At 71.8% G+C, this 57,671-nt stretch carries 51 protein-coding genes (2 of these 51 cut by a window edge); 16 read left to right on the forward strand and 35 right to left on the reverse strand.

Annotated elements, in window-relative coordinates:
- The 7 genes from GKS42_RS22490 to GKS42_RS22520 form a co-directional block, all read right to left on the reverse strand.
- Positions 1-735: the 5' portion of an extracellular solute-binding protein gene (locus GKS42_RS22490; RefSeq protein WP_154795855.1), read on the reverse strand. It extends 882 nt beyond the left edge of the window; the window shows 735 of its 1,617 coding nt (coding positions 1-735); it begins with the start codon at positions 733-735; the stop codon falls past the left edge of the window.
- Between the two features lie 49 nt (positions 736-784).
- A complete protein-coding gene (locus GKS42_RS22495) occupies positions 785-2,725 on the reverse strand; it encodes a glycoside hydrolase family 127 protein (RefSeq protein ID WP_232848136.1) in 1,941 nt (646 codons plus the stop codon).
- A 137-nt stretch (positions 2,726-2,862) separates the two neighbouring features.
- Positions 2,863-3,534 (reverse strand): alpha-ketoglutarate-dependent dioxygenase AlkB family protein, encoded by a 672-nt coding sequence (locus GKS42_RS22500; RefSeq protein ID WP_154795857.1) that lies wholly within the window; start codon positions 3,532-3,534, stop codon positions 2,863-2,865.
- Positions 3,534-3,788 carry an Ada metal-binding domain-containing protein gene (locus tag GKS42_RS22505; RefSeq protein ID WP_354002681.1) on the reverse strand — a complete coding sequence of 85 codons (255 nt, stop codon included), beginning with the start codon at positions 3,786-3,788 and terminating at the stop codon, positions 3,534-3,536. The genes GKS42_RS22500 and GKS42_RS22505 overlap by 1 nt, the downstream gene beginning before the upstream one ends.
- A 46-nt stretch (positions 3,789-3,834) precedes the next feature.
- Complete coding sequence (locus GKS42_RS22510) at positions 3,835-4,848, reverse strand: LacI family DNA-binding transcriptional regulator (protein ID WP_154795859.1); 1,014 nt, start codon at positions 4,846-4,848, stop codon at positions 3,835-3,837.
- A complete protein-coding gene (locus GKS42_RS22515) occupies positions 4,845-5,867 on the reverse strand; it encodes a LacI family DNA-binding transcriptional regulator (RefSeq protein ID WP_232847801.1) in 1,023 nt (340 codons plus the stop codon). The genes GKS42_RS22510 and GKS42_RS22515 overlap by 4 nt, the downstream gene beginning before the upstream one ends.
- Positions 5,868-6,161: 294 nt before the next feature.
- Positions 6,162-7,685, reverse strand: coding sequence for an alpha-N-arabinofuranosidase (locus tag GKS42_RS22520; protein WP_154795860.1), 1,524 nt, complete (start codon positions 7,683-7,685; stop codon positions 6,162-6,164).
- A 66-nt stretch (positions 7,686-7,751) separates the two neighbouring features.
- On the opposite strand from GKS42_RS22520, the gene GKS42_RS22525 reads away from it, so the two are divergent.
- Entirely contained in the window at positions 7,752-8,420 is a 669-nt protein-coding gene (locus GKS42_RS22525; protein WP_154795861.1) for a uridine kinase family protein, read from the forward strand.
- A gap of 30 nt (positions 8,421-8,450) precedes the next feature.
- On the opposite strand, the gene arfA is transcribed toward GKS42_RS22525, so the two are convergent.
- The 7 genes from arfA to GKS42_RS22560 form a co-directional block, all read right to left on the reverse strand.
- A complete protein-coding gene (gene arfA / locus GKS42_RS22530; protein WP_154795862.1) occupies positions 8,451-9,959 on the reverse strand; it encodes an arabinosylfuranosidase ArfA in 1,509 nt (502 codons plus the stop codon).
- A 20-nt stretch (positions 9,960-9,979) separates the two neighbouring features.
- Positions 9,980-11,260: an alpha-galactosidase gene (locus tag GKS42_RS22535; RefSeq protein WP_232847802.1), complete on the reverse strand. Its 1,281-nt coding sequence runs from the start codon at positions 11,258-11,260 to the stop codon at positions 9,980-9,982.
- Between the two features lie 73 nt (positions 11,261-11,333).
- A complete protein-coding gene (locus GKS42_RS22540) occupies positions 11,334-12,323 on the reverse strand; it encodes a zinc-dependent alcohol dehydrogenase (RefSeq protein ID WP_232847803.1) in 990 nt (329 codons plus the stop codon).
- Between the two features lie 255 nt (positions 12,324-12,578).
- The gene (araA, locus tag GKS42_RS22545; RefSeq protein WP_154796907.1) at positions 12,579-14,087 is read right to left on the reverse strand and encodes an L-arabinose isomerase; all 1,509 of its coding nucleotides are present in this window, start codon (positions 14,085-14,087) and stop codon (positions 12,579-12,581) included.
- Between the two features lie 8 nt (positions 14,088-14,095).
- Positions 14,096-14,848, reverse strand: a complete 753-nt coding sequence (locus GKS42_RS22550; protein WP_154795864.1) for an L-ribulose-5-phosphate 4-epimerase — start codon at positions 14,846-14,848, stop codon at positions 14,096-14,098.
- The gene (gene araB / locus GKS42_RS22555) at positions 14,845-16,593 is read right to left on the reverse strand and encodes a ribulokinase (protein ID WP_154795865.1); all 1,749 of its coding nucleotides are present in this window, start codon (positions 16,591-16,593) and stop codon (positions 14,845-14,847) included. Before araB ends, GKS42_RS22550 begins: the two co-directional genes overlap by 4 nt.
- Before the next feature lie 168 nt (positions 16,594-16,761).
- Positions 16,762-17,775, reverse strand: coding sequence for a LacI family DNA-binding transcriptional regulator (locus GKS42_RS22560; RefSeq protein WP_354002682.1), 1,014 nt, complete (start codon positions 17,773-17,775; stop codon positions 16,762-16,764).
- Positions 17,776-18,217: 442 nt separating this feature from the next.
- Here GKS42_RS22560 and GKS42_RS22565 point away from each other — a divergent pair, with 442 nt between their 5' ends.
- From GKS42_RS22565 to GKS42_RS22590, 6 genes are all read left to right on the forward strand, one after another.
- Positions 18,218-18,913 (forward strand): YesL family protein, encoded by a 696-nt coding sequence (locus tag GKS42_RS22565; protein ID WP_154795867.1) that lies wholly within the window; start codon positions 18,218-18,220, stop codon positions 18,911-18,913.
- A 32-nt stretch (positions 18,914-18,945) separates the two neighbouring features.
- Positions 18,946-20,508 carry an extracellular solute-binding protein gene (locus GKS42_RS22570; protein ID WP_154795868.1) on the forward strand — a complete coding sequence of 521 codons (1,563 nt, stop codon included), beginning with the start codon at positions 18,946-18,948 and terminating at the stop codon, positions 20,506-20,508.
- A 61-nt stretch (positions 20,509-20,569) separates the two neighbouring features.
- Positions 20,570-21,541 carry an ABC transporter permease gene (locus GKS42_RS22575; RefSeq protein WP_154795869.1) on the forward strand — a complete coding sequence of 324 codons (972 nt, stop codon included), beginning with the start codon at positions 20,570-20,572 and terminating at the stop codon, positions 21,539-21,541.
- Positions 21,541-22,422, forward strand: coding sequence for a carbohydrate ABC transporter permease (locus GKS42_RS22580; RefSeq protein WP_154795870.1), 882 nt, complete (start codon positions 21,541-21,543; stop codon positions 22,420-22,422). Before GKS42_RS22575 ends, GKS42_RS22580 begins: the two co-directional genes overlap by 1 nt.
- Positions 22,419-23,060 carry a rhamnogalacturonan acetylesterase gene (locus tag GKS42_RS22585; RefSeq protein WP_154795871.1) on the forward strand — a complete coding sequence of 214 codons (642 nt, stop codon included), beginning with the start codon at positions 22,419-22,421 and terminating at the stop codon, positions 23,058-23,060. Before GKS42_RS22580 ends, GKS42_RS22585 begins: the two co-directional genes overlap by 4 nt.
- A 34-nt stretch (positions 23,061-23,094) precedes the next feature.
- Positions 23,095-25,797: an exo-rhamnogalacturonan lyase family protein gene (locus GKS42_RS22590; protein WP_232847805.1), complete on the forward strand. Its 2,703-nt coding sequence runs from the start codon at positions 23,095-23,097 to the stop codon at positions 25,795-25,797.
- Positions 25,798-25,808: 11 nt separating this feature from the next.
- Here GKS42_RS22590 and GKS42_RS22595 read toward each other — a convergent pair whose 3' ends face one another.
- A complete protein-coding gene (locus GKS42_RS22595) occupies positions 25,809-26,357 on the reverse strand; it encodes a CGNR zinc finger domain-containing protein (protein ID WP_154795872.1) in 549 nt (182 codons plus the stop codon).
- 87 nt (positions 26,358-26,444) lie between these two features.
- Between GKS42_RS22595 and GKS42_RS22600 the strand changes: the two genes are divergently transcribed.
- Together GKS42_RS22600 and GKS42_RS22605 are read left to right on the forward strand one after the other, a co-directional pair.
- The gene (locus GKS42_RS22600) at positions 26,445-26,780 is read left to right on the forward strand and encodes a VOC family protein (protein WP_154795873.1); all 336 of its coding nucleotides are present in this window, start codon (positions 26,445-26,447) and stop codon (positions 26,778-26,780) included.
- Positions 26,781-26,962: 182 nt separating this feature from the next.
- Positions 26,963-29,395 carry a glycosyl hydrolase family 95 catalytic domain-containing protein gene (locus tag GKS42_RS22605; protein WP_154795874.1) on the forward strand — a complete coding sequence of 811 codons (2,433 nt, stop codon included), beginning with the start codon at positions 26,963-26,965 and terminating at the stop codon, positions 29,393-29,395.
- Here the strand turns inward: GKS42_RS22605 and GKS42_RS22610 are convergent.
- The 5 genes from GKS42_RS22610 to GKS42_RS22630 all read right to left on the reverse strand — a co-directional run bounded on the left by GKS42_RS22610 (position 29,361) and on the right by GKS42_RS22630 (position 38,374).
- Positions 29,361-30,041 carry a Pr6Pr family membrane protein gene (locus GKS42_RS22610; protein ID WP_154795875.1) on the reverse strand — a complete coding sequence of 227 codons (681 nt, stop codon included), beginning with the start codon at positions 30,039-30,041 and terminating at the stop codon, positions 29,361-29,363. The genes GKS42_RS22605 and GKS42_RS22610 overlap by 35 nt on opposite strands.
- Positions 30,042-30,087: 46 nt before the next feature.
- Positions 30,088-32,010, reverse strand: a complete 1,923-nt coding sequence (gene nhaA, locus GKS42_RS22615; protein ID WP_232847806.1) for a Na+/H+ antiporter NhaA — start codon at positions 32,008-32,010, stop codon at positions 30,088-30,090.
- Between the two features lie 237 nt (positions 32,011-32,247).
- Positions 32,248-35,178 (reverse strand): glycoside hydrolase family 2 TIM barrel-domain containing protein, encoded by a 2,931-nt coding sequence (locus tag GKS42_RS22620; RefSeq protein ID WP_232847807.1) that lies wholly within the window; start codon positions 35,176-35,178, stop codon positions 32,248-32,250.
- Positions 35,179-35,403: 225 nt separating this feature from the next.
- Positions 35,404-36,459 (reverse strand): zinc-dependent alcohol dehydrogenase family protein, encoded by a 1,056-nt coding sequence (locus GKS42_RS22625; protein WP_154795876.1) that lies wholly within the window; start codon positions 36,457-36,459, stop codon positions 35,404-35,406.
- A 190-nt stretch (positions 36,460-36,649) separates the two neighbouring features.
- Positions 36,650-38,374, reverse strand: a complete 1,725-nt coding sequence (locus tag GKS42_RS22630) for a DEAD/DEAH box helicase (protein ID WP_154795877.1) — start codon at positions 38,372-38,374, stop codon at positions 36,650-36,652.
- 200 nt (positions 38,375-38,574) lie between these two features.
- Here GKS42_RS22630 and GKS42_RS22635 point away from each other — a divergent pair, with 200 nt between their 5' ends.
- Positions 38,575-39,018, forward strand: a complete 444-nt coding sequence (locus tag GKS42_RS22635) for a hypothetical protein (RefSeq protein ID WP_154795878.1) — start codon at positions 38,575-38,577, stop codon at positions 39,016-39,018.
- A gap of 43 nt (positions 39,019-39,061) precedes the next feature.
- On the opposite strand, the gene GKS42_RS22640 is transcribed toward GKS42_RS22635, so the two are convergent.
- Both GKS42_RS22640 and GKS42_RS22645 read right to left on the reverse strand, forming a co-directional pair.
- Complete coding sequence (locus GKS42_RS22640; protein ID WP_154795879.1) at positions 39,062-40,054, reverse strand: aldo/keto reductase; 993 nt, start codon at positions 40,052-40,054, stop codon at positions 39,062-39,064.
- Positions 40,051-40,809 carry an SDR family NAD(P)-dependent oxidoreductase gene (locus tag GKS42_RS22645; RefSeq protein WP_154795880.1) on the reverse strand — a complete coding sequence of 253 codons (759 nt, stop codon included), beginning with the start codon at positions 40,807-40,809 and terminating at the stop codon, positions 40,051-40,053. Before GKS42_RS22645 ends, GKS42_RS22640 begins: the two co-directional genes overlap by 4 nt.
- 125 nt (positions 40,810-40,934) lie before the next feature.
- Here GKS42_RS22645 and GKS42_RS22650 point away from each other — a divergent pair, with 125 nt between their 5' ends.
- Positions 40,935-41,525 (forward strand): SGNH/GDSL hydrolase family protein, encoded by a 591-nt coding sequence (locus GKS42_RS22650; RefSeq protein WP_232847808.1) that lies wholly within the window; start codon positions 40,935-40,937, stop codon positions 41,523-41,525.
- Positions 41,526-41,884: 359 nt separating this feature from the next.
- On the opposite strand, the gene GKS42_RS22655 is transcribed toward GKS42_RS22650, so the two are convergent.
- From GKS42_RS22655 to GKS42_RS22705, 11 genes are all read right to left on the reverse strand, one after another.
- Positions 41,885-42,388, reverse strand: coding sequence for a hypothetical protein (locus tag GKS42_RS22655; protein WP_154795881.1), 504 nt, complete (start codon positions 42,386-42,388; stop codon positions 41,885-41,887).
- 168 nt (positions 42,389-42,556) lie between these two features.
- Positions 42,557-45,082, reverse strand: a complete 2,526-nt coding sequence (locus tag GKS42_RS22660) for an ATP-dependent Clp protease ATP-binding subunit (RefSeq protein WP_154795882.1) — start codon at positions 45,080-45,082, stop codon at positions 42,557-42,559.
- Positions 45,083-45,268: 186 nt separating this feature from the next.
- Positions 45,269-45,778, reverse strand: coding sequence for an O-acetyl-ADP-ribose deacetylase (locus GKS42_RS22665; RefSeq protein WP_154795883.1), 510 nt, complete (start codon positions 45,776-45,778; stop codon positions 45,269-45,271).
- Complete coding sequence (locus GKS42_RS22670) at positions 45,721-46,326, reverse strand: GNAT family N-acetyltransferase (RefSeq protein WP_154795884.1); 606 nt, start codon at positions 46,324-46,326, stop codon at positions 45,721-45,723. The genes GKS42_RS22665 and GKS42_RS22670 overlap by 58 nt, the downstream gene beginning before the upstream one ends.
- Positions 46,327-46,464: 138 nt before the next feature.
- Entirely contained in the window at positions 46,465-46,890 is a 426-nt protein-coding gene (gene dtd / locus GKS42_RS22675; protein WP_154795885.1) for a D-aminoacyl-tRNA deacylase, read from the reverse strand.
- A 4-nt stretch (positions 46,891-46,894) separates the two neighbouring features.
- Complete coding sequence (locus tag GKS42_RS22680) at positions 46,895-47,887, reverse strand: asparaginase (protein ID WP_232847809.1); 993 nt, start codon at positions 47,885-47,887, stop codon at positions 46,895-46,897.
- Complete coding sequence (locus GKS42_RS22685) at positions 47,881-48,219, reverse strand: DUF2516 family protein (RefSeq protein WP_154795886.1); 339 nt, start codon at positions 48,217-48,219, stop codon at positions 47,881-47,883. The genes GKS42_RS22680 and GKS42_RS22685 overlap by 7 nt, the downstream gene beginning before the upstream one ends.
- Positions 48,220-48,244: 25 nt before the next feature.
- Positions 48,245-49,387: an FUSC family protein gene (locus GKS42_RS22690; protein ID WP_154795887.1), complete on the reverse strand. Its 1,143-nt coding sequence runs from the start codon at positions 49,385-49,387 to the stop codon at positions 48,245-48,247.
- 105 nt (positions 49,388-49,492) lie between these two features.
- The gene (ygfZ, locus tag GKS42_RS22695; protein WP_435529680.1) at positions 49,493-50,593 is read right to left on the reverse strand and encodes a CAF17-like 4Fe-4S cluster assembly/insertion protein YgfZ; all 1,101 of its coding nucleotides are present in this window, start codon (positions 50,591-50,593) and stop codon (positions 49,493-49,495) included.
- Positions 50,594-50,670: 77 nt separating this feature from the next.
- Positions 50,671-51,300, reverse strand: coding sequence for a heme-binding beta-barrel domain-containing protein (locus GKS42_RS22700; RefSeq protein WP_154795889.1), 630 nt, complete (start codon positions 51,298-51,300; stop codon positions 50,671-50,673).
- Between the two features lie 49 nt (positions 51,301-51,349).
- Complete coding sequence (locus GKS42_RS22705; RefSeq protein WP_154795890.1) at positions 51,350-52,075, reverse strand: hypothetical protein; 726 nt, start codon at positions 52,073-52,075, stop codon at positions 51,350-51,352.
- A 106-nt stretch (positions 52,076-52,181) separates the two neighbouring features.
- Here GKS42_RS22705 and GKS42_RS22710 point away from each other — a divergent pair, with 106 nt between their 5' ends.
- The 5 genes from GKS42_RS22710 (at position 52,182) to GKS42_RS22730 (ending at position 56,097) form a co-directional block, all read left to right on the forward strand.
- Positions 52,182-52,949 carry a winged helix-turn-helix transcriptional regulator gene (locus GKS42_RS22710; RefSeq protein WP_154795891.1) on the forward strand — a complete coding sequence of 256 codons (768 nt, stop codon included), beginning with the start codon at positions 52,182-52,184 and terminating at the stop codon, positions 52,947-52,949.
- Positions 52,950-53,142: 193 nt separating this feature from the next.
- On the forward strand, positions 53,143-53,781 hold the full coding sequence (locus GKS42_RS22715) for a DUF47 domain-containing protein (RefSeq protein ID WP_154795892.1): 639 nt from the start codon (positions 53,143-53,145) through the stop codon (positions 53,779-53,781).
- A gap of 4 nt (positions 53,782-53,785) precedes the next feature.
- Positions 53,786-54,778 (forward strand): inorganic phosphate transporter, encoded by a 993-nt coding sequence (locus GKS42_RS22720; RefSeq protein ID WP_154795893.1) that lies wholly within the window; start codon positions 53,786-53,788, stop codon positions 54,776-54,778.
- A gap of 123 nt (positions 54,779-54,901) precedes the next feature.
- Positions 54,902-55,345, forward strand: a complete 444-nt coding sequence (locus tag GKS42_RS22725; RefSeq protein ID WP_154795894.1) for a septum formation family protein — start codon at positions 54,902-54,904, stop codon at positions 55,343-55,345.
- 131 nt (positions 55,346-55,476) lie between these two features.
- Complete coding sequence (locus tag GKS42_RS22730; protein ID WP_154795895.1) at positions 55,477-56,097, forward strand: septum formation family protein; 621 nt, start codon at positions 55,477-55,479, stop codon at positions 56,095-56,097.
- A gap of 47 nt (positions 56,098-56,144) precedes the next feature.
- On the opposite strand, the gene pstB is transcribed toward GKS42_RS22730, so the two are convergent.
- Together pstB and pstA are read right to left on the reverse strand one after the other, a co-directional pair.
- Positions 56,145-56,924, reverse strand: a complete 780-nt coding sequence (gene pstB / locus GKS42_RS22735) for a phosphate ABC transporter ATP-binding protein PstB (protein WP_154795896.1) — start codon at positions 56,922-56,924, stop codon at positions 56,145-56,147.
- 69 nt (positions 56,925-56,993) lie between these two features.
- Positions 56,994-57,671, reverse strand: partial view of a phosphate ABC transporter permease PstA gene (pstA, locus tag GKS42_RS22740; protein ID WP_154795897.1) — the 3' portion only. 372 nt of this gene lie beyond the right edge of the window; only the last 678 of its 1,050 coding nucleotides appear in the window; the start codon falls outside the window, past its right edge — the gene reads right to left on this strand; its stop codon occupies positions 56,994-56,996.

Consider the following 57,671-nt stretch of genomic DNA (forward strand, 5'->3'; position numbering starts at 1 on the left):
GTAGCCGGCGCCGCCGCCGCCCGTGATCGGCAGCCCGAGGCTGCCCAGGAACGCGGAGGGCTGGAAGAAGCCGAAGCCGCCGGTCCCGGTCGGCGACCAGTCCATCGGGATCTCGTCACCGGCGTCGCCGTTGCCGTTCGCATCCTCGTCCTTGAACGCCTTCAGGACCTCGAAGAGCTCGTCCCAGGTGGTCGGCATCTCCAGTCCCAGGTTGTCCAGCCACTGCTGGTTGATGTACTGCCGGGTGGCGGTCTGTGGCCAGAACCGGCGATAGCTCGGCAACGAGAACACCTCGCCCTCCGGCTGCGTGGCCATCACCTCGGTCTCCGGGACCGCCTCGAACATGCCCTGCACGTTGGGCAGCGCGTCCAGATCGTCGCTGAGGTCCTCGAACAGCCCGTTGAACGTGACCAGGTCGGAGTCGGTGATCGCGTTCACGCCGACCACCAGGTCGGGGATGTCGCCGGCGGCCAGCATCGTGGACTTCTTCTGGTCCCAGTCGGCGGAGACCTCCTCCCATTCGATGGTCACGTCGGCCATCTCCTCGAGCTGAGCAACCCAGTCCATGTCGGACATCGGGCCGGTCAGGGGGTGCTTGAGCACCAGGATCTGGATGGTCTCGCCGCCACCCCCGTTGCCGCCGTCGTCTGCGCCGTCATCGCCGCCGGACGTGCAGCCGGCGAGCACGAGCCCGCCTGCCACGACCGCGGCGGTCGCCGTCAGTGCCTTCCTCATCATTGAGCCCTTCGTGTGGTGATTCGGTGGGGGGTGCGTCGTCCGCGACTCAGTCGCGGGCGACCGGGAGCCAGACCCGCATCGCGCCGGGGGCGCGGTTGCCCCAGGTCGCGAACGGGATGGCGGTCACTGTGGTGATGCCCGACGGCGGAATGTCGCCGGGGTCCGTTCGGTACAGGTCGGTCGGTGGTGCGCTCACGCGGAACGTGAGCTCGATGCCGACATCGCCGGTGGCATCCGCGGTCGCGGCCACCTCGCGCGGCGCCTGCGCGGTCACGACGGTCAGGTCGTCGACCTCGGTCGACCCCGTGACGTCGGCCTGCTCGATGCAGTACACGACCGGGCCGCGCTCGAGCGCGACGCAGCCGCGGACGGCGTCCACGCGCGGGTGCCCGGTGGTCCAGCGCGGCGTGAGGTCGAGGTCCAACCGGTACCGGGCGCCGTCGACCAGCTCGACCCGGGCATAGCCGTCGGCGTCCGCCCGGGACGCTGCGCCGTCGGCCCCGTCGATGCCGACGGTGACCAGCGCGGAGGGCGCCGACCACCCCGGGACCCGCACGGCGAGCCGTGCGCCGGGGCGCACCGTGCCGCGCACTGCGAGCGTCACCGCACCGGTGCGCGGGTAGTCGGTCTCGATCGTCAGCGTGCCTTCGCCCAGGTGGGCGGGGAGGTCGATCTCGGCGCCGGCGAACTGGTGCACGAGGAGCTCGTCGTCGGTGCTGCTGGCGACGTACGCGGCGAGCTGGGCCACCACACGGGCGATGTTCGGCGGGCAGCAGGCGCAGGCGTACCAGGGGGTGCGCTCGCGCGGCGCGTTCTCCTCGGAGTAGCGGTCCGGGCGCAGCTGGAGCGGGTTGGAGTAGAAGAACCGGGTGCCGCCCGCGTCCACCGAGGCTGCGAGCGCGTTGTGGATCTCGCGCTCGATGGTCTCGGCGTAGCCGGACCCGCCGTGGGCCAGGGTCATCCGCCAGTTCCAGTGCAGGTCCGCGATGGTGGCGCAGGTCTCGGCGTACGCGCGTTCTGACGGCAGCTCGTAGTCGTCGCCGAACGCCTCGTCGCGGTGCCGGGCGCCGAACGCGCCGGACAGGTACATCTTGCGCTCATGGGCGCTGGCCCACTGGGCGTCCATGGCCGCCAGCAGCGCGGCCTCGCCGGTCTCCAGGTAGAGGTCGGTGACACCGGCGTTCAGGTACAGCTGGCGCACGGCGTGCCCGACGGCGGAGCGCGCCTCGCGTACGGGTGCGTGGTCCTGGAAGTAGCGGGCGCCGAGCGAGCCGACCTTGAGCAGGCCGCGGCCACGCAGGTCGATCATGCGTTGGGCGAGGTCGAGGTGGGCGCGCTCACCGGTGTGCCGGTACAGCTCGACGAGGGCCGTCTCGATCTCGGGGTGCCCGCAGACACCCTCGATGCCCTCGGGCCCGAAGGTGGCGTGGATCAGGGCGATGAAGCGCTCGGCGATCTCGAGCAGGTCGGCGCGGCCGGCGGCGCGGTCGAGGGCGATCGCGGCCTGGACCATGTGGCCGAGCACGTACATCTCGTGGGTCCACTCGAGCTCGACGAATCGCTTCTCGGGATGGACGCCCTGGATCCAGGTCATCACGTAGCCGGAGTCGTCCTGGACCCGGGCGACGAGTCCGATGACCTCGTCGAGCCAGGCGTTCCACCGGTCGGTGCCGGACCGGCCGATCTCCCAGGCCACCGCCTCGATCACCTTGTACAGGTCCGAGTCGGCGAACACGAAGCCGCGGAAGTCCGCGTCGGACTCGGAGACCAGCCGGCGGAAGTTGTCGAGCACCCCGGACGCCTCGAGCTGGTCGATGCAGTGCGGGATGGTCGCGGCCGCGTTCAGGTCCTGCCAGGCACCGAGGCGTCCGTTCGGGTCGAGCCGCACGGCGCGCAGGTCCAGCGGACGCTGCACGGCGACCGGTCCGGTCGGCACGGCGGGCGCGACGGTGCGGTGGCCCACGGACCCCTCGAACGTTGTTGGCACGGTCAACTCTGACTCCTTCATCGGTGCGACGAGGACCATTGTTAACGCTCTCATTCAGCGTTGTCAATCGGCAAGCCATCAGCGTTGTCATTTCGTTGTCAGACCGTTGCTCGACCAGCGGCGGGGCAACGGGCCGGTCAGCCGGTCAGGCCGGTGACACGCATGGTGATGTTGATCCGGCCGGCGGTGAGGCCGCAGCCATCGGGCGCCGTGCCCGGGTGGACCTTCTGGATGCCGTGGTAGGCGAGCCGGGACGGACCGCCGAACACGAACAGGTCCCCCGAGGCGAGGTCGATGTCCTGGTACGGCTTGTTCCGGCTCTCGGTATTGCCGAACCTGAACCGGCTGGTGTCGCCGATCGACAGGGAGACGACGGGCGCGAGGGAGCGCTCGTCCCTGTCCTGGTGCATGCCCATCCGGGCCTGGTGGTCGTAGTAGTTCACGAGGGCCGTGTCCGGCGTGTAGTCGTCGCCGGCGCTCGGGTCCCCGGTCACCTCAGCCAGGGCCAGGCGGCCCAGCCGCACCATCCAGGCCGGGAGGTCGAGCACCCGGTTGCCGTTCACGTCGACGGCCTCGCGGGTGTACTCGTAGGGGCGCCAGTGCCAGCCAAGACAGACGGTCTTCACGCTCATCTCGTGCCCGCGGACCTTTGCCGCCCGGATCGGCACCGGTCCGTCGGCCCACTCGCGGAACCTGGCGACGATCCACGCCTGCTGGTCCAGGGTCAGCCAGTTCGGCACCCAGGTGGCGCCGTCCGCGAGCTGCCGGCGGGGCCGGGCCAGCAGGTCGTCGCCGAAGAGGCCGTCCATCACCGCTCCTTCCACGCCGCGTACTCGTGCCGAAGGCATACGCCACAGGGGCGATACCCGGCCGCGATCGCGGTGGCCTCGTCGGCGAAGAACACTCGATCCGTCACGTACCCGCCTCTCGCGATCGCCCGCAGCGCGGCCGGGCAGTCCAGCCGCCCGTAGATCCTCCCGCGCCGATGTCCACCCAGTACACCGGGGGTCGTGGAGCGGTACGGCCTTCCGTCGGGGCCCTGGAGGAGGTAGCTGGTCATCATGTCCCCTGAAGTCGCGGCGCAGACCCGGAGTGTGAGGTGTGACGCCCTACCCGTCCCGGCCAGCCGGAGCCGACGACTCCCGGGGCACCAGATGCGCGCCGGTGTGCACCACCCGGGGCGGCTCGTCCCGGCCACCGATCCGCTCGATCAGCATCCGCACCGTGGCGGCGACCATCTCCCCCTGCTCGGGGCTGACCGAGGACAGCGGCGGCGTCGTGAACTCGGCCTCATCGGTGTCGTCGAAGCCGGTCACCGCCACATCCTGCGGCACCCGCAAGCCGTGGCTGCGCAGCCCGCGCAGGGCTCCGACCGCCATCGCGTCGTTGAAGCACATGACGGCGTCGAACTCCACGCCGGTCTGCAACAGGCCCACCACGGCCTCGTAGCCGGAGGCGCGCCGGTCCCAGTCCGACCCGGTGACCAGCAGTCGCTCGTCGAGCGCGATGCCATGGGCGGCGAGCGCGTCGAGGTACCCGGCGAACCGACTTCCCTGCGGCGCCCCGCCCGGGCCGATGCCGATCAGTGCGATCCGGCGGCGGCCGGTCTCGAGCAGGTGCTCGGCCATGGCCCGGAACCCCGTGCTCTCCCCCATGATGACGCAGTCGAACGTCGGCATGATCCCGCCGCCGAGCTGCACCACGGGCCGCGGCGGGACCGCGTCACCGAGGACCTCGGGGCTCAGTCCGTGCGGGCACAGGATCACGCCGTCGACGTCCGGGGTGGTGATGCCGAGCACCGCGTCCCGCTCGGCCGCGGTGTCGTGGGCGATCCGCAGCGTAGTCGTCAGCCCGTGCTCCTCCAGCGCCAGGATCAGCCGCTCGGCGACCTCGGCGAAGTAGGGCTGGTAGATCATCGGCACCACCACGGCGACCCGCCCGGTGCGGCCCGACGCCAGCCCGCGGCCGGCCTCGTTGACGGCGTAGCCGGCCTCCGCGACGGCCGCGAGCACCCTGGCCCTGGTGGCCTCGGCGACGTAGCGGCGCCCGAGCAGCACGTTGGAGACCGTCTTGGCCGAGACACCGGCCCGCACGGCCACGTCCGCCAGGGTCGGCCGGCTCATCGTGGCGCTCCCATCGTCGATTCGCGCCGGACCAGCTCCACGGGCAGGACCACGCGTCGGGGCACGGCCGGCGCGGTTCCGGCGATCCGCTCGGCGAGCAGGTCGAGCGCAGCACGGGCCAGTCGCGCCGGCCCGGGGTCGACCGTGGTCAGGGACGGCGTCGAGAACCACCCGTCGTCCAGATTGTCGTACCCGAGCAGGGCCACCTCGCCCGGCACCTCCACGCCGCGGGCGGTCAGCGCGGACAGCGCACCGAGGGCCACCTCGTCGTTGACGCAGATCAGGGTGTCGGTGCCCGGGTGGGCGGCCAGGGCGTCGACCGCGGCGGCGGCACCCCAGCCGCGGTCCCATTCGCCGTCGGGCCGGATCACGGGCACCGTGGCCTCGAAGCCGGCCGCCGCGAGCGCCGCGCGGGTCACCGCGCCCGGTTCGGCGAGCGCGCCGGGGGTGCGCGGCCCACGGTCCGCGCCACGGTCACCGCCGAGCAGGAGAGGTCGACGGCGTCCGAGCACCGCGAGGTGGCGCGTCACCATGCCCATGGCGGAGGCCACGTCGTCGAGCACGAGGTCCGCGTCCGCGTCGTCGCCCTGCACCACGACGACCGGGCGGTCGGTGAGGGCTCCGTCGAGCGGGAGTCCGGCGCCGTCGTCGCCGATCAGGACGACGCCGTCGTAGCTCGGTCCGCGACCGTCCAGTACCGCGCGGATCCGGGTCGGGTCACCGTGGCTCGGTTCGACCGCCGACTGCAGCCCGCGTCGGTCGGTCTCGGTGACGAGCGCCTCGACGAGCGCCGCGAGGTAGGGCCGGCGCAGCCCCGCGACGGCGATGCCGATCACCCCGGTCCGGCCGGTGCGCAGGGCTCGGGCACTGCCGTTCGGCACCCAGCCGAGGCTCGCGATGGCGTCCCGGACGCGGGCGACCGTCTCCGGCCGGATGTGGGGTTCGCTGTTGACCACCCGGGAGACCGTCTTCAGGGACACCCCGGCCAGCGCAGCCACATCCCGCATCGTCGCCGCCATGTGGTCAGGGTAGGCCCGAGTCAGCCCCGGACTCGCATCGTCGGACTGCCCCCCGATGCCCTGACCACCCCACGGTTGCCGTCACCTCTCGTGGCCGGCCCGGCCGTCGCGGTCCGGACCACAGGGTCGCGCACTCCACTGACGCGAACCGCGAGTCACACGCTGGCCAACCCACGTTTCGCGACAGGGGAACCACGCGCCACGCTCCACTGACGCGAACTGCGGGTCACGCACCCGCCGACCCACGTTTCGCGGCAGCGGAACCTGAGGGTGCGGGCCGGCCGGCGCCAGGCCTCAGGCGAGTTCCAGCTCCACCGTCACGAACGCGTGCGCCGGGATGCTCACCCGCAGGATCCCGCCCTCGACGCTCAGGCCGTCGAGGTCCTGTACCGCGACGTCCGTGACCGCGGCGGTGTTGTGCGCGTTCAGCACATCGGCGGTCAGGACCCGCCCGCGCACGCCGGCCACGGTCCGGCCGCGCAGGTCGAGGTCGACCTCCAGCGGGGCGTCGGCGTCCAGGTTCGTCAGGGACACCAGGGCCCGGCCGTCCTTCGTGCTGGCCGAGACCGAGAACGTGTCCAGCTCGCTCTCCCCGACCGTGCGCGTGGTCCCTTCGGACTTCACATCGACCCGCAGCGAGGCGGCGTCCTGGTGCCCGGAGTTCATCTCGAACACGTGGTAGGTCGGCGTGAGCACGAGGGCACCGGAGTCCGGGTCGGTGAGGATCATCGCCTGCAGCACGTTCACGGTCTGGGCGATGTTGGCCATCACGAGCCGGTCCGCGTGGCGGTGGAAGGCGTCGAAGTGGACGCTGGCCACGAGCGCGTCGCGCATCGTGTTCTGCTGGTACAGGAACCCGGGGTTCGTGCCGGGCTCAACGTTCCACCAGGTGCCCCACTCGTCCAGGATCAGGCCGACCTTCTTCTTCGGGTCGTAGCAGTCCATCACGGCCGCGTGACCGGCGATGAGCTCCTCCACCCGCGCGGCCTTGACCATGGTCGCGTAGTAGTCGTCGAGGTCGAACTCGAGCGCGCTGCCCTTGTCCGACCACGGCCCGGGCACCGTGTAGTAGTGGAACGTCAGTCCCTGGAAGTACCCGCGCGGCTCCTTCGCGCAGCCGAGGCAGTTGACCGCCTTCATGAGGGTCTCGGTCCACGCGTAGTCGTCGTCGGAGGCCCCGGCGGCGATCCGGTAGAGCTTGTTGCCACCGTGGTCGCGGCAGTACGTGGCGTAGCGGCGGGCCTCATCGGCGTAGTGCTGGGCGCTCATGTTCCCGCCGCAGCCCCATGCCTCGTTCCCGATCCCCCAGAACGGCACCTGCCACGGTTCGTCGCGGCCGTTCGCCTTGCGCAGCCGCACCATCGGGGAGTCGCCGTCCCGGGTCAGGTACTCGACCCAGTCGCTCATCTCCTTCACCGTGCCGGAGCCGACGTTGCCGTTGATGTACGGCTCGGCGCCGAGCAGCTCGCACAGGGCCATGAACTCGTGGGTGCCGAAGTGGTTGTTCTCCTCGACGTTGCCCCAGTGCGTGTTCACCATCGAGGGGCGCTCACTGCGCGGGCCGATCCCGTCCATCCAGTGGTACTCGTCCGCGAAGCAGCCACCGGGCCAGCGCAGGTTCGGGATGTTCAGGGCCCGCAGCGCCTCCACGACGTCCAGGCGGATGCCGCCGGCGTTCGGGATGTCGGAGTCCTCACCCACGTAGAAGCCGCCGTAGATGCACCGGCCCAGGTGCTCGGCGAAGTGTCCGTACAGGTGCCGGCTGATGACCGGCCCCTCCACGTCGAGGTTGATGATGGCCTTGGCTGATGCGTTCACGTGAGCACTCCACTGGGGTGACGGTTGCGGTTAAGGATGCTGGTGCGAGATGGGGATAATGGCCGGATGCCCGAAGGTCCCGACCCCGACAGTGCCGGCGATGCGCTCTTCCCCATCCCGGAGGGCGCCCGACAGGTCCGGCGCCGGGTGGTGCTGCTGACCGGCCCGTCCGGCTCCGGCAAGAGTTCGCTGACCCGCCGGCTCGGACTGCCGGTGGTACCGCTGGACGACTTCTACTTCGACATCGACCGACCAGGCCTGCCGTCCCGGTACGGCAGCGTGGACTGGGACTCGCCGGCGTCCTGGGACCACGACGGCGCCCGGGCCGCGCTGGTGGCGCTGTGCCGGGACGGCGCGAGCGACCTGCCGCTCTACGACATCCCGTCCTCGCGCCGCACCGGCACCACCCACCTGGTCCTCGACCGCGAGCCACTCGTGATCGCCGAGGGCATCTTCGCCGCAGAACTGGTCGCGGACCTGCGCGCCGAGGACGTGCTCGCCGACGCGATCTGCCTGCTCCGCCCGCGGATGCAGACGTTCTGGTTCCGGCTGCTCCGGGACTTCGCCGAGTCCCGCAAGCCCCCGATGACGCTGATCCGCCGAGGCACCGCCCTGTTCCGGGCCGAGCCCGGGCTCATCCGCGGCTGGGTGGCCAAGGGCTGCCGCGCCATCGGCGTGGCCGAGGCCGAGCGCGACATCCGCGCCCTGGCCGCGGCGCCGACCGCCCGGCGGTGAGCCGCCCGGGCGGCCGGCACCGGCCACGACTCAGGCGCCCAACCGCACCACGGACCAGGAGACGGCCGGCAGCTCGACCGTGACGACGCCGTCGGACACTGCGGCCGTGCCGTTATCGACCGGCAGCACCGACGTCGCGTCGTCCGCGGACGCCGCCCAGGTGTGATCCGGGTTGGACAGCGTCTGGGCGTCGACGACCCGCACGTCGCCGAGCGAGCGCACGTCGACGGTCAGGGTCAGCGACTCCGTGGTGGACCGGTTGACGGCGAAGATCGCCACCGCGCCGGTCTCGGGGTCGCGGGTCGCGACGGCGTCCAGGGCCGAGACCTCGCCGAACTTCTCGGTCTCGAGCGTCGGTGCCTCGACGGCCACCTGCAGCACCTCGCCCCTGGCGTGCTCGGACGTGAGCGCGAACGGGTGGAACGTGGTCTGGCGCCAGGAGCGCCCGCCCGGCTCGGTCATGATCGGCGCGATCACGTTGACGAGCTGGGCGAGGGACGCCGAGTGCACCCGGTCGGTGTGCCGCAGCAGCGAGATGAGCAGGTTGCCCACCACCACGGCGTCGGCCACGTTGTAGCGGTCCTCGAGCAGCACCGGCGCGACCGGCCAGTCGTCCCCGGTCGGCGGACGGGACTCGGCGCGGTGCTGGTACCAGACGTTCCACTCGTCGAAGGAGATGTGGATGCGCTTGGTCAGCTTCTTCGCGGCCCGCACGGCGTCCGCGGTGGCGCTCACCGAGTCGATGAAGTGGTCCATGTCGACGGCGGAGGCCAGGAAGGAGGCCAGGTCGCCGTCCTTCTCGCTGTAGTAGGCGTGCGCGGAGACGTAGTCGACGTACTCGTACGCCTCCTCCAGCACGGTGGCCTCCCACGCGCCGAAGGTCGGCATCGCCGAGGACGAGCTGCCGCAGACCACGAGCTCGAGGTCGGGGTCGATCATCCGCATCGCGCGGGCGGTCTCGGTGGCCAGGCGCCCGTACTCGTGTGCGGTCTTGTGCCCGATCTGCCAGGGGCCGTCCATCTCGTTGCCGAGGCACCACATCTTGATGCCGTACGGCTCCTCGGCACCGTTCGCGCGGCGCTGGTCGGACAGGTGCGTGCCGCCGGCGACGTTGCAGTACTCGAGGATGTCGAGGGCCTCCTGCACGCCGCGGGTGCCGAGGTTGACGGCCATCATCGGTTCGACGTCGGCCTTCTTCGCCCAGCGCATGAACTCGTCCACGCCCACCGTGTTCGGGTCGGTGGAGTGCCAGGCCAGGTCGAGTCGGCTCGGACGCTGCTCGCGCGGGCCGACCCCGTCCTCCCAGCGGTACCCGGAGACGAAGTTGCCGCCCGGGTAGCGCACGGTGCCGGTGCCGAGCTCCTTGACGAGGTCGAGGACGTCGCCGCGGAAGCCGTCCTCATCGGCGCTCGGGTGCTCGGGGTCGTGGATGCCGGTGTACACGCACCGGCCGAGGTGCTCGACGAAGGAGCCGAACGTGCGGCGGCGGACGGGCCCGACGACGAACGCCGGGTCGATCACGAGGGATGCGGTCAACATGGGGTGCTCCTGGTTGCGGGTCAGTGGTGGGGGTCGAGTCGCACGAGCCGGACGCCGTGCGGGGGGATGGTCAGCGGTTCGGCGAGGTCGAGGACCTCGCCGCTCCAGAGGTCGGTGGCGGTGTGCGGACCGCGCACGCCGGCGGCGTCAGGACGGACGACGGCGGAACTCGCCTGATCGCCGAGGTGGAAGGCAGCCAGGTAGGTGGCTGGGGCGGGCGCCGCCGCCGCGGGCCGCGTCGCCCGGGCCGACCACAGCACGGCGTCGCCGTCGCGCGAGACCTGGGCTCCGCCGTCGGAGTGCTTGAGGATCTCCAGCACGGCGGGATTGGTGAGCAGCGCGAGGGTATCGGCGTCCGTGGACGGCAGGTCGCCGCCGAACATGAGCGGGGACCTGCCCATCACCCACAACGTCATCAGGGTGCGGGCCTCGTCCGGGGTGAGCCGGCTCGGCCGGTCCTGGCCGCGCTCGGCGCGGATGCCGATCCGGCCGAGCGGGAGCATGTCCGCGTCCGCCCAGCCGCCCGGGCGCTGGGTCGGAGCCCACCGGGCGAGCCGTTCGAACTGGTCGTGGACGTCCTCCCAGCGGTCCCAGAGGTCGTCGCTGATGCGCCACATGGCGGCGTTGTCGCGCAGGTGGTCCAGGTGTGCGGTGTCCAGGCCGGTGCCGGGCGACAGGGACAGCACGATCGGCCGGCCGGACCGGCGGATCGCCTCGGCGTAGGCGGCGATCTCGGCGTCATGGAACGGGGCGAGCATGTCGTCCGCCTTGATGAAGTCGACACCCCAGTCGGCGAACTGCGCCACCTGGCTGTCGTAGTAGGCCTGAGCGGCCGGGTGGTCGTGGTTCAGACCGTAGTTGTCCGGGTTCCACGGGCACACGGACCCGGTGTCGGCCGCGTCGGCGGCGGTCCACTCGGTGCCGAGGATCGGCAGGTCGAGCTCGACGGCGCGGCGCGGGATGCCCCGCATGATGTGCAGCCCGAAGCTCAGCCCGAGGTCGTGGACCCGGGCGGCGAGCGGGCCGAACCCGGCGCCGTCGGCCGCTGACGGGAACCGGTTCAGCGCCGGTACCTGCCGCCCGAACGCGTCCAGCTCCACCGGCGGATCATCGTTGTAGCCACCGGCCCGCGCGGTGGGCTCGTACCACTGGATGTCCACGACCACGACGTTCCACCCGAAGGTGAGCAGGTGCGCCGCCATGAACTCGGCGTTGGCGAGCACCTCGTCCTCGGTGACGCTGGGACCGTAGCAGTCCCAGCTGTTCCACCCCATCGGGGGTGTGGTGGTGTCGACCTGCATCGTTGCGCGGACCTCTCGGGTGGTTCGGACTCGGGTTGGGCTGGGTGGGACCGGGTTGGACTGGGGCGGGACGTCAGTCGAGGCCGATGACGACCTTGAGACCGGTCCGCTCGGTGGCCCGGGCGAACGCGGCGGGAGCGTCGGTCAGCGGCGCGCGTTCGGAGACGAGCGAGCGCACGTCCACCAGGCCCCGCTCGACGAGCCGGATGGCACGCGGGTACATCTCCTTCATGCGGCGCACCATGACCAGGGTCAGACCCTTGCGGCGGGCGGTGCCGGCCCGGAACGACGAGGAGTCGTCGTCGGGGATGCCGCCGAGGATCACCCGGGCACCCGGCCGGGCAGCCGTCGCCGCGATGGCGATCGCGTCGTCGTTCCCGGCGATCTCGAACGCCACGTCCGCGCCGAGCCCGCCGGAACCCCAGCCCTTCCACGCGGACGCCTCGCGGGCGGCGTCGGGCGTGAGCACCTCGTCGGCGCCGTAGCGCAGCGCCGCGTCGCGGCGGTGCTCGCGCGGTTCGACGACGGCCACCCGGTCGGCACCGGCGGACCGGGCCAGTTGCACGAGCAGCAGACCGATCGGGCCGCCGCCGACGATCACCACGTCGGCCGCGAGCGGCACGTGCGCGAGGTCCCACGCGTGCAGGGCGACCCCGAGCGGCTCGAGCACGGCGCCGTCGGCCCCGGTTAAGGAGTCCGGGAGCGGGAACAGGCGGTTCGTGGGCCAGGAGATGTAGTCGGCCAGGCCGCCGTCGAGCTTCCCGTGGCCGGCGAAGCCGACGGTCGGGCAGAGGTTCGGGTGGCCCTCGTGGCACATCGTGCAGTTCATGCACGGGATCGCCGGGTCCACCGCCACGCGGACGCCGTCGAGGTCCCCCGAGGCGCCGATGCCGGCGAACTCGTGGCCCGGCACGATCGGCCGGGTGAGCCGGGCGTCGCCGATGCCACCCTCGGCGAACCAGTGCAGGTCACTGCCGCACAGGCCCACGTCGGTGACCCGGACCAGCGTGTGCCCGGGCTGCACCTCGGGCAGTTCCGCCTCCTCGATCCGGAGGTCACCCACCCCATGGAGTCTGGCCAGACGCATCCTTGCTCTTCTCCTTCACGGTGCCGCGTGGAGCACGTCCTCGCACGCGGAATATCGGTGTTGTTAACGCTATCAGGAATGCCGAGGACCGTCGCCCCGCGAGCGTGGCGGAACTACTCGGGCCGGGCCCGGAACCGTGGCGGCACGCGTTCGGGATGAACTCCCGGTAGCTGGCCATGTGTCCTCCATCGGGCGTCGGTGCGGGCGGGGTCGAGCCCCGGCCAGTCTGCCCTAGAGCGTCTGGGCGAGCCGGTGGTAGGCGGCGTTCCAGCGCAGCTCCCGGGCGAAGCCGCGCACCGTGGTCTGCGCGTCGATCACCGCGAGCTCGGTGCGGGCGATCTCGGCGAAGTCCTCGAAGACCTCGAGCCCGACGGCGGTGGTCAGCACCGTGTGGTGCGCACCTCCCGCGGTGAGCCAGGCCCGCGCCGACGTGGTGAAGTCCGGGCGCGGCACCCAGACCGCGCGCGCCACCGGCAGGTTCGGCAGCTCCGCGTCCGGGCCGACGATGTCCACCTCGTTGGCCACGAGCCGGAACCGCTCGCGCATGTCCGAGAGCGCCACCACCAGGCCCTCGCCGAGGTCGGCGTCGAAGACCAGGCGCACGGGGTCCTCGCGGTCCCCGATCCCGAGCGGGTGGATCTCCAGCCGCGGCCGGGACGTGGTCAGCGACGGGCAGACCTCGAGCATGTGCGCGCCGAGGATCTTCTGCTTGCCGGGGGTCAGCTCGTAGGTGTAGTCCTCCATCAGCGACGCGCCACCGGGCAGCCCGTGGCCCATCACCTTCGCCAGGCGCACGAGCAGGGCGGTCTTCCAGTCGCCCTCCGCGCCGAAGCCGTAGCCGGCGGCCATCAGCCGCTGCACGGCCAGGCCCGGGAGCTGACGCAGCCCGCCGAGGTCCTCGAAGTTCGTGGTGAACGCGGCGAAGCCACCCTCCTCGAGGAACGACCGCAGCCCCAGCTCCTGACGGGCGCCGTAGCGCAGTGACTCGTGCCGTTCGCCGCCCGGCAGCAGTTCGGGTGCCACGTCGTAGATCTCGGCGTAGGTGGCGACCAGAGCGTCGACCGCGGCGTCGGCCACGGCGTCCACCCGCGCCACCAGGTCGTTCACGCCCCAGGTGTTCACCGAGACACCGAACCGCAGCTCGGCCTCGGTCTTGTCGCCCTCGGTGACGGCGACGCCACGCATGTTGTCGCCGAACCGGGCCAGCTTCATGCCCGTCAGGGCCGCCCAGCCGGCCGCCGCGCGAGCCCACGCGCCCACCTGGGCGCGGACGACGCCGTCGGACGCGTGCCCGACCACGATCTTGCGGGACACGCCCAGCCGGGCCGCCATGTAGCCGAACTCGCGGTCGCCGTGGGCCGCCTGGTTCAGGTTCATGAAGTCCATGTCGATGTCGGCCCAGGGCAGCTCGACGCCGGCCTGCGTGTGCAGGTGCAGCAGCGGGGTCCGCAGCGCGTCCAGGCCGGCGATCCACATCTTCGCCGGGGAGAACGTGTGCATCCACGTGATGACGCCGATGCAGTCGTCGTCGGCGTTCGCGTCCAGCGCGGCCCGGCGGATGGCGGCCGAGTCCTTCAGGACGGGCTTCCAGACGATCCGGACCGGGATCGACTCCGACTCCTCGAGCAGCGCCGCCACCTGCTGCGACTGCTCCGCGACCTGGGCGAGGGTCTCCTCGCCGTACAGGTCCTGGCTCCCGGTCAGGAACCAGATCTCCTTGCCCTCGAACGGGTCGGTCATATTCGTGCTCACGCGGGGTCCTCCTCGGGCGCCAGGCCCTGTCCGTAGACGTTCTGGTAGCGGTCGTACAGCGAGTCGATGTCGGTCTGGGCGATCGCCAGCGGGTCCCCGAGCTGGCGCGAGATGTGCACGGTGCGGGCGACCTCCTCGCACATCACGGCGGCCTTCACGGCGGCGCGGGCGTCGGTGCCGACCGTGAACGGCCCGTGGTTCCTCATCAGCACCGCCGGCGAGCGGGACTCCCGGAGGGTCTCCACGATGCCGCGGCCGATCGAGTCGTCGCCGATCAGCGCGAACGGCCCGATCGGGATCTCACCGCCGAACTCGTCCGCCATCATCGTGAGCACGCAGGGCACGGGCTCGCCGCGGGCGGCCCAGGCGGTCGCGTAGGTCGAGTGCGTGTGCACCACCCCGCCGACGTCGCTCAGGTGCCGGTACACGTAGGCGTGCGCGGCGGTGTCCGAGGACGGCTTCAGGTGTGCCGGGGTGCCGTCCTCGATCTTCGTGCCGTCGAGCGTACAGACGACCATCGACTCCGGCGTGAGCTCGTCGTAGGAGACGCCGGACGGCTTGATCACGAACAGGTCGGCGCCGGCCACCCGCTCGGACACGTTGCCGGCGGTCCAGACCACGAGTTGGTAGCGGGTCAGTTCCGCGTGCAGCGCCGCCACCCGCTCCCTGGCCCGCCCGACGGCGGCGCGCACCGGTGCGGGAAGGTCCGCCAGCACGAGTGGTTGCGTCGCGTCGGTCGCGTCGGTCATACCAGGTCTCCCTGCGGCTCGAGGTCGGGTGCGCCGGCCGGCTCGGCCCCGGCACCGTCGGTCGACGCGAGGGCCTGGCGGCGGATCTTCTTGAGCCGGCGCATCACGTCGTTGCCGCCGCGTCCGAAGTAGTCGTGCAGCGCGGCGTACTCCGCGTACAGCTCGCCGTAGGCGGCGGTCGCCTCCTCCTCCGGTGTGTACGCACCGGCGACCCGCCCGCCCATGACGGCCGCGGCCGCGCGCACGTCCGGGTAGGCGCCGGCCGCGACCGCGGCGTGGATCGCCGAGCCGAGCGCGGGGCCCTGCTCGGAGACGATCGTGCTCAGCGGCAGCCCGGTGACGTCGGCGTACATCTGCATGAGGAAGCGGTTCCGGAGCAGTCCGCCGGCCACGACGAGCTCGGTGATCGGCACCCCGGAGGCCGCGAACGTGTCGACGATCGTCTTGGTGCCGAACGCGGTCGACTCGAGCAGGGCGCGGTAGATGTCCTCGGGCCGCGTGGTCAGGGTCTGCCCGAGCGTGAGCCCGGACAGTTCGTGGTCCACGAGCACCGAACGGTTCCCGGAGTGCCAGTCCAGCGCGACGAGCCCGTGGCCGCCGATCGGCTGGGCGGCCGCGAGGTCGGTCAGGTAGGCGTGGATGGACTGACCCGCCGCCTCGGCCTGTGTCACGTATGCCGGCGGCACGCCGGTGGAGACGAACCAGGCGAAGATGTCCCCGACGCCGCTCTGCCCCGCCTCGTAGCCGTACAGCCCGGTGATCACCCCGCCGTCGACGACGCCGCACATGCCCGGCACCTCGTGCAGGTTCTCGCTGTTGACGACATGGCACGTCGAGGTGCCCATGATGAGCACCATCTGGCCCGGTTCCACGGCGTTCGCGGCGGGCAGGGTGACGTGCGCGTCGACGTTCCCGACGGCCACGGCGATGCCCTCGGTCAGCCCGGTCCAGGCCGCGGCCTCTGCGGTGAGCCGACCGGCCCGCGCGCCGAGCGGGGCGATCGGCGCGTCCAGCTTGTCGGAGACGAAGGTCGCGAAGTCGGGATTGAGCGCGCCGAGGAAGTCGGCGCCCGGGTGGGCGCCGTCCTGGTAGATGCCCTTGTAGCCGACGGTGCTGGCGTCCCGGACGTAGCTGCCACCGAGCTGCCAGACGATCCAGTCCGCGGCCTCGACCCAGCGGTCCATGGCGTCGTAGATCTCGCGGTCCTCCTCGAGCACCTGGAGCGCCTTGGCGAACTGCCACTCGGAGGAGATCAGTCCACCGTACCTGGGCAGCCAGGCCTCGCCCCGCTCACGGGCGAGCTCGTTGATCCGGTCCGCGTGCGGCTGCGCGGCGTGGTGCTTCCAGAGCTTGACGTAGGCGTGCGGGCGGTCGGCGTACTGCTCGAGCTCGTTCAGCGGGGTGCCGTCGGCGAGCGTCGGGATCATCGTGCAGGCGGTGGAGTCGGTGCCGATCCCGATCACGTCGGCCGGGTCCGCGCCGGCGGCCCTCAGTGCCTCGGGCACCGCGTTCCTGAGCACGTCGACGTAGTCCGCGGGCACCTGCAGGGCCCAGTCGGGCGGCAGCGGTTCGTCGGCCGACGCGGTCAGCGTCCGATCCATCACGGCGTGTGGGTAGGCGTACTCCGCGCTGCCGAGCTCGGCACCGTCCCTGACCCGGACCACCACCGCCCGGCCGGACAGCGTCCCGTAGTCCACCCCGATCACCAAGGCGTCCCGGCCCTGCTCGGCCGACTGTTCGGTCATCCCTCGGTCCTCTTTCGCGTCGTTGCCCCGAATGTCACGGGCATCCTCGCCCCGTGCACCGTATCGCGATCATGTTAACGCTCACAACATGACTTGCCAACCTCCGCGCGCCACGCACTCGCGCGAGAGCGCCGAAGTGGTCGCCACGTCCGCGCTCCCGCGGGGGACTCAGCGGCGCGGCGGTCCCGAGCTGGTCCGCTCCACCAGCACGGGCGCGACCAGCTCGCGGGCCGCCGCCTCGCCACCGATCGCCGCGACCAGGGCGTCGATCGCGAGCCGGCCGAGGGCCTCGAAGTCCTGCCGGACCGTCGTCAGTGGCGGGAAGAAGTTGTCCGCGCCGACGATGTCGTCGAAGCCGACCACGGAGATCTGCCCCGGCACGTCCACCCCGGCCTCCGCGAACGCGCGCAGGACGCCGAGCGCCATCTGGTCGTTCGCCGCGAAGACCGCCGTGGGCAGGTCCTCGAGGAGCGCCCGCCCGGCCGCATACCCCGAGCCCGCGCTCCAGTCGCCGGTGAGGTCGGGCCGCGGGGCGACGTCGGCCTCACTCAGTTCCGTGTGCCAGCCACGCACCCGGGCCCTGGCGTCGAACCAGTCCTCGGGGCCGGCCAGGTGCACCACGTCCCGGTGCCCCTGGTCGAGCAGGTAGCGGGCGACCAGTCGCGCCCCCGCCTCCTGGTCGACGGAGACCAGCGGCGGGTCGTCCGGTTCCGGCGTGAGCGAGGAGATCATCAGCAGCGGCACCTCGGCGAACGCCGCACGCGCGGCGCCGGCCACCTCGTCGCCCTGCGCGATCACGACGACGCCTTCGACGGACTGGTCCATGAACGAGCCGAAGATCTCCTGCATCAGTTCGGGCGTGGGGTGCGGGGCCGCCGCCACGGTGACGAAGTAGCCGGCCGCCCTGGCCGTGCGCTCGAGCACCGCGAGGGTGCTCGCCGGGCCGGAGTGCACCGAGCCGCTGGTGATGATCCCGATGATGCCGGACCGGTGGGTGACCAGCGCCCGGGCAGCGCTGTTGCGTCGGTATCCGAGCTCGGCGATCGCAGCGAGCACCCGCTCGCGGGTGCTGTCCCGCACGTTCGGGTGGTCATTGAGCACACGGGACACCGTCTGGTGTGACACGCCCGCCACCCTGGCCACGTCATTCATCCCCGGACGCGTTCGACGGCTCGCCACCATGCGGTTCCCAACTCCCCTTGCTTCCACTTGTGTGAGCGCGAGCCTAGACCCCACCTGACGGCGGTCGACCGGATTCCGCGACCACGCGCGATCGGCACGGCCCGTGGCAGCACCGGCCGGACGCGCCCTGGCGCCGCCTCCTGCGCGCCCGGGTCGCCGCCATGGCCCGATTCGGAGACCGCTTTCCCGCGCTCTTGACAGTGAATGCATTCAACCCTAACGTTCACGGAGTCTCGTCCGAGCGGTCTGCGAAGTAGCAGTCCGCTCCGGCCGGGTGGGGCGCTGACGCCCGATACTCGCTCGGCCCACAACTGCACCACCAAACGAAACCCGACCCCGCCGGCTTCGGCCAGGCCACCTGCCCGCTCGGCTCCGTGCCGGCCGACCCGCAGCCGCAATTCGAGGAGAGACACATGACACCCAAATTCGTGAACGTTCACGAATGGCGTCAAGACGCGGTTCACGCACCCCCGAGCGCACCGTGACCGCAGCCCAGACCTCCTCGTACGCGCCGGGCCGAACCGAGCGCTGGTACGGCTGGGCGGACGCGATCGGCTACGTGGCGGTCCTGAACGTCCTGATCCTCGTGTTCACGCTTGCCGGCGGCGTGGTGCTGGGGTTCGCCCCTGCGGTCGCGGCCGCCGTCACGTGCAGCCGGGGCCGGATCCGCGGTGAGGCCCAGCCGCTGCTGCGCACGTTCGCCTCGGCCTGGCGCGAACAACTGCGCCGGGCGAACCTGCTCGAGGCACCCGGTTGGCTCCTGCTGGCGATCCTCGGGCTGAATCTCACTGCGTTCTGGGGTGAGCCGGGTAGCACCGCGCTGGTGGTCGCCCTGGTCGCGGCCGCGGCATTGACCGTCACCCACCAGCTCCTCGTGATCACCATGGACGCCCACTACACGCTGCGCGCCAGGGACTGCCTTCGCCTCGCGTTCGCGTTCGCCCTCCGATTCCCCGGCGTCCCCCTCCTGCTCGCCGCCACGACCACCCTCGTGGCCGCCGTCACCGCGTGGCTGCCAGGCCTGCTGCCCACCGTCTCGATCGGCGTCTGGCTGTACCTGTGCACCGCACTGTGCCTGTCCTTCTTCGCCGCCAACGACCGCCAGGTCGAGGCGGATTCCTCCAGCACCACCGTTTGACCTCGCCAAAGATGACGAAAGGAACACCGACCATGACACCGAGGAAGCGACTGCGAGCACCGCTCGCGATCCTGACCGTGACCGGCCTCGCGCTGACCGCCGCATGCACGAGCGGGGGTGACGACCCGGACGGCGGCGACGGCGGCGACAGCGCCGGCGGCGACGCGCTCTCGAGCCTGTCCATCATGGCGCCCTACTTCGCGGCCGTGCCTCCGGAGGAGGATGACCTGATCGACCAGGCACTCAGCGAACTGACCGGGGTCGACCTGACCGTGCAGTGGGTGCCGAACACCGACTACGGCGAGCGCACCAACGTGGTCCTCGCCGGGGACGACATCCCGGACGTGATGGTGATGGGCAAGACCCCGGCGTTCGTGCAGACGGCGGAGGCCGGCGGGTTCTGGGAGCTCACCGACTACCTCAACTCCGGTGACTACCCGAACCTCGTCTCGGAGAACCCCGAGGTCCAGGAGGCGACCAGTGTGAACGGGCACGTCTACGGCGTCTACCGCGCCCGCGACGTCATCCGGCACTGCATCATCCTCCGGGCGGACTGGTTGGAGAACCTCGGCCTCGAGCAGCCGGAGACGGTCGAGGAGCTCTACGAGGTGGCGCGCGCGTTCACCGAGGACGACCCCGACGGCAACGGCGCCGATGACACCTACGGGTTCATCAATCCCGCATGGCCTGGATCGATCGGCTCGGGCAGCCCCTATGACGCGATCGAGCTCTGGCACGGCGCCGGGAACGTGTGGTTGGAGGACGGCGGGGAACTGGTGCCGTCATTCACCACCGACGAGTGGATGGAGGCCGTGGAGTACGAGCGTGACCTCGTCCAGAACGGCTACACGAACCCGGACTACGCCACGATGGACCCGGCCACCTGGAACGAACCGTTCCTGAACGGCGAGGGCGGCATCATCGTGGACGTCCAGTCCCGGGCGCCGCAGCTGGTGGAACTCTTCCGCGAGCAGGACCCGGAGAACGCCGAGAACTACGTCGCTCTCGTCGGGCAGCCCGAGGGGCCCCACGGGACGTTCGCCATGCCCACCGCCGGCTACTCGAACTTCCTGGCCATCCCGCGGTCCTCCGTGGAGACCGAGGAACAGCTTGAGCAGGTGCTCCAGGTCCTGAACGACATGAACAGCACCGAAGCGCAGATCCTGCTGAACAACGGCATCGAGGGTGACAACTTCACCGTCGAAGACGGGTACGCGGTCTACAACGAGGACCGCCAGGACTTCACCGACCAGGTGAGCGGGGCATGGGCGCAGCTCGGCACGAACGTGGCCGGCTACGACGCGTACTCGACCCAGCCGGCCACCCCGTACGACGAGGAGCTGGCCCAGCTCCGGCTCGACCTGCAGGCGGAGGACCTCGAGAACGCGGTGTTCAACCCGGCCGCCTCGCTGGCCTCCGAGACCTACCAGTCCAGCGGCACCCAGCTCGACACCCTGATCTCGGACGCACGCCTGCAGTTCGTCGCCGGTCAGATCGACGAGGCGGGCCTGCAGGACGTGATCGACCGCTGGCACTCCCAGGGCGGCGACCAGGTCATCGCCGAACTGAACGAGCTCTACAGCGAACTCGGCTGATCGACGGTGCGGGGGCCGGTCGACCGGCCCCCGCACCACCCCACCCTGAGAGGAGGCGCGCATGGCCACGCTCATCGAGGCCGAGGCTGCAAGCGGCGGCGCGGACATCACGCAGCGGCCGCTGAACCGGCGCAACGTGCGCGAGACGATCGTGCGCTACCGGTGGCTGCTGTTGCTGATGCTGCCGGGTATCACTTACTTCGTACTGTTTCGGTTCTGGCCCATGTACGGGGCGCAGATCGCCTGGCGTGACTACATTCCGTTCCTGGGGATCGAGGGCAGCGAGTGGGTGGGCTGGAAGCACTTCGAGGACTTCTTCACCAACCCCGACTTCCCGCGTCTGCTCGGGAACACGCTGATCCTGGCAGCGCTGAGCCTGTTCATCGCGTTCCCGCTGACGATCGTGATGGCGCTGCTGCTGAACGAGCTGCGGTTGAACATCCTCAAGCGGACCGTGCAGACCCTGGTCTACGTCCCGCACTTCCTGTCCTGGACGGTGGTGGTCTCGCTCACCGGGCTGCTGTTCGCGATCGGCAACGGCCCGTTGTGGACCGGGGTGAACGACCTGCTGGGCACCGACATCAACTTCCTTACCGATCCGGCCTGGTTCCGGCCGCTGATCGTGCTGCAGGACGTCTGGAAGAACACCGGTTGGGGCACCATCATCTTCCTGGCCGCGCTCGCGAGCGTGGACCAGGAGCAGTACGAGGCCGCGATCATCGACGGCGCCGGCCGCTGGCAGCGGGTCTGGCACATCACGCTGCCCTCGATCCGTTCCACGATCATCGTGCTGCTGATCCTGCAGACCGGTCAGATCCTGAACACCGGGTTCGAGCAGATCTACCTCATGTCCAACCCCCTGAACCGCACCGTCGCGGACGTGTTCGACACCTACGTCTACTTCGTCGGGATCCAGCAGGGCTCGTACTCCTACGCCACGGCCGTCGGCCTGGCCAAGGCGATCGTCGGCGTCATCCTGATCTTCGGGACGAACTGGATCGCCAAGCGCTTCAACCAGCAGGGGATCTTCTGATGGCCAGGGTCAAGTACCGGTTCAACACCCCGGCCGGCAAGGTGTTCGATGCCGTCAACGTGATCGTTCTGATCGGCGTCGGCACCATCGCGATCCTGCCGTTCCTGTACGTGCTCGCCGGCTCGTTCGCCACCGAGTACGAGCTGACCACCCGGCCGTTCTTCCTCTGGCCGAACGAGTTCACGACGGACGCCTACGCCTCGATCCTCAGCTCGAGCGTGTTCGTGCGCGCGTTCGTCACGACCATCGTCGTCACCGGCGTCGGTACCGCGATCCAGCTCGTCCTGACCGCGCTGATGGCCTACCCGTTGTCCAAGATCGACCTGCCCGGGCGGCGCACCATCATGTCCCTGGTGGTGTTCACCATGGTGTTCTCGGCGGGCCTGATCCCGACGTTCCTGGTCGTGAAGCAGCTGGGCCTGCTGGACACCTACTGGGCCCTGATCCTGCCTGCGGCGATCAACCCGTTCAGCCTGATCATCATCAAGAACTTCTTCCAGGAGCTCCCGAAGGAACTCGAGGAGTCGGCCAAGATCGACGGCGCGAACGAGCTGCGGATCCTGCGCAGCGTGGTCATGCCCCTGTCCAAGCCGGTGCTGGCCACGTTCGCCCTGTTCTACGCCGTCGGGATCTGGAATGACTACATGTCACCCCTGATCTACCTCAACGACACGTCCAAGTGGACCCTGCAGATGTTCCTGCGCCAGGTCACCGCCGCGTCCTCCCTCACCGCCGAGGACCTCGGCAACGAGCTGCCACCACCGGCCCAGGGCATCAAGTTCGCCGTCGTCATGGTCGCCACCATCCCGGTCCTGCTCGCCTACCCGTTCCTCCAGAAGCACTTCGCCAAGGGCATGCTGATCGGGAGCGTGAAGGGATGAGGATCCTGCTCGCCGGTGACTCCACCGTGGCGGCCTGCCCGCCGCACGAGGCACCGATGTCCGGCTGGGGTGCACACCTGGCCACGTTCACGCCCGGCGTGGTGGTGCACAACTTCGCCAGGGGCGGCGCCACCACGGCGTCACTGCGGGCGGACGGGCTCTGGGACGCGCTGCTCTGGGAGGCTGCCGCGGGTGACGTCGTCGTGCTGCAGTTCGGCCACAACGACGCCAAGCAACCCGAGGTCCTCGGGGCGCGCGCGGGCTACACCACCAACCTGGTTCGGATGCTCGCCGAGGCACGCCGGGCCGGAGCCGCGCCGGTGCTGTGCACGAGCGTGCAACGGCGCGCATTCGCCGCAGGCGCGCTCAAGCCGACCCACGGAGACTACCCGGCTGCCGTCCGGGACCTGGCCGCGGCCGAGCGGGTGCCGCTGATCGACCTGACCGCGGCCACCACGGCGCTGTACGAGGGCCTCGGCGAGGACGGGTCCCGGTCGCTGTTCACGCAGTTCGGCCCCGGTGAGCACCCCAACTACCCCGACGGCGTCACCGACGACACCCACTTCAACGTCACCGGCGCGACCGCCGTGGCCCGGATCGTCGCCGACGCACTGGCGCCGCTCCTCGCTACGGCGTGAGAGCACCGGACCTCCACACCGACCCAGGAGCCTCATGCCCGCCGACTCGACCGCTGCACCGTCCGCGACCATCCAGCACGCCACCGTGAGCCCGCCGCCCGACACCGCCCTGCACTGGCTCGAGGACACCCCAGCCGCCACGACCGGCGTCACGTGGGGCGTGCCCTGGGCCCGTGGGGCGCTGGCCGCCGGCACCCCGATCGCCCTGCGGACCGCGGGCGGGAGCCCGGAGCCGGTGCAGACCTGGGTGACCGCGACCTGGCCGGACGGATCCGTGAAGTGGACAGCCCACGCAGCGGCCCCGGCCGCGCCGACCGACGCGTACGCGCTCGAGGCCGGCACCGAGCCGAGCCGGCCGGCCCGGGCGGTGTCCGTCACCGAGACCGGCGAGGACGTGCTCGTGGACACCGGCGCGATCCGGATCAGGGTGCCGCGCACGGGCGAGCACCTGATCGCCGAGATCGAGACGGACGGCCGGGTCGTCGCCAGCGCCGGCCGCCTGGTCAGCCTGCTCGCCGCCGGCCCCGACGACGACGGCCCGCAGCCGCGCACACCGTTCTCCTCTCGCGTGCGCATGGTGACCGTCGAGCAGAGCGGTCCGCTGCGCGCCGTGCTGCGCATCGACGGCGTGCACGGCAGCGACGGCACCGACGGCACCGACGGCGGCGCCCGCGAGTGGCTGCCGTTCACCGTGCGCCTGTACGCCTACGCCGGCTCACCCACGGTGCGCCTGATGCACTCCTTCGTCTGGGACGGCGACGCCGACCGCGACTTCCTCGCCGGCCTCGGGGTCCGGTTCGACGTCCCGCTGCGCGAGCAGCCCCACGACCGGCACGTGCGCCTGGCCGGCAGCGCCGGCGGGTTCCTCACCGAGGCCGTGCGAGGCATCACCGGCCTGCGCCGTGACCCCGGCAGCGAGGTCCGCGCCGCCCAGGTGGCCGGCCGGCCCACACCACCGACCGCCGACTGGGCCCCCGCCGTCGCGCAGCGGCTGCACTGGGTGCCCACCTGGAACGACTGGTCGCTGCACCAGGGCAGCCCGGACGGTTACACCGTCCGCAAACGCACGGCCGACGGCGTGGGCTGGGTCGGCATCGGCGGCGGCACCCGGGCCGGTGGGTACGCCTACCTCGGCGACACCTCCGGCGGGCTGGAGCTCGGCCTACGGGACTTCTGGAAGGGCGCGCCCACCCAGATCGACGTGCGCGGCGCCACGACCGACGTCGGTGAGTTGACGGTCTGGCTCTGGTCGCCGGAGTCGCGGGCGATGGACCTGCGGTTCTTCCACGACGGGCTCGGCCAGGACGGCTACGCCGACCAGCTGGACGCGCTGGAGATCACCTACGAGGACTACGAGCCCGGCTTCGGCGATGCCAACGGCATCGCCCGCACCCACGAACTGAGCCTGACCGCGGTGGCGGGGACGCCGTCGTCGGCCGTTCTCGCGACCCGCGCGGCGGCCCTGGCGACGCCCCCGCTCCTGGTCACCGACCCGGACCGGCTGCACGCGGCCGGGGTGTTCGGCGACTGGGACCCGGTGGACCGGTCCACGCCGGCGCGGGCCGCGATCGAGGACCGCAACGACTTCCTGCTCGCGTTCTACCTCGACCAGGTGGAGCAGCGCCGCTGGTACGGGTTCTGGGACTACGGCGACGTCATGCACACCTACGACGCTGACCGGCACACCTGGCGCTACGACGTCGGCGGGTACGCCTGGGACAACTCCGAGCTGTCCCCGGACCTGTGGTTCTGGCTGTCGTTCCTGCGTTCGGGCCGGGCGGACCTGTTCCGGCTCGCGGAGGCGATGACCCGGCACACCGGTGAGGTGGACGTCTATCACGCGGGCGCCTTCGCGGGCCTTGGCACTCGGCACAACGTCCAGCACTGGGGGTGCAGCGCGAAGCAGCTGCGGATCTCGAACCCGGCCTACCGGCGCTTCTACTACTACCTGACGGCGGACGAACGGGTCGGCGACCTGCTCGACGAGCTGGCCGGCTCCGAGCGCGCGCTGCTCGGCGTGGACGCCACTCGCAAGGTCCGCTCGGACGTCTACTCCCCCGACCCGGCCGCCCTGTCCGTCGGGCTCGGCACCGACTGGGGCGCACTGGCCGCGACCTGGCTGACCCGGTGGGAGCGGCACGGGGACACCACCGCCCGGGACAAGCTGCTCGGCACCATGGCGGACATCGGCGCACTGGCCAACGGGTTCCTCACCGGGGAGGCGCGCCTCGACCTGTCCACCGGCCGGTTCGACACCTCCCGCGAGCGGCTCGCCCTCTCGCACCTGAGCGCCGTGTTCGGCCTCGTGGAGGTGTGCTCGGAGCTGATCGACCTCGCGGACGTGCCGGGCTTCGAGCGGGCCTGGCTGCAGTACTGCCGGCTCTACCTGGCGGACGCGGCCACCCAGGAGGCGGAGCTCGGTCAGAGGCTCACCGGGATCTCCTTGATCCAGGCCCACAGCCGACTCACCGCGTATGCCGCCCACCGCACCGACGATGCCGAGCTGGCCGCCTTCGCGTGGCGGCGGTTCTTCGTCGACTCGGGGGACATGGTCAACCGCAACGCCCTGCAGCGGGTGCCGGACTGGTCACGCAGCCGGATCGACGGGCCGGAGGTGGCCGAACCGGTGGACGAGGCCCCGTTCGTGTCGACCAACGATGCCTCCCAGTTCGGACTCGCGGCGATCCAGAACCTGGCCCTGATCGGGAACCACCTGGAGGGGACGAACCCGGCCTGAGCGGTGGCAGGTCAGGGCTGGCTGCGGTTGTAGAACGCGCGCGCCTTCGCCCGGTTGCCGCAGAGGTCCATCGAGCACCAGGACCGCGACCGGTTGCGGGACTGGTCGTAGTACGCCCACCGGCAGCTCGGCTCACGGCACGCCTTGAGCCGTGACCAGCTGCCGTCCGCGACGGCGAGCACGACCGTCGCGAGCATGGCCGCCAGCGCGGAGTCGACGGCGGGCAGTCCCGGCCGCGGCACGAGACCCGGCGGCTGGGCGGTGACGTCCACGATCAGCGGCAGCCGCCCCGTCAGGGCCGCGAGATCCTCGCGGGCGGTGGGGCTGAGGCCATCCCCCCTCGGGCTGCGCACGGGATCGGCGTTGTTGGCCGCGATCAAGGCGCGCAGCCCCTCGCGCACCGCCGCCGCCCGCGAGACGTCGGCCGTGGACAGCGTGGCAGCGCCAGGCACGAGGTCGCGGGCCGTCAGCCAGGCCGTGAGGTCGGGGACCGCGGCGATCGCGTCGCCGTCTGCCATGCGCGTGTTGATGAACTCCTCGATCAGGCGTAGCGATGCCATGCGCCCACTCTAACTACCCATTGACGATGGTTGGATATATAACTAGCGTCAAGCTGACACCAGTTAGTCGACACGAAGGATCAGCCCGTGAGCAGCAGCATTGGCAACATCACCATCGACACCACCGATCTGGCCGGGGCCACCGCCTTCTGGCAGCAGGTCACCGGCTACGCCGTCGGCTCGTCGGACGAGAGCACCGCGTACCTGGAGGATCCCGCGAAGAGCGGCGTCGGCCTCTCCCTCCAGAACGTGCCTGAGCCCCGGGTCGGGAAGAACCGCGTGCACCTGGACCTGTTCACCTCCGACCTGGACGGCGAGGTCGGCCGGCTGCAGGGGCTCGGGGCGGCCGAGGTGGCGCGCCATGACGGCTGGGTGGTGCTGGCCGACACCGACGGCAACCAGTTCTGCGTCGTCGCGGGATAGCCGGCTCGAGCGCCGGGCCCGACGGCTACTGCCGCCGTCGGGCCCGGCGCCTCGGCCGCGTGCCGATCAGGGGTGCAGCGTGACCGCGCCGCCGGATCGCACCGGGTGTGCGCGCCACCCGACGGCCGGGCCGAACCCGGCATAGGATTCTGCGGCCGCCAACCCACGACCGAGGGAGTTCCGTGCCGTCAGCCCTGGCCGCCGCGTCGCCGGATGTGACGCTGCAGTACTCGACCCCGGCTGTGGCCTGGACCGACGCCCTGCCGATCGGCAACGGAAACCTCGGCGCCATGGTCTTCGGCGGTGCCGCTCGGGACCGGGTCCAGATCAACGACGACACGTGCTGGACCGGCGCGCCCGTGGTCCGGCCGACCCGTGGTACCGGCCTGGAACCGGGCCGGGCGCCCGAGATCCTGGCCGCGGCCCGGGCCGCTGTCGCCGCCGGCGACGTCCCTCGCGCCGAGGCCCTGGTGCAGCAGCTACAGAGCGGCCGCAGCGAGGCCTACCAGCCGCTCGTCGATCTCTGGATCACCGACGCCGGTGCGCCGGAGGTCACGGCGGACCACCGCCGGTGGCTGCGTCTGGACGAGGCGGTTGCGGGGCACTCCTGGTCCGACGGCGTCGCAGCGGTACGCCAGGAGGTACTCGTCAGCCGCCCGGCCGGGGCGCTCGTGGTGGACCGGCGGATGCGGGCGCCCAGGGATCTGGTGGTCCGGGTCGGTTCGGATCATCGGCTGTTCGAGGTGGGCGCGGCGGGATCGCCGCAGGGCGCGACGTGGTCCGCCCTGGTGCGGATGCCGGCCGTCTCCACCGATCCGAAGGCGCCCGGACCTGCCCCTGGAACGCCTCCGTCGGCGCCGCCGGCGCCCGGCGCCGGCGTCACCTGCGCGGTGGCGCTGCGACTGGACACCGACGGCGTGGTGACCGTGCGGACCACCGGGATCGAGGTGCGCGGGGCGACCTGGCTGACGGTGCTGCTCGCCTCGCAGAGCGACTACGCGGGCGCCCACACCGCCCTGCACGGTGACGGAGCCCGGCTGCTCGCAGAGGCGTCGGACCGGCTCGAGCGGGCCGGCGCGCGCACGTTCGAGGACCTCCGCGCGGCGCACGTCGCCGATCATCGCGCGCTCTTCGATCGGGTCGGGCTGCGGCTGGGCCGCGGGCCGGAGCCGGGCCTGGACACCGACGCGCGGCTGCGCGAGCACCGGACGACCGGCACCGACATCTCCCTCGCCGCGCTCGCGTTCGCCTACGGGCGATACCTGACCATCGCCGGATCGCGCCCCGGCACGCTGCCACTGAACCTCCAGGGCATCTGGAACGACTCCCTGCGCCCGCCGTGGCGCAGCAACTACACGATCAACATCAACACCGAGATGAACTACTGGCCGGCGCTGAGCACCAATCTCGCGGAGTGCGACGAGCCGCTGCGCCGGTGGCTCGAGGACCTGGCCGCGGCCGGCCGCGGCACCGCCCGGGAGATCTACGGAGCCGGCGGCTGGGTCGCCCACCACAACTCCGACGCGTGGGCGTTCACCGACCCCGTGGGCGACGGCACCAATCCCGCGCGGTGGTCGTTCTGGCCGTTCGGTGGGGTCTGGCTGACCCGGCACCTGATCGACCACTACGACTTCACCGGCGACCACGACGCGCTGGCCCGCGCCCGGCCGGTCATCCTCGGCGCCGCGCAGTTCGTCCTCGACACCCTGGTCACCATGGCGGACGGCACCCTCGGCACCAGCCCGGCCACCTCCCCGGAGAACTCCTTCCTCACGGCGGATGGGACGCCTGGCGCCGTGACCGCGTCCACCACCTCCGACCTTGCGATGGCCCGGGACCTGCTCGCAGGCGTCCGGCGGCTGGCGGGCGTGGACGTCGGCAACGGCGTCCCGTTCGCCGACGGACCCCTGCTGGCCCGCGTCGACGACGCCCTGGCCCGGCTCCCGGGCGAGCGGATCATGGCCGACGGACGCATCGCCGAGTGGCACCTCGCGGACCTGCCCGAGGCCGAGCCGGAGCACCGCCATCAGAGCCACCTGTTCGGCGTCCACCCGGGCGCCTCGATCGACCCGGACCAGGCGCCGGACCTGGCCGCAGCCGCCCTGGCGACACTGGCCGCCCGCGGGCTGGAGTCGACCGGGTGGTCACTCGCGTGGCGGCTGAACCTACGCGCCCGGCTACGGGATCCGGGCGGGGCGCAGGCGGCGATCGACGCCTTCCTGCGGCCGGTGGAACCCGCCGGGCCGGCGGTCGTCTCGGTGCAGGGCGGCGGCGTGTACCGCAGCCTGCTGTGCGCACATCCGCCGTTCCAGATCGACGGGAACTTCGGCTTCACGGCCGGGGTCGCCGAGCTGCTCGTGCAGTCCCACCGGCACACGGCGGACGGCGTGCGCGAGGTCCACCTGCTACCGTGCCTGCCGCCGGCGTGGGCCGATGGCGCGGTGCACGGTCTGCGGGTGCGCGGCGCGATCACCGTCGACCTCGAGTGGACCCGGGGTCGGCTACGCGCCGCGACCCTCACCGCGGACCGGGACACGACCGTCTCCGTGCGTGTCCGGGACGACCACGCGGTGCATCACCTCACCGCGGGACGGCTGGCGACGATCCGACCCTGACCGGGCGGTACCGCGCCACCCCGACCGCGCACACGACGAACGCACCGACGGCGAACACCACCACCAGCCCGAGGATCGGCACGAGCAGGCCCGGGTACCCGCCGAACTCGTTCGGGTCGAGGAAGAAGTACGGGTACCAGTCGCCCACGAGCGGGCCCCGGATGAGCGTGAACGCGAGGTAGCCGACCGGGTAGGCGAGCCAGATCCAGAACCGGGACAGCCGCAGCCGCCGCGTCGTCGGGATCAGCAGCCAGTCGATGGCGACGAGGATCGGGATGATCCGGTGCTGGAGCAGGTTCGGCGGGTGCACCGCCCAGGAGAACAGCTCCCCGGGCGCGGCGAGCAGCAGGTTGTACAGGATCCCGGTGAGCACGATGTAGGTGGTCATCGCCCCGCGCAGCGGGTCGAACCAGGTCGGCCGGCGCGCCGGCGGCACGCCGACCGCCCAGCCGAGCACGATGATGACCAGCAGGTTGGTGTGGATCGTGAAGTACGCGAAGTGGTCCGCGAGCGCGCCGGCGCCGGTGGCCAGTTCGGTCAGGTTCCACACCTCGGCGACGACCCCGAGCACGACGATGAGGGAGCGCAGCCCGAGCGCCAGTGGTGACCTGTCCGTGAGCATTCCCGCCCGTTGCTGCTGCGTCATCCGGCAGAGTCTGCCACCGACCGGTCCGTGATCCGGGACCGCGGGGTCAGCCGGTCGCTCTGGAGGCCTCGAGCGCCGCGATCAGGGACGCGGTGTCGTGCGGGCCGAGGTGGCGCCGCTCCCCCACGAAGAACGTGGGGGTGCCCCGGGCGCCGCTGGCCTCGGCGCTGGCGACGTCCTCGCGGACCCGACGCCTGAGCGTCTCCTTGTCCACCCCGCGCAGGAAGACCTCCACGTCCAGGCCCAGGTCCGCCGCGTAGCCGACCAGGTCCTCGACCTCGAGCTCGTCCTGGCGCCGGAACAGCAGGTCGTGCATCTCCCAGAACCGGCCCTGGTGGGCGGCGGCCTCGGCCGCGACGGCGGCGAGCTCGGCGTGCGGGTGCAGGTCCGGCAGCGGCAGGTGGCGGAACACGTAGCGCAGGTCGTCGCCGTAGTGCTCGCGCAACTCACGGGCGACACCGGTGGCCTTGCCGCAGAACGGGCACTCGAAGTCCCCGTACTCCACGAGTGTGAGCGGGGCGTCCACCGGTCCCCGGATGTGGTCGCGCGCCGGGTCGACCGGATCGGAGAGCACCATCGGCAGGCTCGCGTTGGTCTCACCGCGGAACCTCGCGGCCAGCCGGAACACGAGGGCACCGACGGCCACCGCCAGCACGGCCGCGAGCAGCACGCCGACCCTTGCCTCGTCGGCGATCACCGAGTCGCCGAACGCCAGGTCCACGATCAACAGGGACACCGTGAACCCGATCCCGGAGAGCGCGGCGCCACCGACGACGTGCCCGGGCGCCACCCCCTGCGGCAGCGACCCGAGACGGGCCCGCACCCCGGCGAACGCACCGAGGCTGATCCCGACCGTCTTGCCGAGCACGAGGCCCGCCACCACCCCCCAGGTCACCGGCGAGCCGAGCGCGTCGGCCAGCACCCCACCGCGCAGGTCGACCCCCGCGTTGGCGAGCGCGAACACCGGCACGATCAGATACGACGTCCACGGATGCAGCACCGTCTGCAGCCGTTCGTTCACCGAGATCGACCTGGCCACGCCGGCCTGCACGGTCAGCCCGGAGTCCGGGCGGGGCGACTGCCGGAACGCCGCGAACAGCCGGGCCGCACCTTCGACCTCCTGGCGTCGCGGCAGGAACGCCGGCACGAGCAGCCCTGCGGCCATCCCGGCGATGGACGGGTGCACCCCGGAGGCGAGGGTGGCCAGCCAGAGGACGACCACCGTGAGCACGTACGGCCAGGCCCGCCACACCCGGAGCCGGCTCAGCACCACAAGGCCGATCAGGCACACCACCGCGAACGCGAGCGCGCCGAGGTCCAGGTCGTCGGAGTAGGCGACGCCGATCACGCTGACGGCCACGAGGTCGTCGACCACCGTGAGGGTGAGCAGGAAGATCCGCAGCTGGGTGGACACGGCGGGTCCCACCAGGGCCAGGGCGCCGAGCAGGAACGCGGTGTCCGTGCCGATCACGATCCCCCACCCGTGCGCAGCCTCGGTGCCGGCGTTCAGGGCGAGGTAGATCGCGGCCGGGACCAGCATGCCGCCGATGCCCGCGAGCACCGGGACCACCACGCGGCGACGGTCGGTGAGCTCCCCGGTTGCCAGCTCCTGCCGGACCTCGAGTCCGATGACGAAGAAGAACACGACCATCAGGCCGTCGTTCACCCAGTGCCCGAGGTGCATCTCGAGCATCCACGGACCGAGCCCGATCACGGCGTCGGCGTCCCAGAGCGCCTCGTACGAGGCGGACCACGGCGAGTTCGCCCAGATCACCGCGAGTGCCGCGGCCACCAGCAGCAGGGTCGCGCCACCCGCCTCGGTCGCCAGGAACGTGCGCAGCGGCCCGGGCAACTGGCCGATGAGGTGCTTGCGGCGGGTCCGGCTCTGCGGCTCGTCCCCAGCCGGCCGCCGGGGTGGGTCGGCCCGCTGGTCCGTGCCCCCGGTGCTGCTCGTGCTGTTCGTGCTCACGTCTTCGCCCACCTTCCGCCGAACAGCAGACCACGCCGAACTCTTCCGCGGATGCACGGCGTTCGCGCAGAACGGAATGGTCCGTGGTCGCACACGCTAGCGCGGCCCGGCACCTCCCGCCCAGACCACGCTTCGGCCGCGACGCTCCGGTGCCGAGACCGCACCGGCCGCGCTGAGATCGCACCTGCTTGTGTACGAGTTCAGCGCGGCAGGTGCGATGTCAGCGTTGAGGCGGGCTCAGAGCGTGCGCAGCTCCACCGTGATCCGAGCCGGCGCGGCGAGCAGGCGGTGCTGCGCGAGCACGCCCGGGCCGCAGGAGTTCGTGCCGATCCCGGTCTGCGCGGCGTCGAGGTTGACCCAGGTCGTCTCGCCCGGCACCAGGTCCGTCGTGTGCCTGCCGGCGTCGAGGTCCTCCGACGTCCACGGGCGCACGGTCAGGTCCACCAGGTGCGGGGCGCGCAATCCGAGCCCGCCGCCGTCACCGTCGCGCAGTTCGGCCCAGCGCACGTCGGCCCGGTTCCCGTTCTCCTGCGGGAACACGTACGGCGTCTGCAGGTCCGCCACGGTCGAGTCGAACCTGCCCACGTGCGGCGCCCGCCGGGTGTCCGCGTACGCCTCCCCGGGCCCGAGCCCGAACCAGGTCACGTCGGTCAGTGCCACGGGCAGCCCGAGGCGCACCCCGATCCGGGGCACCGTGGTGGTCCAGGTGCCGATCGCCTCGGTCGCCACGTCCAGCAGCACCCCGTCGGCCGTGGCGGTCCACGTCCAGACCGCGCGCATCCCGACGTCGACGGCGGCCGCCATCGTGTGCGTCACGACCCGCAGCGAGTCGCCGTCGAGGTCCACCGAGACGGTGCGCTGCTCGGTGCGGTCGAGGCCGACCTTGCGCCACGCCGCCGCCACGTTGTCCCAGCCGACGTCGTTGTCCGTCGGCGCTCGCCACAGGTCGAGCCGGGCCCCGGTCACGGGGACGTCCCCGAGCCCGATCAGGGTTCCTCGGGCATCGAACCGTGCCGGCCCGACGGCGTAGCCCGCCTCGGCCCGTTCGGCGCCACCTACGCCGGTGCGCACCAGGGCCTCGGCTCGCTCGCGCAGCAGGTGCTGGGTCCAGGCGATCTCGTGCCCGGCGTCGGCCCAGGGCGTGTCGGCGCCCAGCCGCACCCGCAGGTTCAGCCAGGCCTCGCCGCCGACCCCGTCCGGCAAGGCCACCGCGACCGCCGCGGAGAGGTCGACCTCGCCGACCTCCCCGGCCGCGATGTCGGGCAGGTCCACGTCGCCGGAGGCGACGCCCTCGCCGTCGACCTCCACGTCCCAGCGCACCACCAGGCCGGCGGTGGACAGCACGGCGTACCGGTTGCGGACCCGCGCCCGCGCACCGCCGTCGAACGCCTCGATCTCGATCGGGGCGATGACCTTCTTGTACTCGCGCAGGCCGGGCGAGGGCGTCCGGTCCGGGAACACGAGGCCGTCGGTGATGAAGTTCCCGTCGTGGAGCACCTCACCGAAGTCCCCGCCGTAGGCGTAGTAGGACCGGCCGTCCTCCGTGGTGCGGGTGATGCCGTGGTCGATCCACTCCCAGACGAAGCCGCCGTGCAGCCGGTCGTAGGTGTGGAACAGGTCCTGGTACTCGGTGAGCCCGCCGGGGCCGTTGCCCATCGCGTGCGCGTACTCGCACTGGATGAACGGCAGGCCCCGCCGGCGTGCGTCCAGGGCCGGGTCCGTGGTCGGGGTCTCCGCGCCGCGACCGATCGCCTCGGTCTCGGCGTGGTCGGCGTACATCCGGGAGTAGACGTCCACGTAGCCGCTGTCCCAGTCGCCCTCGTAGTGCAGGAACCGGCTCGGGTCGCGGTCCTTGGTCCAGGCGGCCATCGCGGCCAGGTTCACACCGGTGCCGCTCTCGTTGCCGAGGGACCAGGCGATGACGCTGGCGTGGTTCTTGTCCCGCTCCACCGTGCGGCGCATCCGGGCCAGCAGCGCGTCGGCGAAGTCCGGAGAATCGCTGGGGTTGCCGCGCCAGCCGTTCAGGCCGAAGCCGTGGGTCTCGAGGTCGCACTCGTCGATGACCCAGAGCCCGTACTCGTCGCACAGGTCGAGGAACCGGGCGTCCGGCGGGTAGTGGGAGGTCCGCACGGCGTTGATGTTGTGCCGCTTCATGAGCAGCACGTCGGCGAGCATCGTCTCGGTGTCGAGGGTCCGCCCGGTCTCGGGGTGCCACTCGTGCCGGTTCACGCCACGGAACAGGATGTTCGCGCCGTTGACGGTGATCAGCCCGTCGGCGACGCGCACCGTGCGGAAGCCGAGGCGCAGCGTCACCTGCTCGGTCGGCGTACGCAGGACCGCTTCGTAGCGGCGCGGCACCTCCGCGCTCCAGGGCTCGACGTCGAGCGTGTGCGGACCGGCCGGGTCCACCCCGTGCAGGCCGAGTTCGGGGACGTCGAGCACGGCGGCGGCGCCGTCGCGGGTGGTCACCTCGACCGCCAGCGTCCCGGTTCCGGTGGTGTGGTCGTAGTCGGCGTGGGCGAACACGTCCTCGATGCCGCCGGCGGGCAGCAGCAGCAGCCGCACGGAGCGGTAGATCCCGGACAGCCACCACATGTCCTGGTCCTCGAGGTAGCTCGCCGCGGACCACTGGTGCACGCGCACCGCGACCGTGTTGGTGCCCTCCCGGACCAGCCCGGTCACGTCGAACTCGGCGGCGAGCCGGCTGCCCGCGCTGGTGCCGACCTCGGTGCCGTTCACCCAGACCACGAACGTCGAGTCGACGCCCTCGAACCGCAGCACCGCGCGGGTGCCACCGGCGAGCGCGGGCACCGTGAAGGTGCGCCGGTACTCCCCGGTCGGGTTCGCGTCCGGCACGTGCGGCGGGTCGACCGGGAACGGGTAGACGACGTTGGTGTACGCGGGCGGCGAGTACGTCGGCTCGCCCGGCAGGCCGACGAACTGCCAGGAGCCGGGCACCGTGATCCGGTCCCAGGCGGTGTCGTCGAGCTCCTCCGCCCCGACGGCGGGGGTCAGGTCGAGCGTGTCGCTCGCCAGCCGGAACGCCCAGTCGCCGTCCAGGTCGACGGCGGGGGCGTCGCTGTCCAGTCGGGCCCGGGCGGGCAGGCGGCCGGTGTGCGGGTCCGGGTCGGTCAGGTAGCTGAGGTGATGGGAGGCGGAAGTGGCCACTGTGTCCTTCTCGCTGCTTCTCGGGGGTCGTCGGTGGGCGCGTCCCGCGCCGTTCGGCTCCCGGCGGGAGCTGCAGTCGGTGCGGCAGACCTGATGGCTCCAAGCGTAGGCGCGCGCGGACCCGTCGTGACAACCGCGACCGGTGGGCGGACAGCCGCCCACCGGCCGCCATCCGTAGCGACGCCCGCCCGGCACTGACCTGAGCGGGCGTCGGGCAGGGTGGGGTCAGCGCTTGATGATCACCTTCATGGCCTTCGTCTCGGCCGCCCGGCCGAACGTGTCGTACGCGTCCATGAAGTCCTCCATCGCGAACGTGTGGGACACGAACCGCTCCGGCTCGAGCTTGCCTTGGGCGACCAACCTCAGCAGCATCGGCGTGGTCGTGGCGGAGACGAGGCCGGTGGTGATCGCAACGTCCTTGATCCACAGGTCCTGCAACTTCAGTTCGACCGACCTCCCGTGCACGCCCACGTTCGCGACCGTGCCGCCGGGGCGAATGAGCTCGGTCGCCATGTCGAACGTCGCGGGCACGCCCACGGCCTCGATCGCCACGTCCACCCCCAGTCCGTCCGTCATCGCGAGGACCTGCTCCGCCCACTCCCCCGCCCTGCTGTTCACCGAGTCGGTCGCACCGAACGCCTTCGCCAGTTCGAGCCGGTTGTCGTCAAGGTCGATAGCAATCACCCGGGCGGCTCCGTAGAGGCCGGCGGTCATGATCACGGCGAGGCCGACCGGGCCGGCGCCGATCACGGCCACCACGTCCCCCGGCTTCACCCTGCCGTTGCGGACGCCGATCTCGAATCCGGTGGGCAGGATGTCGGAGAGCATCACGGCCGCCTCGTCGCTGACCCCGTCGGGTAGCTTGTGCAGCGAGTTCTCTGCGAACGGAACGCGAACGAACTCCGCCTGGGTGCCGTCGATGAGGTGGCCGAAGATCCAGCCGACTCCGGCCGCGCCCTCGGCGTTCAGACAGTGCGAGGGCAGTTGCTGATGGCAGTACGAGCACGAGCCGCAGGAGGACACACAGGAGACGATCACGCGATCGCCGACAGCCAGTGTGCCGACGGCCGAGCCGACCTCGACGATGGTGCCCACGCCCTCGTGACCGAGGATGCGGCCTGGTGTGACGGCCGGGACGTCCCCCTTGAGGATGTGCAGGTCGGTGCCGCAGATGGTGGTGGTGTCGACCCGCACGATGGCGTCGGTGGGTTCGACGATCGTCGGGTCGGGCACCTCCTCCCACGCCTTCTGCCCGGGCCCGTGGTAGACGAGTGCCTTCATGACGCCATGCCTCCTTCGTCCGCCCCGCCGCCGTCGGCAGGACTCTTACTCAACGGTAGGAGGCGACTTGCCGGACATCCGGGGACGTTGGGCCCACGCCGACCGGCCCGTCGATAGGCGCGGCGCCGCCGACGACGACGCCCCCGGGTCCGTTTCCGGAGCCGGGGGCGTGCGTCGGTTCGGGTGCGGCTCAGCGACCGCTCGGAGCCCCCGCCGGGCGACCGGAACGACGCCCACCGCGGGTGCCCCGCGGAGCACCGCCACCGGAGGGAGCACCGGAACCGGCCCCGGTCCGGTCGGCGGCCCAGGAGGCCTGCATGCCGGAGCGGGTCTGACCGCCGGCCGAGCCGGTGCCGCCGGACGAGGTCGAGTAGGTCAGGGACGAGCCGCCGCCACGGCCGCCGGAGCGACCGCCGCCGGCGCCACGTCCGTCGCGCCCACCGGACCGGCCGCCCTCGGAACGACCGCCGGAACGGCCGCCCTCGGAACGACCGCCGGAACGGCCGCCCTCGACGGCTCGACCGCCACCCGCGGAGCCGCCGCCCGAGCGCCCACCGGAACGGCTGCCGTCTCCGGAGCGCGCGCCCGCGGCGTCACCTTGCCCACCGGACCGGCCGCCGCGCGAGCGACCACCGGTGCGGGCGCCGTCACCCCCGCGCCCGTTGCCACCGGAACGGCCACGCCCCGGGCCGGACGGGGCCGGCGCCGTGGCCGCGGCGGCCGGCGCACGCGCCGGGTCCACCTTCGGAGCCACATCGCCGACGAGCTTCGCAACGGTCGCGCCGTCCGGACGCACCGGGGAGGCCGTGATCTTCGCGGCGCGGGTCAGCTGGCGCACGTCGCCACGCTGCTCGGGGAGCATGAGCGTGACCACGGTGCCGCCGGAGCCGGCCCGGGCGGTGCGGCCGGAGCGGTGCAGGTACGCCTTGTGCTCGGCCGGCGGGTCGACGTGCACGACGAGCTCGACGTCGTCGACGTGGATGCCGCGCGCGGCGATGTCCGTGGCGACCAGGACCTTGACGGTCCCCGTGGAGAACGCGTCGAGGTTGCGCTCGCGGGCGTTCTGGGACAGGTTCCCGTGCAGGTCGACGGCGGGGATCCCGCTCGCGGTGAGCTGCCGGGCCAGCTTCTTGGCCTGGTGCTTCGTGCGCGTGAAGAGCAGCCGGCGGGAGGTCCCCGCGGCGAGCTGCTCGATCAGGTCGCGCTTCGCGTCCGCACCCGACACCTCGAAGATGTGGTGCTCCATGGCCGCGACCGGGGACGAGGCCGAGTCCACCGAGTGGGTCAGCGGGTCGGTCAGGTAGCGCTTGACGATGATGTCCACGCCGTTGTCGAGCGTGGCGGAGAACAGCATCCGCTGGCCGCCGCGCGGGGTGGCGTCCATGATCCGCTTCACGGCGGGCAGGAAGCCGAGGTCGGCCATGTGGTCGGCCTCGTCGAGCACGGCGATCTCGATGTTGTCCAGGTTCAGGTACCCCTGACCCTTGAGGTCCTCGAGGCGACCCGGGCAGGCGATCAGGATGTCGACGCCGTCGTTCAGCGCGGTGACCTGCTTGCCCTGGCCGACGCCGCCGAAGATGACGGTGTGGCGAAGGCCGGCGGCGGCCGCCAGCGGAGCGATGGTCTCGCCGATCTGGCTGGCGAGTTCACGGGTCGGCGCGAGCACCAGCCCGCGGGGCTTGCGGGAGGCGGCCCGGCGGCCGTCGGTCAGCCGCGCCACGAGGGGCACCGCGAACGCGATGGTCTTGCCGGAGCCGGTGCGGCCGCGGCCGAGCACGTCGCGCCCGGCGAGGGTGTCCCGCAGGGTGGCGGTCTGGATGGGGAAGGGTTCGGTGATGCCGCGCTCGGTCAGGGACTTGACCAGCGCAGCCGGAACGCCCAGAGCCGAGAAGGACGGCGTCTGGGCAGGAGTCATTGATGACAAGGAGTTGTTTCTCTCGTTCGTTGGGTTCACCGCAGTGGTCGACACTGGTGCTGCCTGGCCGAGTGGCCGGCGCATGAAGAACCGCGATGCCGGCGCGAACCATGCGCGCCTGGGGTCCATCATCCCCCATGGCGTGGTCATTCAACGAATGACGTGAGAAGTGTCACAATGGAGGGCAGGAGGCAGGCGCGGTGGTCACGGTGATTCGTTCGGGTACGACGGCGTTACTCGCCTGTGCGCTGGCGGTCGCCGTCAGTGCGTGCGCGGGTGGCTCCGGCGAGCCGTCGGACGCGGACCGGCCAGATGCGCTGGCTACGTGGGCCGCCGAGGACGCCGAGGGCGGGGACGAGGCTCTGCTGGTCGGGACCCTTGTCCTCGACGGCGGTTGCCTCGTGGTCCGCACCGAGGTGCCGTTGGAGGCCGACCCGTCGCAACCGATGGAGGTCACGCCGGTGTTCCCGTGGCCCGAGGTGCAGTGGGACGGGCAGACCCTGCGCCTGCAGGGCATGTCCGTGATGGTCGGGGAACAGATCGAGCTCGGCGGCGGACTCGGCTCCGGGCCGCTGCGTGAGGACAACCGCGTCGAGATCCCGGAGACGTGCCCCGCGGAGCAGTTCTTCTACGTGGGCGCATAGGCGCCTCACCCGAGGCGCCCACCCGCCAGGGTGACGCCGGAACCTAGGGCGCGACGACGCCGTCGGGCAGGAGTCCTTCGGCGATCAGGGCGGCCCACAGCCCGTCGTCGACGCGGGTTGCCAGTCGCTCCGTGAGTTGGCGCACCTCGGCGGCGGAACTGAGGCCGAACGTGGCGTTGACGACTCCCCGGGCCCGGCGCCCGAAGTGCACGGCCGCGGTCGGCAGGTCCACGTCGAACCGCGTGCAGACGTCGGCGATCGCGGTGGCGCGCTCGATGATCGCTGCGGGCGCGGGCCCGTACTCGTAGTGGGCGTCCGGAGCGACCTGCGGGCGGGCGAGCAGCCCCGAGTTGAACACGCCGACGTTCACGATCCCGACCCCGTGCTCGGCGCAGGCCGGCACCAGCTCGGGCCAGGCCGGCTGCTCGAGCAGGGTGTACCGGCCGGCGACCATGACCAGGTCGAGCCCGGGCCCACCGTGCGCGCCCGTGGGCGCGGCGCCGCGGACCAGGTCGACGAGCACCTCGACGTCCTTCGCACCGGCTCCGATCGCGGCGACCACGCCCTCCTCGCGCAGCTCGATCAGGGTCCGGATGGCGGCGTGCGCGTCCGCGCGGGGGTACTCCTCGGGGTCGTGCAGGTAGGCCACGTCGACGCGGTCGAGGCCGAGGCGTTCCAGGCTCGCGGCGAGGCTGGCGCGGATCCCGGCCGGGCTCAGGTCCACGACCCGGCGGCGGGTGGTCGGCACCCAGAACCCCTTCTCGGTGTCCAGCTCGCCGGGCACGTGGTCGGGGTTGGGCTCGAGCAGCCGGCCCACCTTGGTGGACAGCACGTACTCCTCGCGCGGCCGCTGCGCGAGGAGGGCACCGAGACGTTCCTCGGACACGCCGAGTCCGTAGTGCGGCGCGGTGTCGAAGTAGCGCAGCCCGGCCGCCCAGGCCGCGTCCAGGATCCCTTCGGCGACGGCGTCCGGCACCGGTCCGTACAGGTTGCCGAACGCTGCCCCGCCGACGCCGACCGGAGGGAGGTCGATCATCGGGCGGGTGTGGGGCGGGGTAGCTGGATCCCGGACGTGCCGCCGTCCACGGACAGGCAGGTGCCCGTCACCGACCCGCTGGCCGGGGAGGCCAGGAAGACGACGGCCTTCGCCACGTCCTCCGGCAGCACGAGCCGGCCCATGGGCTGGCGGCCCTCGAGCGCGGCGCGCTCGGCCACCGGGTCCGCGGCGTTCGCGAGCAGCCGGCCGACCCACTCGGTGCCGACCGTGCCGGGCGCCACGCAGTTGACCCGGATGCCCTCGCCCACGTGGTCCGCGGCCATCGCCTTGGTCAGCGCCAGCACGGCGCCCTTGCTCGCCGCGTACGCGGCCCGCTGCACGAGGCCGACGAGCGCGACGATCGAGGACATGTTCACGACAGCGGCCCGGTCCGAGGCGCGCAGGTAGGGCAGCGCGGCCCGGGTGACGGAGGCCATGCCGACGACGTTCACGTCGAGCACCTTGCGCCAGAGGTCCAGGTCGCCGTCCTCGACGGTGCCCTGGGCGCCGATGCCGGCGTTGTTGACGATCGCGTCGATGCCGTCGAGGGCTTCGGCCGCGGCGGCGATGGCCGCCTTGGTGGCACCCTCGTCGGTGATGTCACAGACGAAGGAGGTGACACCCTCGTCCGGCGACTCGGTCAGATCCAGGACCGCGACCCGCGCCCCCTGCGTGAGGAACTCGGCGGCAGTGGCCGCGCCGATGCCGGCCGCTCCCCCGGTGATGACGACCTTCAGGTCCTGGATGTCCGACATGGGTGCCTCTCTGCAACATGGTCACGGCGCGCCCGCGCCGCCGATCGCGCTCATCCTAGAAGTTCGTCCGGATACCGACCACAGGGTGTTCACCCCTCGGGCGTCGATGGGTAGGCTGCCCGATCGTGACCATTCTCCTGACCGGTGACTCGATCACCGACGCCGGACGTGACCGTGACGACCTCGCCAGCCTGGGCTCCGGCTATGCCGCCCTGGTCGCGGCGGATCTGCCGGGCGAGCGGGTGATCAACACCGGCATCAGCGGCCACCGCGTGGTGGACCTGCAGGCGCGCTGGGACGTGGACGTCCTGGCACACGCCCCGGACGTGCTCTCGATCATGATCGGCATCAACGACACCTGGCGCCGCTACGACAACGACGACCCGACGTCCGCTGAGTCCTACGAGGCCGGCTACCGCGACCTGCTCGCCCGCGCCCAGGCGGCCGGCATCGCCCGGATCCTCCTCGTGGAGCCGTTCCTGCTGCCGGTCCGCCCGGACCAGTGGGACTGGCGGGAGGACCTGGACCCCAAGATCGCCGCGGTCCGGCGCCTCGCCGAGGAGTTCGGAGTCGAGTTCGTCGCCACCGACGGGCCGTACGCGCAGGCCGCCTCCCGCACCGGCGCCGCCGCGCTCGCCGCCGACGGCGTACACCCCTCACCCGAGGGGCACCGCTTCCTCGCGGACCGCTGGCTCGAGGTCTTCCGCACCGCCTGACCAGGCCGGCCCGCGCGCGGCAGCCCTACGCGGCAGCGTCAGTCCGCGCGCTGCGTCACTGACCCGCCTCGTGGGTCACTGACGCAGCGCCGTCCGAGCATTGCGCCACTGACCCGCCCCGTGGGTCACTGACGCAACGCGCCCGGGCCATGGGTGGAGCGGCGCTCGACCTAGTCTCGACCAGGTCGAACCAGTCGCCGCGAACCGCCTATCTCGAGGCGCAGGCCACTGGCTCGACGCCTGTCATGGCGCGGGGGGGGTGGGTCCGGTATCGAGTGCCCGGGTCGTCGCGCGGTTCCGCGGGAGCGGGCGGGCCGCTCCTCGCGCATCCGCGGGAGCGGCGCCGCCCTCTGGACCAGTCAGCGGCTGTCGCTCTTGGCCTGCCGGCGCGCGCCCTGCGCCTTGCTGCTCGCGGCCGTCTTCTTCTGGGCCGGAGCCCGCGAGCCGACCTTGTTGCTGGCCTTCGCGCGGGAGGCCTTCGCCGGCGCGGAGGCAGCCGCGGCCGGAGCCTTGGCCGGCTCACCGGCAGCGGCGGCGAGCCGCTCGGCCTTGAGCTCGGCGGCACTGGCCCGAGCGGCCTTCGCCAGCGCGGCGCTGACCCGAGCCAGCGACTCCTCGAAGATCTCCGCCTTGTCCCCGCTGCGCCGGGGTGCCCGGCTGGCGGCGCCGCGGGCCCCCTTGAGGGGCACCTGCTCGGCGACCTCCGTGCGGTGCAGCTTCACGTACTTCGTGCGGGCGCGCCGGACCCTCGTCAGGAGCGCGTCGAGCCCGTCCTCGTCGAGGGTGTCCAGGTTCTTCTTCTCCGTCTCCAGGACGAGTTCGTACTCCTTGGACGTCAGGTTCCCGAGCGTTGCCTTTGCCACGATCCGCCTCCCGTTCACACGCCGCGCGAGGGCCGCGCCGCGCCTGGTCACCGAGCCTACGCGGGCGAGCCCGGCACCGACCAGAGCAACGGCCCGTACGCACACGAAGGGCCGGCCACCGTGATGGTGGCCGGCCCTTCGTGGACTGCGATCAGTCCGCGACAGCGATCAGTCCGCGGATGCGGCGGGCAGTTCCGGCATGGCACCGGCACCGACCGCGAGCGGTTCCTTCTCCTCGGTGGCCTTGGCCTCACCGCGGAAGGTGAACTCCCCGAGCAGCCCCTCGCCGACGGCGTCGACGATGATGTTCTGCCCCGCGGCGATCTCGCCGTAGAGGATCTTCTCGGAGAGCTGGTCCTCGATCTCGCGCTGGATCGCGCGGCGCAGCGGCCGGGCGCCGAGGACCGGGTCGTACCCACGCTCGGCGAGCAGTTCCTTCGCCGCCGGAGTGAGCTCGATCGTCATGTCCTTGTCCGCGAGGCGGGTGGACAGCCGAGCCATCATCAGGTCGACGATCTGGAAGATCTCGTCCTGGGACAGCTGCGGGAACACGATCACGTCGTCGACACGGTTCAGGAACTCCGGGCGGAAGTGCTGCTTCAGCTCGTCGTTGACCTTGACCTTCATCCGGTCGTAGTTCGTGGACAGGTCCCCACCGGCCTGGAAGCCGGTGAGCAGGCCCTTGGCGATGTCCCGGGTACCGAGGTTCGTGGTCATGATGATCACGGTGTTCTTGAAGTCCACCACCCGGCCCTGGGAGTCGGTCAGGCGACCGTCCTCGAGGATCTGCAGCAGCGAGTTGAAGATGTCCGCGTGGGCCTTCTCCACCTCGTCGAAGAGCACCACGGAGAACGGCTTGCGGCGCACCTTCTCGGTGAGCTGGCCACCCTCCTCGTAACCGACGTATCCGGGCGGGGACCCGAACAGTCGGGACACGGTGTGCTTCTCGGAGAACTCGCTCATGTCCAACTGGATGAGGGCGTCCTCGTCGCCGAACAGGAACTCCGCGAGCGCCTTGGCCAGCTCGGTCTTCCCGACGCCCGTGGGGCCGGCGAAGATGAACGAGCCACCGGGCCGCTTCGGGTCCTTCAGACCCGCACGGGTGCGCCGGATCGCCTGGGAGAGCGCCTTGATGGCCGCGTCCTGGCCGACGATCCGCTTGTGCAGCTCGTCCTCCATGCGCAGCAGCCGCGAGGACTCCTCCTCGGTGAGCTTGAACACCGGGATCCCGGTGGACACCGCGAGCACCTCGGCGATGAGTTCCTCATCGACCTCGGCGACGTTGTCCATGTCCCCGGACTTCCAGGCCTTCTCGCGCTCGACGCGGGTGTTCGAGAGGTTCTTCTCCTCGTCCCGCAGCCGGGCAGCGCGCTCGAAGTCCTGGTCGTCGATCGCGGACTCCTTGGAGCGGCGGGTCTCGGCGATCTGCTCGTCGAGCTCACGCAGCTCCGGCGGCGCGGTCATCCGGCGGATCCGCAGCCGGGCGCCGGCCTCGTCGATCAGGTCGATCGCCTTGTCCGGCAGGAACCGGTCGTTGACGTACCGGTCGGCGAGCGTCGCGGCGGCCACGAGAGCACCGTCGGTGATCGTCACCCGGTGGTGCGCCTCGTACCGGTCGCGCAGGCCCTTGAGGATCTCGATGGCGTGCGCGAGCGTGGGCTCGGCCACCTGGATCGGCTGGAACCGGCGCTCGAGCGCGGCGTCCTTCTCGATGTGCTTGCGGTACTCCTCGAGGGTGGTCGCCCCGATCGTCTGGAGCTCACCACGGGCGAGCATCGGCTTCAGGATGCTGGCCGCGTCGATCGCACCCTCGGCGGCACCGGCCCCGACGAGCGTGTGGATCTCGTCGATGAACAGGATGATGTCTCCGCGGGTTCGGATCTCCTTGAGCACCTTCTTCAGGCGCTCCTCGAAGTCACCGCGGTAGCGCGACCCGGCCACAAGGGCGCCGAGGTCGAGGGTGTAGAGCTGCTTGTCCTTCAGGGTCTCGGGCACGTCGCCGCGCACGATGTCCTGGGCCAGGCCCTCCACCACGGCGGTCTTGCCGACGCCGGGCTCACCGATCAGCACCGGGTTGTTCTTGGTGCGCCGGGAGAGCACCTGCATGACCCGCTCGATCTCCTTGCCGCGCCCGATGACCGGGTCCAGCTTGTTCTCGCGGGCGGCCTGGGTCAGGTTGCGGCCGAACTGGTCCAGCACGGCCGAGCCCGAGGGGGTGCCCTCGGTGGGGCCGCCGGCGGAGACCGGCTCCTTGCCCTGGTAGCCGGACAGGAGCTGGATGACCTGCTGGCGGACCCGGTTCAGGTCGGCGCCGAGCTTGGTGAGCACCTGCGCGGCGACGCCCTCACCCTCGCGGATGAGGCCGAGCAGGATGTGCTCGGTGCCGATGTAGTTGTGGCCCAGCTGGAGCGCCTCACGCAGAGACAGCTCGAGGACCTTCTTCGCACGGGGGGTGAACGGGATGTGCCCGGACGGCGCCTGCTGACCCTCGCCGATGATTTCCTGGACCTGCTGGCGCACGGCCTCCAGGGAGATGTTCAGCGACTCCAGTGCCTTCGCGGCCACGCCCTCGCCCTCGTGGATGAGGCCGAGCAGGATGTGCTCGGTGCCGATGTAGTTGTGGTTGAGCATCCGCGCCTCTTCCTGGGCAAGGACAACCACTCGGCGGGCTCTGTCTGTAAATCTCTCGAACATCTGCGTACTCCTCACGGGCCGGGACCGACACCGGTCATGGCGGTGTGTGTCATCGATGCTAACGGCGCCGGTCCGGCGATGATGCCCCTGTTCGCCAGCGGCAGAGAGCACGCCGGTCACGATCGTGCAACGCCCGACGGCGGATGGTCGCCGTCGGCGGCCCGCGCACCGCGGGCCGTGGTCGCCTCAGGCGAGCTTGGCCTCGAACTCCTCGAGGGCGTCGGCTCCGAACAGGACGAACCGGACCGTCTCTACGCCGGGTGCGTCCGCCGCTCGGACGGTGCTCACCGCGATCTCGGCGACCTGCGCCATCTCCCAGCCGTAGACCCCGCCGCTGATCGCCGGGAACGCCACCGATGTGGCCCCGAGCCGGCTCGCCACATCGAGGCTCGAGGAGAACGCGGACGCGAGCAGCGCCGGGTCCGTCTGACCCCGGTGCCGGTTCGGCCCCACGGTGTGGATGACCCACCGGGCGGGCAGGTTCCCGGCGCCGGTCGCGACCGCCTGGCCGACCGGCAGCCCGTCCCGGAGCGTGGTAGCCCGCAGCCGCTGGCACTCCTCCAGCAGCGCCGGCCCGGCCCCGCGGTGGATGGCGCCGTCGACCCCACCTCCACCGAGCAGCGAGGAGTTCGCCGCGTTCACGATGGCGTCGACGGACTGGGTGGTGATGTCGCCGGCAACGGCTTCGATGCGCATGACCCCACTGTGGCACGTCCGGGCACCGCGCCGGAGTCCGTGCGTGCCGCGAGTTCCAGCGTCATGAACACGCTGTTCGGGTCCTCGCGGTAGGACCCGAACGGACCGCACGGTGCGAACCCGTGACGGGTGTACAGGCTCCGGGCGGGCGCGAAGAACTCCTGCGACCCGGTCTCCAGGCTGACGCGGCCGTAGCCGCGCTCGCGGGCGGTCCCGAGCAGCCGGCGAAGAACGGCGGACGCGACGCCGCGCCCACGCGCAGCGGGGGCGGTGCGCATCGACTTCAGCTCTCCGTGCCCGGCACGGGTCCCGCCTTCGTCACGGGGCGACGTCGCTTCGAGTTCGACGAGCGCACCACAGCCCAGCAGCGTGCCGTCGGGCGCCCGCGCGGAGAGGAATGCGACCCCGTCGGCCGCGAGCGCCTCGTGGTCGAGCGCGTGCACGGAGTCCGCGGGGGACGTGGCGAACATGTCCGTGAGGTGCTCGGCGAGCAGGGCCTGCACGTCGGCGCGGGACGGGGAGTCGGTGGCGACGATCACCCGCACCATGGTGTCGCGACGACGTTTCTCGGGGATTTCGCCGGGCGATCGGAGGAGCCGTCAGTGCCCGATGTCGTGCCCACCCGGCACGACGCGCCCCGCGACGCCCGGTCCAGCCGTCCCACCAGCCGAGCGACGGTGTCTCCCTCAGCTCTCCACGAGCAACGTGAACGGCCCTTCGTTCACCAGCGAGACCGACATCATCGCGCCGAACTCGCCTGTCGCCGTGGTGATCCCCCGCTCGCGCAGGTCCGCGACCACCGCCTCCACCAGCGGCTCCGCGACCGGGCCCGGGGCGGCCGCGGACCAGGACGGACGCCGGCCCTTGCGGGTGTCCCCGTACAGAGTGAACTGGCTGACCACGAGCACGCCGGCGGCCGGGGTGTCCGCCACGGACGCCTCCCCCTCGAGGATCCGCAGCTCGGCGATCTTGCGGGCCACTCGCCGCGCGTCGTCGGCGGTGTCCGCCACCGCGACCCCGACGAGGGCGAGCAGGCCCGGGCCGATCTGCCCCACGACCTCGCCGTCGACGTGCACCGACGCGGAACTGACCCGCTGCAGCACCGCCCGCATCGCCTCAGCCCAGCCCGGGCGGCGCTTCGGCGCCGAAGGCGGCGCGGATCGCGCCTGCGGGCGCCCCACCACCGAGGACCGGCACCCGCCCCCACGACCAGAACCCCTCGACGCCCAGCTCGTGCAGCGCGGCGGCGAGGATCACCGGACGGGCCCGGCCTCCGCCGTCGGACACCTTGAACGCGAGCGCGCGGCCGTCGGGCATCGCCGCGGCATACACGCCGTCGGCGCCGTCCTTGGCGACCAGGCCCGGCTCGGAGGTCATCGCCTCGGTGACGTCGCGGCCGGTGCCGCCGACCAGCCACGGGTGCGCGGTCATCGCGGCCCGCACCCGTGCCTCGGGGCCGGTCTCGGCGGCGGCGATCCGGGCGAACGCGCGCGCCAGGCCGACCACGGTGGTCGAGAACTGCGGCGCCCCGCAACCGTCCACCGCCAGGTGCGCTGGTTCGACACCGGTCAGCTCGGTGATGGTCGCCGCGATCGACTGCTGCAGCGGGTGGGCGGGATCCAGGTACCCCTCCGTGGGCCACCCGGCGGCGCGGCAGGTGGCCAGCATGCCGGCGTGCTTGCCGGAGCAGTTGTGCGCGAGCGCCGACGGCGGCCGCCCGGCCGCGATCCACGCGGCGGCACTCGGTTCGTGCCAGGGCAGCGACGGTGGGGTGCGCAGGTCGGCCTCGCTCAGACCGGCACCGGCGAGGATGGTCGCCGCGACGTCGAGGTGCCGCGGCTCGCCGTAGTGTGACGCGCACACGAGAGCGAGCTGCTCATTGCTGACCTCCAGCCCCGCGCGCAGCATCGCCAGCGCCTGCACCGGTTTGATGGCCGACCGGGGGTAGATCTCCTGCTCGGGCTCACCCAGCGTGCGGACGGCCGCGCCGTCGGCGCCGAGGGCGACCAGATGTCCGGTGTGCACCGACTCCACCAGTGTCCCCCGGATCACCCACGCCAGCGGCTCCCCCGGCGCGGGTCGAGCCAGCCGCGGCGGTGGCTTCACCACCGGCTGCCCCCACCGCCACCGCTGCCGCCGGAGCCGCCGCGGCCGCTGTACCGGGCCACGGCGGGGCGCACGTCCGCGAGGTAGATGCCGGCCGGGATCGCCGCGATGAGCACGAGGAACAGCGAGCTGCCGCCCCCGCCCGCGGGGATGCCGAGGAAGCCGAGCACAGTGGCAAGGGCGAGCACGCCGCCCCAGAAGCCCTTGGTGCGCTTGTCGGCCGAGGTGAACGCCGTCGACGGCCGCAGCAGGGCGTCGACCAGGGCCCAGAGGGCGAGCCCGAAGGCGATGACGGACAGGCCGAGGAACAGGTACGCCTGGATGATCGCGATCACAGCATGAGGGTACGCGAGCGGCGCCTCAGCCGGGTCGCCCGGTGTCGATCTCGATGAGGGCCTCCCGGGCCTGGGTGCCGGTCATCCCGGTCAGCTCGAGCAGGTCCACCACGAGCGAGCGCAGCAGCACCACCAGCGTCTGGGTCTGCCACCCGGTGAACGCCTGCGGGTCCAGGTCGCCCGCCACCGAGAGCAGCTGCGGACGCAGCCGGATCAGGTCGGCGTTCGAACCGAACGCGACCCCGATGTCCCGGCTCGCCCGGGCGGTCACCTCGAGGATGCCGGCGACCCGGTCGTTGTCCTGCATGGTGGCGGAGACGGACCAGGACCGGCGCGCGATCACCCGGAGGTTGCGCATCGCCCGGTCGCACAGGGTGCTGGCCCGCTGGAGCCGGGTGAGGAGGTCGTCGTGGCGCAACGCCGACGGCGTCAGCCGGGTCGCCTCGAGGGCGTCCCGCACGAGCGTGTTCCACTCGTCGATGACCCCCTGCGACCCGCGCGCCCGGACCAGGGCGTCGTTGAGGACCTCCGGGTCGGCGAGCCGGATGCCGCGGGCCAGGTCCTCGGCGGTGATGGCCAGTTCGGCCATCCCGGCGGCGGCCAGCGACTGCGCCCGCTTGCGCACGTCGAGCGGCAGCAGGGCCGCGGTGAGCAGGGCCAGCGCGCCTCCGATGAGGGCGTCCAGCCAGCGCCCGACCCCGCCACCGAGGAGCGTGGTGGAGAACCCCACGATCACCACGGCCTGCACCCCGGCCTGCATGGCGAGCATCTGCGCGCCGTCGACGAGCCGGGCCACCGAGACCGCGAGCGCGAGCACCACGGCGATCTGCACGGGTCCGGTGCCGAACAGGTGCGCGAACACCTCGCCGAACGCGACCCCGAGGGTCACCCCGAGCGCTAGTTCGGCCACCTTGCGCGGGCGCCGGTCGTTGCCGTACCCGAGGCACACCCAGGCTGCGATCGCCGCGAACACCGGCACCTCGTGGCCGACCAGGTACAGCGCGATGGCGTAGGCGACCCCGGCGGCCACGGACGCGCTGATGATCCCGACTGCGTTCGAGCGGAGCCGGCGGACGCCGCGGCCGACTCGGGCGCCGACGAGGACGCGGGCCCGGCGCAGGTCGAATCGCCGTCGGGGTGCGTCGGCGCGCGCCGGTCCGTTGCTCACACCTGGACAGCGTACGGGTGGCGGGTGGCTCCCACCGATCGGCTGCGCGAGAACTCCCCGACGGCGCGGCGCCGGTTCCGCGGGTCCGTCCCGCTCAGGCGGGTGCTACAGCGTCCGACGGCGCAGCATCGGTCCCGCTGCCGGCTCCGGCCGGTCGGTGCCCGCGCCCTCGACGGACACGATGAGCTCCTGGGCGGCCGCGATGCCGCCGACCGTCAGCTGGACGTCCGGGGCGACGTTGCGCTTGATGACGGCCAGAGCCACCGGGCCCAGCTCGTGGTGCCGCACGACGGACGTGACCCGCCCGACCTCCCGTTCGCCGTCGAGCACCGCCTCCCCCGGTTCCGGGGTGAGGTGCTCACTGCCGTCCAGGTGCAGCATCACCAGCCGGCGCGGCGGCCGGCCAAGGTTGAACACGCGGGCGACGGTCTCCTGGCCCCGGTAGCAGCCCTTGTTCAGGTGCACGCTGGTGCGCAGCCAGTCCAGCTCGTGCGGGATGGCGCGCTCGTCGACCTCCCGGGCCAGACGGGGGCGCCAGGCGGCCACCCGCATCGCCTCCCACGCCCATGCCCCGGCGAGCCGCGCACCGGCACTCTCGGCGGCCCGGACCACGGCCGGGACGTCGGCGCGGGGCACGAGCCACAGCTGCGCGGCCCACTCCGAGCCGGGGTGGTCGGCGTCGGCGGGGCCGTACCGGGTCGAGCCCGGGGCGGTCGCCGGCCAGGGGTCGCGCCAGGTCACCGGCTCGGCGCCCTCGGCGGTGCGCAGCGACGGTCCCGCGGCGGAGGTACCGAGGACGGCGGTGTCGGTGTCGATGGCCACCTCGACCCGGAGCATGAACCGCATCGACTCCAGGAACGCGGCGAGCCCGGCGGCGTCGCCGGCCTCGGTGATCAGCCAGGCGGTCGCGCCGTCGTCGACGACGGCCGGGGCGTGCTGGACGCGACCGTTCGGGTCGAGCAGCAACAGCTCGGTGGACACCCCCGGGGCGAGCGTGGCGACGTCCTGCGAGCTGAGCGTGTGCAGCCAACTGAGCCGGTCCACGCCGGTCACGGTCACGACACCGAGGTGGGACAGGTCCACGACGGCCAGCCCCCTGGCGAGGTCGCGCTGCTCCCGGTTGGGTTCGCCGTAATGCGCGGCAACGCCCGAGTCCGGGCCGCCGGCCGCGACGGCGCCGTGGCGGGACAACAGGGGCGAGGCGATGGTGGTCACATCAGGGACAAGGCCGGCGGGCGCTGCTTCATTCCGGACCGTGGGTCCGCCCTTCGCCTCGTTCGCCGTCATTGCCGCTGGAGCCGGCCGGAGGAGTAGGACTGCATCTCGTGCCCGAACGCGGCCAGGTCCGTGGCCCACATGAGTTCGCTGCGCACCAGGCCGTACATCCGGGCGGCGGCGGAGACCTCCGCGCCGGATGCGGTCCGGGCGACCAGGTCGGTCGCGAGCTCGATGCGGGGGCCCTGGGCCACGCCGAGGTAGACGCTCACGTGGCCGCTCGGCTCGGCGAGCAGCACCTCGAGCTCGGTGGCCGACGGCGGTGGTGCGGCCGAGCCGGACGCCTCGCCCTCCGCTGCGGGTGCTGCGGGCGCGGGCGGGTCGGTCAGCGCGCTTGGGTCGTCCGGCACCGTGGGCACCACGCGCCAGAACCCGGACTCGGTGGCCCACAGCTGACCGGGGCGCAGGGCGGCCACGTCGATGTCGCCCTCGAGCGAGTCGAGCTCGCCGTCAAGGTTCCAGGTGGTGGCCGTGTACGCGAGGTACGGGCCGCCGTCGGAGGTGAAACTCACCTCGACGAGGATCGGCCGCTCCGGGATGTCCGGATAGCTGAGGAACCCCGGACCGCGCCAGGTGCCGAGCAGCCAGGCCAGCGGGTAGGTCTCCGGGGCGAGGCCGTCGGGGATGGCGAAACTCATGGGCGTGGACTCCCTTGGGGCGGGTCGGCTTTGCCGCCGATGGTACTCGTCAGGCCAGCAGCAGCCGGGCCAGCACGTAGACCGGGAGACCGGCAACGGCCACCGGTAGCATCGCCGCGGCCAGTGCCGGGAAGGGCCGCCCGGAGGCGGGGAACTGCCCGAACAGCCGGTGCGCCGCGGCGACCACGACCCCCGCGGAGAGGCCGATCAACGCCCCGGCGAGGGGCCCGACGTCGGTCACCGAGCCGACCGCGAGTCCACCGGCGGCGGCCACGACGATGGTGATGCCGGCGCCGATCCAGCCCGGGAAAGGCAGCGCCGTGCACGTCGCGGCGACGGCGAGCGTGACGGCCCCGCAGAGCAGCAGGCCGATCGCCGTCGGGCCGGTGCCGACCGCGATCCACCCGGTCGCGGAGGTGACCACCGCGGTCCCGGCGACCACACCGGAGACCGACTCCACCAGGCGTGGGCGCCCGTCCCGGCGCACGAGTTCGTGCACGAACGCGCCCACCACGGACAACGCGAACACGACGGCGACGAACGCGAGGTCGTCGGTGAGCAGCAGCACCCCGATGGAGGCCGCCACGGTTGCGAGCAGCACGACGCTGGCGCCGCGCGGCGCCGGCAGCCCGAGCAGGGCCGGCCAGCCGAGCGAGAACAGCGCACCGATCGCGGCGACGGTGCCGATCAGCAGATACCGGTCCCCGAACGCGGTGATGCCGATGCCTGCGGCCGCGGTCGCCGCGACCACCGCGCGGAACGCGCCGCTCATCATCTGCCTCGTGTACCTCTCGGTCGGTCCGCTGGCCACGATCCGACCGCGCGGTACAGGCGGAACGCTACCTGCAATACGATGACGCAACCGGTCGGGAGGAGCACGCGTGGCAGAACTTCTGCTGCTTACGTCAGAGCCTGGCGGTTCGGCACAGGTGCTTCCCGCCCTCGCTCTGTTGCATCACCGCGTCCGGGTGGTGCCCGTCGAGCCGTCGTCGCTGCTGGACGCGCCGGACGCCGACGTGGTGCTCATCGACGGTCGGCGGGATCTCGCGAGGGCCCGGAGCACCTGCCAGCTGCTGCGCACGACGGGCATCGAAGTGCCGGTCCTGCTGGTGCTCGGCGAGGGTGGGCTGTCCGTTGTCGGCAAGGACTGGGGCATCGACGACCTGGTCCTCGCCGATGCCGGCCCGGCCGAGGTGGACGCGCGGCTGCGGCTGGTCACCCAGCGCTCGGACCGGCAGAGTTCCGAAGACCCGGAGGAGATCCTCGCCGGTGAGCTCGTCATCGACTCCGGTGGCTACACCGCACGGCTGCGGGGCGAGCCGCTGGACCTGACCTACAAGGAGTTCGAGCTCCTGAAGTACCTGAGCCAGCACCCGGGACGGGTGTTCACCCGCGCCCAGCTGCTCCAGGAGGTGTGGGGCTACGACTACTACGGCGGCACCCGGACGGTGGACGTCCACGTCCGACGCCTGCGCGCCAAGCTGGGCCCCGAGCACGACGCGATGATCGGGACCGTCCGCAACGTCGGATACCGGTTCGACCTCCCCCGCGAGCGACGCCCCGGTGGCGAGGCCCCCGCGGGCACCGACGCGACCACCGCACCGGCTGTGACGTCGCCCACCGAGCCGACCACCGCCGTCGACGGTTAGAATCTCTTCCGACGCCGGGTCGCGCTAGCCCCGGGCTCCAACATCAGCCGCTACGAGCGGCCTTCGCGCCGTCAGGCGCTGGGCGGCCCGGCGTCATCGACCGAACTCTCGCCGTTCGCGCGGTGTTCACTCGCGTGCCCCCGGTGCTCTAGCCTGATTCCGCTGACATTGCCCTTCCCCCGGAGTGAATGCTGTGCGCTTCCGACTGACCCCCCGCGATGTCACATTCTTCGACCTCTTCGCCATGAACGCGCAGCACCTCGTCGACGGCGCCGACCTGCTCGCCCAGCTCATCGGGGCCGACCCGCCCGACCGGCCCGGCCACGCGGCTCGGCTGCACGAGATCGAGCAGGACGCTGACGACGCCAAGGCCACGATCATGAACCGGCTGAACCAGACGTTCGTGACGCCGTTCGACCGCGACGACATCTATACCCTCGCCGCTGCGATGGATGACTGCATCGACGCCATGGAGGAGGCAGGGGACATCATCGTGCGCTACCAGATCGTCGACATCCCCGACGAACTCGTCACGATGGTCGCGACGCTGCAGCGGGCCGCCGAGCTGACCCTGGCCGCGATGCCCAAGCTACGCACGATGACCGACCTGAAGCCCTACTGGGTGGAGATCAACCGCCTGGAGAGCGAGGCGAACCGGACCTACCGCGCGCTCCTGGCGCACCTGTTCGGCAGCCCGCAGTTCCAACGGAGCCCGGCGGACGTGGTCGAGCTCATCAAGCTCAAGAACGTCGTCGACGTCCTCGAGCAGGCCTCCGACGCCTTCGAACGCGTGGGCAACGTGGTGCAGACCATCTACGTCAAGGAAACCTGAGGCGGTGGAGCTCGCCCTCGTCCTGTTGGTGATCGCGATCGCGCTGACGTTCGACTTCACCAACGGCTTCCATGACGCCGCCAACGCGATCGCGACCTCGGTCTCGACGAGGGCACTGACACCGCGCGCGGCGCTGCTTCTCGCGGCCGTCATGAACCTGGTCGGCGCACTGCTCGGCACGGGGGTCGCGGAGACCATCGGCAGCGGCATCGTGGATGCCCCGCCCGGCATCTCCGGCCTGGCGCTGGTGCTCTCCGGCCTGCTCGGCGCGATCACCTGGAACCTGATCACGTGGTGGAGGGGGCTGCCCTCCTCGTCCTCGCACGCCCTCATCGGCGGCCTCACCGGCGCCGGCATCGCGTCGATGGCGACCGTGCACTGGTCGGTGATCTGGGACAAGGTCGTCATCCCGATGGTCGCCTCACCGCTGGTCGGGTTCGCGCTCGCGTACGTGATCATGGTCGCTGTGCTGTGGATCTTCCGGAGCGCCGCCCCGGGGCCGACCCAGCGGCGGTTCCGGATTGCCCAGACCGTCTCCGCGGCTGCGATGGCGCTCGGCCACGGCCTGCAGGACGCGCAGAAGACGATGGGCGTGATCGTGCTGGCCCTGGTCGCCGGCGGGCTGCACGAGGGCACGGACATCCCGCTCTGGGTCAAGCTCGCCGCCGCCGGTGCGATCTCGCTCGGCACGTACGCCGGTGGGTGGCGGATCATGCGGACCCTCGGCCGCAAGATCATCGAGCTCGATCCCGCTCGGGGGTTCGTCGCCGAGTCGGTCGCCTCGAGCGTGCTGTACACGACGGCGTTCGTGTTCCACGCGCCGATCTCGACGACGCACACCATCACCTCAGCGATCATGGGCGTCGGCGCCACGAGGCGGGCCTCGGCGGTGCGCTGGGGCATGGCCCGCAGCATCGGGGTGGCCTGGCTGCTGACCATCCCGGCCTCGGCCGCCGTGGCGGCGGTGCTCTATCTGGTGCTCAGCATCTTCGTGTGAGGCCCGGGCACCTCTACCCATTCGCCGAGTTTCCGTGGCAGACCGCCGGCTCATAGACTCGCCCACGACATATCGCACCGGGCTCGTACCGGTCGACCACTACTTCTGGGGAGTCCAAGACCCATGTCCCGTCGCATCGTCCGCACCACCCTCGCCCTGGTCGGCGCCGCCGGCCTCGCCGCGTCCCTGAGCGCCTGTGGCAGCCAGGTCGCCACCGTCGACGCGGGCGCCTGCTCGAACGTCAGCGACCTGGAGGGCGAGCTCACCGAGATCCCCACCGTCGACTGCGGCGAGGCGCACGACGCCCAGTTCGTGCACGTCTTCGACATCGACCAGGACGGCGACTACCCCGGCGACGAGGCCATCGCGGCCGCCGCCGAGGAGGGCTGCAGGACCGGCTTCGAGTCCTTCGTCGGCATCAGCTACGACGAGTCCGCGCTCGGCCTCGACTTCATCCCGCCGAACGAGAACACCTGGGACGCAGCGAACGACCGCCAGGTCATCTGCGTGGCCTACCTGCTCGACGGCACCACCACCACGGAGAGCTGGGAGGGCGCGGCCATCTGAGTCGCCCCGCCGCACCACCGCGAAGGGCCGCACCTCCTCGTCACCGAGGGGTGCGGCCCTTCGCCGTCGGACCCCGGTCCGGTCAGGTACGTTGGTGCCGCGTCGCCCACCCGAACCGAGGAGTCGATCCGATGACCGCTGCCGTCCGTCGCCGTCGCGCCGTCCTGGCGATCGCCGCCGCCCTGCTGGTCGCGCCGGTCCTGGGTGCGTGCTCCGGGGATCCCGGGGACGAGGAGAGCCCGCAGACGTTCACCCAGGGTGGTGGCACGGAGGACCCCAGCACGACCGGCGACCCCAGCAGCACGGACGACCCGAGCAGCACCGAACCCGCTGCGCCGCCGTCGACCCCCGCGCCGGACACCACGACCGCCACCGACGACGCGGGCGTGCCCGTCGCCGGCGTCGGCGACTGCATGCGCGCGAGCGACCTGTTCGCGGTCATCACCGAGGGCGACGGGCTCTCCGGCCTGCCGACGATCGACTGCGCGACCGAGCACGAGGTCCAGATCGTCGCGATCTACGAGATGACCGACGACGCCTACCCGGGCGACACCGAGATCCAGACGGCGGCGCTGGCGGAGTGCACCACCCTGTTCGAGGGCTTCGTCGGCATCCCGGCCGCGGACTCGTCCCTGTCGGTGGCACCGATCACCCCGAGTGCGGACACCTGGGCCACCGGTGCCCGCACCGCCTACTGCGTGGCCGTTGCCCCCGAGCCGACGACGACCTCGTTCGAGGGCGCCGGCATCTGACCGGCCCGCTCAACCGAGCCGGCGCAGCGCCGGCGCAGCGGGGCGGCTCAGCCGAAGCGGCCGGAGATGTAGTCCTCGGTGGACTTCTCGGACGGGGTGGAGAACATCGTGGTGGTGTCGTCCATCTCGATGAGGTGTCCGGGCTTGCCGGTGCCGGCGATGTTGAAGAACCCGGTGCGGTCCGAGACCCTGGCCGCCTGCTGCATGTTGTGGGTCACGATCACGATCGTGTAGTCGTTCTTCAGCTCCGAGATCAGGTCCTCGATGGCCAGCGTCGAGATCGGGTCGAGGGCCGAGCAGGGCTCGTCCATGAGGAGCACCTGGGGCTCCACGGCGATCGCCCGGGCGATGCACAGCCGCTGCTGCTGCCCGCCGGACAGTGACGAGCCGGGCAGGTGCAGGCGGTCCTTGACCTCGTTCCAGAGGTTCGCCCCGGTCAGGGACCGCTCGACGAGCTCCGCGGCCGCGGCCTTGCCGATCCGCCGGTTGTTGAGCCGGACGCCGGCGAGCACGTTGTCCGCGATGGACATCGTCGGGAACGGGTTCGGGCGCTGGAACACCATGCCGACCTGGCGGCGCACCTCCACCGGGTCCACGCCGGGCCCGTACAGATCCTGGCCGTCCATGACGGCCTTGCCGGTCACGTAGGCCTTCGGGATGACCTCGTGCATCCGGTTCAGGGTGCGCAGGAACGTGGACTTGCCGCAGCCCGAGGGACCGATCAGGGCGGTGACGCTGCGTGCCTCGATCACCATGTTTACGCCCTCGACGGCGAGGAAGTCACCGTAGTAGACGTTCAGGTCGTTGACATCGATGCGCTTAGACACAAGCGGTCCTTCCGGAGCAGGCGGGGGGATTCATGGAGGTGTTGGCGGCGGGAACCGGAGACAGGGAGGTCACCGGGCTCCCTTCGGGGAGAAGTACCTGCTGACCAGGCGTGCGATGAGGTTGAGCAGCATCACGATCAGGATCAGGGTGAGGGCGCCGGCCCAGGCACGGTCCGCCGATGCGCCGCCCTGGGCGTACTGGCGGTAGACGAACACCGGGAGCGTGGCGATCCGGCCGTCGAAGGCGTCCCAGTTCACGCTGGTGGCGATGCCGACGGTGAGCAACAGCGGGGCGGTCTCACCGATCACGCGGGCGATGGCGATCATGACGCCGGTGGTGATACCCGCGATGGCGGTACGCAGCACCACCTTGACGATGGTCAACCACTTCGGGACGCCGAGCGCGTAGGACGCCTCGCGCAGCTCGTTCGGGACCAGCCGCAGCATCTCCTCGACGCTGCGCACCACGACCGGGGTCATCAGCACGGCCAGGGCGACACCACCGATCACGGCGGCCTTGTACGCCGGGCCGAAGACGACCAGGAACAGGGTGAACGCGAACAGGCCGGCCACGATGGACGGGATACCGGTCATCACGTCCACCAGCACCGTGATTCCACGGGAGAGCGGGCCGCGCCCGTACTCGACCAGGTAGATGGCAGTGAAGATGCCGAGCGGGATCGCGATGATCGAGGCGATGCCGGTGACGTACACGGTCCCGATGATCGCGTGGAACGCGCCACCCTC

Origin of the sequence: Occultella kanbiaonis (assembly GCF_009708215.1) — a bacterium.
Classification (GTDB): Bacteria; Actinomycetota; Actinomycetes; order Actinomycetales; family Beutenbergiaceae; genus Occultella; species Occultella kanbiaonis.

Bases quoted from the DNA above. Each gene is read 5' to 3' on its own strand.
- GKS42_RS22500 (WP_154795857.1), bottom strand. From the start codon at position 3,534: ATGGACGGCCTCTTCGGCGACGACCTGCTGGCCCGGCCCCGCCGGCAG.
- GKS42_RS22505 (WP_354002681.1), bottom strand. From the start codon at position 3,788: ATGATGACCAGCTACCTCCTCCAGGGCCCCGACGGAAGGCCGTACCGC.
- GKS42_RS22510 (WP_154795859.1), bottom strand. From the start codon at position 4,848: ATGAGCCGGCCGACCCTGGCGGACGTGGCCGTGCGGGCCGGTGTCTCG.
- GKS42_RS22515 (WP_232847801.1), bottom strand. From the start codon at position 5,867: ATGGCGGCGACGATGCGGGATGTGGCTGCGCTGGCCGGGGTGTCCCTG.
- GKS42_RS22525 (WP_154795861.1), top strand. From the start codon at position 7,752: ATGCCCGAAGGTCCCGACCCCGACAGTGCCGGCGATGCGCTCTTCCCC.
- arfA (WP_154795862.1), bottom strand. From the start codon at position 9,959: ATGTTGACCGCATCCCTCGTGATCGACCCGGCGTTCGTCGTCGGGCCC.
- GKS42_RS22535 (WP_232847802.1), bottom strand. From the start codon at position 11,260: ATGCAGGTCGACACCACCACACCCCCGATGGGGTGGAACAGCTGGGAC.
- araA (WP_154796907.1), bottom strand. From the start codon at position 14,087: ATGACCGACCCGTTCGAGGGCAAGGAGATCTGGTTCCTGACCGGGAGC.
- GKS42_RS22550 (WP_154795864.1), bottom strand. From the start codon at position 14,848: ATGACCGACGCGACCGACGCGACGCAACCACTCGTGCTGGCGGACCTT.
- araB (WP_154795865.1), bottom strand. From the start codon at position 16,593: ATGACCGAACAGTCGGCCGAGCAGGGCCGGGACGCCTTGGTGATCGGG.
- GKS42_RS22560 (WP_354002682.1), bottom strand. From the start codon at position 17,775: ATGGTGGCGAGCCGTCGAACGCGTCCGGGGATGAATGACGTGGCCAGG.
- GKS42_RS22565 (WP_154795867.1), top strand. From the start codon at position 18,218: ATGGCGTCAAGACGCGGTTCACGCACCCCCGAGCGCACCGTGACCGCA.
- GKS42_RS22570 (WP_154795868.1), top strand. From the start codon at position 18,946: ATGACACCGAGGAAGCGACTGCGAGCACCGCTCGCGATCCTGACCGTG.
- GKS42_RS22575 (WP_154795869.1), top strand. From the start codon at position 20,570: ATGGCCACGCTCATCGAGGCCGAGGCTGCAAGCGGCGGCGCGGACATC.
- GKS42_RS22580 (WP_154795870.1), top strand. From the start codon at position 21,541: ATGGCCAGGGTCAAGTACCGGTTCAACACCCCGGCCGGCAAGGTGTTC.
- GKS42_RS22585 (WP_154795871.1), top strand. From the start codon at position 22,419: ATGAGGATCCTGCTCGCCGGTGACTCCACCGTGGCGGCCTGCCCGCCG.
- GKS42_RS22590 (WP_232847805.1), top strand. From the start codon at position 23,095: ATGCCCGCCGACTCGACCGCTGCACCGTCCGCGACCATCCAGCACGCC.
- GKS42_RS22595 (WP_154795872.1), bottom strand. From the start codon at position 26,357: ATGGCATCGCTACGCCTGATCGAGGAGTTCATCAACACGCGCATGGCA.
- GKS42_RS22610 (WP_154795875.1), bottom strand. From the start codon at position 30,041: ATGACGCAGCAGCAACGGGCGGGAATGCTCACGGACAGGTCACCACTG.
- GKS42_RS22625 (WP_154795876.1), bottom strand. From the start codon at position 36,459: ATGAAGGCACTCGTCTACCACGGGCCCGGGCAGAAGGCGTGGGAGGAG.
- GKS42_RS22630 (WP_154795877.1), bottom strand. From the start codon at position 38,374: ATGACTCCTGCCCAGACGCCGTCCTTCTCGGCTCTGGGCGTTCCGGCT.
- GKS42_RS22640 (WP_154795879.1), bottom strand. From the start codon at position 40,054: ATGATCGACCTCCCTCCGGTCGGCGTCGGCGGGGCAGCGTTCGGCAAC.
- GKS42_RS22645 (WP_154795880.1), bottom strand. From the start codon at position 40,809: ATGTCGGACATCCAGGACCTGAAGGTCGTCATCACCGGGGGAGCGGCC.
- GKS42_RS22660 (WP_154795882.1), bottom strand. From the start codon at position 45,082: ATGTTCGAGAGATTTACAGACAGAGCCCGCCGAGTGGTTGTCCTTGCC.
- GKS42_RS22665 (WP_154795883.1), bottom strand. From the start codon at position 45,778: ATGCGCATCGAAGCCGTTGCCGGCGACATCACCACCCAGTCCGTCGAC.
- GKS42_RS22670 (WP_154795884.1), bottom strand. From the start codon at position 46,326: ATGGTGCGGGTGATCGTCGCCACCGACTCCCCGTCCCGCGCCGACGTG.
- dtd (WP_154795885.1), bottom strand. From the start codon at position 46,890: ATGCGGGCGGTGCTGCAGCGGGTCAGTTCCGCGTCGGTGCACGTCGAC.
- GKS42_RS22700 (WP_154795889.1), bottom strand. From the start codon at position 51,300: ATGAGTTTCGCCATCCCCGACGGCCTCGCCCCGGAGACCTACCCGCTG.
- GKS42_RS22705 (WP_154795890.1), bottom strand. From the start codon at position 52,075: ATGATGAGCGGCGCGTTCCGCGCGGTGGTCGCGGCGACCGCGGCCGCA.
- GKS42_RS22725 (WP_154795894.1), top strand. From the start codon at position 54,902: ATGTCCCGTCGCATCGTCCGCACCACCCTCGCCCTGGTCGGCGCCGCC.
- GKS42_RS22730 (WP_154795895.1), top strand. From the start codon at position 55,477: ATGACCGCTGCCGTCCGTCGCCGTCGCGCCGTCCTGGCGATCGCCGCC.